A 56172-nucleotide genomic window follows, 5' to 3' on the forward strand; every position below is an offset into this window, starting at 1 on the left:
CGGCAGGCTGCTGAGCGAGCGGGGGTGGAATTCACCTGTCGCCGTCGGCTCGGTGATGGCCCGCTGGGCGGAACTGGTGGGGCCGGACATTGCCGCCCACTGCACCCCTGAAAGTTTCCACGAAACCACGGTCCTGGTCAGGTGTGATTCGACCGCCTGGTCCACGCAACTGCGCCTGATCAGTGCAGATCTCATCAAGCGTTTTGACCATGAGCTTGGCGCGGGCGTGGTCACGGCTATGACGGTCATCGGACCATCGGCTCCGAACTGGCGAAAAGGCGGGCGAACAGTTCGCGGGCGGGGCCCTCGGGATACCTACGGGTAGTTCGCAGGAACACCTTCCACAGGGGTTGACTCCTGACGATGTGCGCCGTACAGCGCGAATCGGACCCCTCGGGACGTATACGCCCCCACGCGACCCCCCGCTGTGAGCTTAAATGGCGGTTTATTCCGCGCTAGAGGCCTGTTCAGGCGTTGGGTACACGGTCTGCACGGTAGAATATGAGGTGCAGGCATTCCTTTTTCGGGATGCCTTCCCTCTGAGACCAGGACAACAAGGAGTCGACAGCGCCCGTGGCTAACGACAACCAAGCGGAATCTGCCGCAACACCGGAAAACAGCGCTGGAGAACCCAGAGGTTACGGTGCCAGCGACATCACAGTCCTCGAAGGACTGGAAGCAGTCCGTAAAAGGCCCGGTATGTACATCGGCTCTACCGGCCCCAGGGGACTTCACCACCTTGTCTACGAGGTTGTGGATAACTCTGTGGATGAAGCTCTTGCCGGGTACTGCGACCACATCAAGGTGACCCTGCTTGAAGACGGCGGCGTGCGTGTCATAGACAACGGCCGCGGTATACCCGTGGATATGCACCCAACAGAGGGCAAACCCACTGTTGAAGTGGTCATGACCATCCTCCATGCGGGCGGCAAATTCGGTGGTGGCGGCTACGCCGTTTCCGGTGGACTTCACGGCGTTGGCATCTCGGTCGTGAATGCCCTTTCTTCCCGTGTTGACACGGAAATTCGCCGTCAGGGACACATCTGGCGGCAGTCCTTCGAGGACGGTGGGAAGCCCGTCGGAAAGCTCGAAAAGGGTGACGAAACCAGCCAGACCGGCACCACGCAGACCTTCTATCCTGATGCCTCCATTTTCGAGTCCGTCGAGTTCGATTTTGAGACCCTGCGGGCACGGTTCCAGCAGATGGCTTTCCTCAACAAGGGTCTCCGGATCAGCCTTGTGGATGAACGGGTGCCCGAGGTGGAAACCGAGGAGATCACCGACGCCGCGCATGCCGAAGCGGAACGCTCGGAAGAGAAGAAGCACCGCCACATCGAGTACCTGTATGAGAATGGGCTCCTGGATTACGTCAGGCATCTCAATTCGTCAAAGAAAGTTGATGTCATTCACGAGGATGTCATCGCCTTCGAGACCGAAGACGCAGACAAATCCATCGCCGTTGAACTGGCAATGCAGTGGACCACCGCATACTCCGAGAGCGTCCACACCTACGCGAATACCATCAACACCCATGAGGGCGGCACCCATGAGGAAGGCTTCCGGGCCGCGATGACCTCCCTGATCAACAGGTATGCCCGTGAGAAGAACATCATCAAGGAGAAGGACGACAATCTGACGGGTGACGACATCCGCGAGGGACTTACCGCCGTCATATCCGTCAAACTCTCCGAGCCGCAGTTTGAAGGCCAGACCAAAACCAAGCTCGGAAACTCCGAGGCCAAGGGGTTCGTCCAGCGCGTTGTGACGGACCAGCTCGGTGACTGGCTTGAACGCAACCCCGGCCCGGCCCGCGATGTCATCCGGAAGTCCATCCAGGCGTCCCAGGCACGCCTTGCCGCACGCAAGGCGCGGGAGTCAACCCGCCGCAAGGGCCTGCTCGAGTCCGGAGGAATGCCGGGCAAGCTTAAGGATTGTCAGTCCAAGGATCCTTCGAAGTCCGAAATTTACATTGTGGAGGGTGACTCCGCGGGTGGTTCGGCAGTTCGCGGCCGGAATCCCGAGACGCAGGCCATTCTCCCGCTGCGCGGCAAGATCCTGAACGTGGAGCGCGCCCGGCTTGACCGTGCGCTGAGTAACAGCGAAGTCCAGGCGATGATCACGGCCTTCGGCGCCGGCATCGGCGAGGATTTCAACGTCGAGAAGGCCCGGTATCACAAGATTGTTCTGATGGCTGATGCTGATGTCGACGGCCAGCACATCACCACCCTGTTGCTCACGCTGCTGTTCAGGTACATGCGGCCGTTGATCGAAAACGGCTATGTGTACCTTGCCCAGCCCCCGCTGTACCGGATCAAATGGTCCAACGCTGCTCACTCCTACGTCTTCAGTGATCGTGAACGCGATGAAACCATCAAGATGGGTTTGGCCAATAACCAGCGCCTGCCGAAGGACAACGGGATCCAGCGTTACAAGGGACTCGGTGAGATGGACTACACGGAACTGTGGGAAACCACCATGGATCCGGACAACCGCACACTCCTGCAGGTCACCATGGATGATGCCGCAGCCGCCGACCAGATCTTCTCAGTGCTCATGGGCGAAGACGTCGAATCGCGACGCAACTTCATCCAGCAGAACGCCAAGGACGTGCGGTTCCTCGATATCTGAGGTGCCCACAAGTACTCATGTGTAGCCGGCTCCGGCAGTCCGGCTCCCTCGCAACGCATCCACGAATGGAACGAACCAGATGAGTGACGAAGAAACGCCAAAGACTCCCGGCGACGAAACCCCAATTGAGGGTGCCGTCCTGACGGACAGGGTCGAACAGGTAGACCTGCAGACAGAAATGCAGCGCTCCTACCTGGACTACGCGATGGCCGTTATTGTCGGTCGGGCTCTGCCTGACGTCCGCGACGGCCTGAAGCCCGTCCACCGACGCGTGCTCTACGCAATGTTCGACGGCGGCTATCGGCCTGAGCGTTCATTCAACAAGTGCGCGCGTGTGGTCGGCGAGGTCATGGGTCAGTACCACCCCCACGGCGACAGCGCCATATATGATGCGCTGGTCCGGCTCATTCAGGACTGGACGATGCGCTACCCGCTGGCGCTGGGACAGGGCAACTTTGGTTCTCCAGGAAACGACGGCGCAGCGGCGCCCCGTTACACCGAAACCAAGATGGCCCACCTTGCCATGGAAATGGTGCGGGACATCGACGAGGAAACCGTCGACTTCCAGGACAACTACGACGGCAAGAATCAGGAACCCACCATCCTGCCGTCGCGTTTCCCCAACCTCCTGGTCAACGGGTCGTCGGGCATTGCCGTCGGCATGGCCACGAACATTCCTCCCCATAACCTTCGAGAGGTAGCCGACGGCGTTCAGTGGTACCTGCAGAATCCGCAGGCCACCAAGGAAGAATTGCTTGAAGCATTGATCCAGCGAATCAAGGGCCCCGACTTCCCTACGGGCGCGCAGATTCTCGGCCACAAGGGCATCGAGGATGCCTACCGGACCGGGCGCGGGTCAATCACCATGCGCGCTGTGGTGAATGTCGAGGAAATCCAGAACCGCACGTGCCTTGTGGTGACCGAGTTGCCCTACCAGGCAAACCCCGACAATCTGGCCATCAAGATTGCGGACCTGGTGAAGGACGGCAAGGTCTCCGGCATCGCCGACCTCCGCGATGAGACCTCGGGTCGCACCGGCCAGCGCCTGGTGATCGTGCTCAAGCGGGACGCCGTCGCCAAGGTTGTGCTGAACAATCTCTACAAACACACTCAGCTGCAGGACAACTTCAGCGCCAACATGCTGGCCATCGTGGACAGCGTTCCGCGCACGCTCAGCCTGGACGCGTTCATCCGTCATTGGGTAACGCACCAGCTTGAGGTCATCGTCCGCCGCACGCAGTACCGCCTGCGCAAGGCCGAGGAAGCCGCACACATTCTCCGCGGATTGTTGAAGGCACTCGATGCCCTTGACGAGGTCATCGCCCTGATCCGCCGTTCTTCAACGGTGGAAGATGCGCGCAACGGGCTCATGGGGTTGCTGGAAATCGACGAGATCCAGGCGCAGGCCATCCTCGACATGCAACTGCGCCGCCTGGCTGCGCTGGAGCGCCAGAAGATCCAGGATCAGCACGCCAAACTCGAAACGGAGATCACCGAGTACAAGCGGATTCTCGCTTCCGAATCCCAGCAACGCGAAATCGTCTCAACCGAGCTGCAGGAGATCGTCGACAAGCACGGCGACGATCGCCGCACTGAAATCCTCATGGGTTACGACGGCGACATGAGCATGGAAGACCTCATTCCCGAAGAGGAAATGGTGGTCACAATTACGCGCGGCGGGTACGTCAAGCGGACCCGCAGCGACAACTACCGTCAGCAGGCCCGTGGCGGCAAGGGTATCCGTGGCGCACAGCTGAGGGGGGACGACGTCGTCGAGCACTTCTTTGTCACCACCACGCACCACTGGCTGCTCTTCTTCACCAATCTGGGCCGGGTGTACCGGGCCAAGGCGTACGAACTTGTTGAGGCAGCCCGCGATGCCAAGGGCCAACACGTGGCGAATCTCCTGGCGTTCCAGCCGGACGAGACAATCGCCCAGGTGCTGGATCTGCGGGACTATCAGCAGTCGCCTTACCTGGTCCTCGCCACCAAGCGCGGGCTCGTGAAGAAGACCCGCCTTGAGGACTACGACACCAATCGCACCGCGGGTGTCATCGCGATCAACCTACGCGACGGCGATGAACTGGTATCAGCACAGCTCGTTTCCGAGAGCGACGACATGATGCTCGTTTCCCGCAAGGGTCAGTCGCTGCGTTTCAGCGCTACCGACGAGGCGCTTCGTCCGATGGGCCGGGCCACGTCCGGAGTTACCGGGATGAAGTTCCGAGAGAATGATGAGCTGCTCGCCGCGAACGTAGTCTCCGACGATTCCTACGTGTTCGTGGTCACTGAGGGCGGCTTCGCGAAGCGGACCAAGGTTGATCAGTACCGCGTGCAGGGCCGCGGCGGCCTCGGCATCAAGGTGGCCAAGCTGGCGGAGGAGCGCGGGGACCTGGTTGGCGCGCTCATTGTGCAGGATGAAGACGAAGTCCTCGTGGTGATGGGCGGCGGCAAGGTGGTGCGCTCGTCCGTTGCGGGTGTTCCCGCCAAGGGCCGCGACACCATGGGTGTCATCTTCGCGAAACCAGATAAAGCCGACCGCATCATCGCCCTCGCCCGGAACACCGAACGCGGGCTGACCGGCACCGACGCCGCAGCCGAGACAGCCGTCATTGAGGAGCAATCTGCGCCGGACGTCGTCGATGAAGTACCGTTGTCGTCAGAAGAATCGGCTGAGCCGGACGCTGAGCCACGCGAAAATGGAGGTACCGAGTGAGTTCCACTAACTCAAACCCGCGCTCGACGGCGGGCGGTGCCGTGCGCTCGTCCAGCAACGGACCTCGGGTGAACGCGCCCGCGCGGCCGGCGCAACGGCCAGCGTCGTCGTCGGCCCGGCCGGGAAGCCGCCCAGGTCTCGTGAAGCCTGCGCCAAAGGCCAAGGCCCGAAAGGCCCGGCTGCTTGTAAGCAAGGTTGACCCCTGGTCGGTCCTGAAGATGTCCTTCCTGCTCTCGGTTGCACTGGGAATCGTGACTGTTGTCGCGGCCATCGTGATCTGGATGGTGCTGGACTTCACCGGGATCTTCGACCGGGTGAATCAGCTGCTCGGTGAAATCGCCGGATCAGAGGGCGCTGGCTTCGATCTTCGGCAGTTCGCATCGCTCGGGCAGGTCGTGTCTTTCGCGACGATCATCGCCGTCGTGAATGTGGTGCTGTTGACCGCTCTCGCCATGCTTTCTGCGGTGCTCTACAACATCTCGTCCACGCTCGTGGGCGGCATTGGGGTGACGCTGACGGACGATTAACAGCCGCCCCGAAGGGCCGGTTGGGAATTTGTTGATTGCTGAGGAGCTACTGTAAAGTCGTATCTCGGCCCGAAGAGGTTTCGGGGCGTATAGCTCAGGCGGTTAGAGCGCTTCGCTGATAACGAAGAGGTCCCAGGTTCAAGTCCTGGTACGCCCACGGATCCTAAAACCGGCAGGTAACTGCGGAGGAGGAGCATTGTGAAGAAGTTGCTGATAGCGGCAGCGGCAGTCGCAGGAGTCTTCGCCTACAAACGGTGGCAGGAATCCGAGAAAGACAAAGAAGTGTGGAGCAAGGCGACCGATCCAGTCGAGTAATCCTTCGCTCTTTTGATCAGATATACTGATCAGGTTCCGTTTTCGGGGGCATGGCGCAATTGGTAGCGCACCTGCTTTGCAAGCAGGGGGTTCGGGGTTCGAGTCCCCGTGCCTCCACCGAAAGGAAAAGGTCCCAGCCTGTTGGCTGGGACCTTTTCTTATGGTTGGTGAGCTTTCAGTCAACAGCGTCCGTTCAACAGCGGAATGAAACGTCACTTAGGGTTGCGTAGTGATCATCTTCCTGTGCGTCATCGGCGTTCTCGGTGTCGCAGCCTCCGGCCCCATCATGGCCGCCACGGCTGCTCCGGCCCTTGTGATCGCCTTCTGGCGGAACGCGTTCGGCGCAGTACTCATGGGTGTTCCGGCAGTCGTGAACCGGCGCAGCGAGTTCCGCGCCTTGAATGGAGTCGACTATCGGCGGCTGGTCATTGCTGCCGTCGCGCTGGCGCTCCATTTCGCGTGCTTCATCACCGCGCTGAAGCTGACCTCTGTAGCTGCCGCCACCGCGCTCGTCTGTCTGCAGGTGGCTTGGGTGGCGCTGCTCTCGGCCTTCCGGGGTGATCGCCCGGCTTCCGCTGTAGTCGCGGGCCTCGCGGTGGCGCTTGTCGGCGTCGTCGTTATTACCGGGTTTGACCTCACACTGTCGCCCGAAGCGCTCCTGGGGGATCTGCTTGCCGTCGCTGGCGGTGTGTTCGCGGCCATTTACATGATGGCCGGAGCCGAGCTTCGGCGCACTCTCTCCACAGGCACGTACACCACGCTGTGCTTTGGGGGTTGCGCCGCAATTCTGTTGGTCATGTGCGTGATTTTTGGGCAGTCACTGGTGGATTTCCCACCGATCGCCTGGGTAGGGATTATCGGCGTCACCATCGTTGCCCAGCTGATCGGCCACGCAGTGTTCAATCACTTACTCGCGGTGATCAGCCCGCTCGTCGTGTCGATGGTAATCCTGCTTGAGATTCCCGGCGCGACCATTTTGGCAGCCGTGTTCCTCGGGGAGCAGCTCCCGGCTGGGACCTACGTGGGTCTCGCCTTCATCCTGGCGGGGTTGGCGGTTGTGGTCCGTGGGCAGGCACGACGACGACGGCGGTCTCTGGTTCCTCCCGAAGAGGCGACACAGCCTCCGGCACTCGGCGGCAGCTAGCAGCGAGGGGTCCCCGCGCGAGCGGAGCGAGTGTGGGGTAGCTGTGACGCGCTAGCAGCGAGGGGTCCCCGCGCGAGCGGAGCGAGTGTGGGGTAGCTGTGACCCGCTAGCGCTGAGTCGTTGCCCGTGCGGACCTGGCGGTATGGACAGCTCGCAGCACCTTCGCGGGGTAGTAGATCGACATGAAGATGAGCATGGGCACCTTGAGCACCCGCTTGTTGATCTCGTGTGCACGGTACGTCCGGTCAAACCGGGTCACGTAGTACCGGTAGTCCTTCGGCGAATCCTCCAGGCGCCGGGCTGACATTCCACTCACCATGGTGGGGATGTAGCGAATAGTCAGATCCTGTTCAGCGAGGTGGAGGGACAGGTCTATGTCTTCGTGCATCTCGTCGCGTTCGTCCCGGCACGTGGAGTCGCGGATCTGTTCCCACGCGGTCCGCCGAAGCGCCATGTTGGATCCAAAGAGAAAGTGGTACTGGTTGCGGGCCAGCTTCAGGACGAGCTGGCGCATCTTGTCGTCAGCTTTCAAGCCCCACCGGCGCATGGGCATGTCGTAATAGACGACGGGTCCGGTGGCAGCGGCGACCTCAGGGTCTGCGAACCCAACCTGGACGGTTTCCACCCAGTCCGGCTCGAGGACGGAGTCGGCGTCGATGCGTCCCAGGACATCGCCAGTGGCCTGATCCAGACCGTAGTTGCGGGTCGGGATGAGGCCTTGCACGCCGTTTTGTTCAAGCAGCCTGATGGGGCTCTCCGGGTACTCGAGCTGCATCTGGCGAACTATGTCAGCGGTACGGTCGGTTGAACGGTTGCTGACCACCAGGATCTCGTGGGCCGGGAGAGATTGGTAGATCGTGGCGATGAGGCACTGCCTGATGACGCTTTCCTCGTTATACGCCGGAATCACTATCGATACGGACGGTTTGGCTGGCTGCACGGCGGTAAATCTATCACCGGCTCAAACGCGTTGAGCCGAATTAACGGAAAAAGCGGGAAAGATCCATCTATCGGAGGATCTTTCCCGCTTCCGTGGTCAGTGTTGCGGACTACGCGGTGGTGTCCTTAGGTGCGCTGGCGCCGTCGTCGGCTTTCGCGGCCGCACGCTCTGCAGCTTCCTTGATGTTGTTGACAGCCTGCTTGGCTTCACCGTTGTTCGCAACGTCGGAGACCGGCTTGGGTTCGATGGGAGCCGGCGTCTTCCAGGGATCCTCGACCGGCTGGGATGCCCGCCAGACGGCCACACCGGCCGTTACTGCCGCAGCGATGATGCCGAAGATCAGCCAGCCCTTGCCGCCCTTGCTTTTCTGGCGGCGCTTGAGGTCTTTGGCGGCGCGCTGCGCGGCGGCAACTGCTGCCTTCTGTGCCTTCTTGACTGCCTTCTTGTCACCGGTCACCTTGGTGATTACTCCTGCTACACCGGCAGGTACCGTTGCCGCTGCGAGCGTGCGCGACGCGGAATCTGCAACGTCGCTGAGGCGGTTGGATACGGCGGGGATGTACTCGTCAACCACGCGGTCGCGCGCCTGGTTGATGGCGGGTGTGGCGCGGTCCAGAGTTTCCTGGATACGCGGCGCGGTACCGTCAACCACCTTCGAGATCCGGGGACCAACGCGGTCGAGGCCTTCCTGGATGCGTGGAGTGACGGTGGCGATGCCATCTGAAAGCCCCTGCGCGGCGCGGTTGACGCCGTGCTGGATCTTAGGCCCGGCGGTTTCAAAGCCGCGCTCGACCCGCGGAGCTACCCAGCCCCTTGCAGCGTCCACTCTAGGAGCGGCCCAATCCCGTGCCGTGCCGACTCCCGTCAGAACGTTGTTCTCGAGCGTGCGGACAACGCTATCGGATTTCTTCACAACTACCTCCCAAGGATAGTGACTGTTGCTAGTCAGCCTACGTGCTAATTCCAGGTAGGTGCTATCAGGGTGTGCTTTTCCCAGCATTTTCACTGTGCGCTGAACCCCGGAGAACCGGGGAATCGTTGCACTCTACATGGAAGAATGGACGCCATGACAGCAATCGCTACAGCACATGCAACCATTCACACCAGCCTCGGTGACATCAAGGTGGAGCTCTACGGAAACCACGCTCCCAAGACGGTGAAGAACTTCGTTGGCCTAGCCACCGGAGACATCGCCTGGACCCACCCCAAAACCGGTGAGGAGAGCAATGCTCCCCTCTATGACGGAACAGTCTTCCACCGGGTGATCAAAGATTTCATGATCCAGGGCGGTGACCCGCTTGGCCAGGGCATCGGCGGCCCGGGCTACCAGTTCGACGACGAGATCAACCCCGACCTCGACTTCACCACCCCGTACAAGCTGGCCATGGCCAACGCCGGCCTTCAGGGCGGACGCGGAACCAACGGTTCGCAGTTCTTCATCACCTCGGTCCCCACCACATGGTTGCAGGGCAAGCACTCCATCTTCGGCGAGGTAAAGGACGAAGCCTCACGCGCCATCGTCGACCAGCTGAATGCCATCCCCACCGATGGACGCGACCGCCCTCTCGAGGACGTCGTTATCAGCAGCATCACGGTAGAGCAGGTCTAATAGTTCATGTCATATGGAATCCCGGCTGGCCAGCCGGACCACGTGGTACCCGTGTGCCCGCGCCACCCCGACAGGGTGAGTTACGTGCGGTGCCAGCGTTGCGGCAGGCCTACCTGCCCGGAGTGCCAGCGTCCGGCGGCCGTCGGGATTCAATGCGTTGACTGCGTCAATGAAGCACAGCGTCAGGTGCCGGTGCCCAAGACGCTATTTGGTGGCGCGGTGCGTCAGGGGCGCCCGCTGGTAACCTTCACCATCATCGGCATCTGCGCCGCACTTTTTCTGGCGCAGATGCTCATTCCTGACTTGACGCGCCACCTTCTCTACGCCGGCATTTACACTTCGGATGTCGCGCCGCCCGAGCCATGGCGCATGATCACCGCGGCATTCCTCCACTCCACAGGAGTGATAGTCCACATCGCATTCAACATGTACGCGCTGTGGATCATGGGCCAGGCGCTGGAGCCGGTGCTGGGCAGAGCACGGTTCCTGGCGCTGTATCTCATCGCTGCTTTTGGCGGATCGGTTGCCGTCCTCCTGCTGACCAATCCGTTGCAGGGCGTAGTTGGTGCTTCCGGTGCAGTATTCGGGCTTTTCGGCGCCATGTTCATAGTGCAGAAGCGGCGTGGTGGGGATGTTCGCCAGCTCGTGGTGCTCATCGCGATCAACGGGGTCCTGGGATTCGTGGTCCCCAACATCTCCTGGCAAGCGCACTTGGGTGGGTTGCTGACCGGTGCGGCGGCAGCCGCGATCATCGCCTACACGCCACGCGGCAAGAACCGTTCGCGCACCCAGTGGCTCGGTCTCGCCGGGCTTGCGGTGGTGCTGCTCGTTCTCACGTTTGTGGGCGCTAATTTAGTCTCTGTTCCCCTGTAGTTATCCACAGCGTTTATCAACATCGGGGATAACTTACACACATGTAATTCCACAGCTGTGGATAAGCCGATCATTGGGGTCCAGCGGATTCTGACTGAGATACCCCCAAAGTTACACACAGCTGTGGATAACTTGGTGCACAAGGTGTGTATGAAGGATGTGGGTGCGGTAGCAGCAACCCATTAGCTCGGGCTCAAACCCGCAGGGGACAGCAGGCGTGGGCAGACGGACTCAGCTGATGGCCTCGCGCACCTCGGCCAGGAGGCCGCGCATCACGGTTTCGGCAGCCTGCGCATCTCCGCGTTCGACGGCGGCAGCAACTGCCTCGTGGCTGGCCAGCGCCCGCTCACGCGGATTAGTTGGCATGAGTCCCTGATGGGTCCGGCCACGCAGTACTTCAGCCACCACCTCTTCCAGTGCCACAAACATCTCGTTGCCGGACGCGAGGAGCAACAGTGCGTGGAACCTGATGTCCACGTCAAGGAACTCCTCGAGGCGCCCGGCCTCACCCAGCTGCCGCAGTTGACGAGCCAAGCTGACGACGGCGGTGCGTTGCTCCGCCGTCGCATTCCTCGCTGCGGCTGCCGCCGCCACTGGTTCCACCGCACACCTCAATTCCGTGAGGCTACGGAACTGCCGTGAGCGGGAGGTGCCCTCCAGACGCCAGCGGATGACCCGCGCGTCGTACACGTTCCACTGCCCGGCCGGCTGCACCACAATTCCAACGCGTCGCTTGCTGAAGACCAGATTCATGGATTCGAGGATGCGCATGCAGTCCCGGATGACCGTCCGGGATACGCCAAACCGAGCCTGCAGAGCCTCGATGGTCAACCGTTCTCCTGCGGAGAGTTCCCCATTCACGATGCTCCGGCCCAGCTCGTCGATGATCCGGCTGTACATGACCTCGGCAACAGGTGCTGGGCCTTGTGGAGTCGACGACACTGTGTGACCTTTCCATAAGGAGGCTCGATGAACTCAGGATAGGGCGGGGAGGGCAGAATCCAAAGGTGGTATCTTTTGGCGCTCAATGGTGCTACCTTTTACGTCAGACGGCGCAGGACGGTGCGCGAAGTGAGAAGCGACGACAAAGGAGTCGGTATGGAATCACGGACACATCTGGTCATCATGGGTATCTCCGGATCAGGCAAGACCACCATCGCCACCGCGTTGTCGGAACGCCTCAAGTGGGATTACGCGGAAGCTGACGAGTTCCACTCGACAGAGAACATCGCCAGGATGACGCAGGGTATCGCCCTGACAGATGAGGATCGGCAGCCGTGGCTCACAGCAATTGCCCAGTGGATCAGCTCGAAAACTGCCGCCGGTGAGTCAACCATCGTGACGTGCTCCGCCCTTAAACGCAGCTACCGGGACATTCTTTCCTCAGCCGACGGCGATGTCCGGTTCGTGCACCTGCTTGGCGACGTCGAGCTCATCCGAACCCGCATGAAGACCCGCACGGGCCACTTCATGCCCGAGTCCCTGCTGCCGTCGCAGGTAAACACCCTCCAGCCCCTTCAGGTTGGTGAGAACGGCATCACCGTGATGAACGTCGGTACTCCCCTCGAGGTCACGGACTCCATCCTGCAGCAACTCGGCCTCCCGGCCTGACCCCTGTAACCCACTCAACGGAGAAGTATCCATGGAAATTGAAGGCTGGACACAGACGCTCGGCGCCGGTCCCCTTTTGCTAATCGCCGCAGCCGCAATCGCGGTACTGCTCTTTCTCATCATCAAGCTTCGGATCCACGCTTTTGTCGCGTTGATCCTGATCAGCCTTCTCACTGCTTTTGCCACTGGTATTCCCGCGAACCAGGTGGTACCGGTATTGACCGACGGCTTCGGTAGGACGCTGGCAACGGTCGCACTGCTGGTGGGACTCGGAGCGATGCTCGGACGGCTCGTCGAAACAAGTGGTGGAGCGAAAGTCCTCGCGGACTTTCTCATCGGCAAGTTTGGCGAGAAGCGGGCACCGCTGGCCCTCGGTGTCGCATCATTGATCTTTGGTTTCCCGATCTTCTTCGACGCCGGCCTGGTGGTGATGCTCCCGGTGGTCTTCTCGGTAGCCCGGCGCCTCGGCGGCGGTGTGCTCCGGTACGGATTGCCAGCGGCGGGTGCTTTCTCCGTGATGCACATCTTCGTGCCGCCCCACCCGGGACCGGTGGCAGCTTCCGAGTTCTTTGGAGCGAACGTCGGCCTGGTGGTTCTGGTTGGCCTGATCACCGCGATCCCCACCTGGTATGTCACTTCCTACCTTTTCGGGCTGTACATGGGTAAGCGGATCGTCCTGCCGGTTCCGGCGCTGCTGGGCCAGGCCGAGGAAGCACAGGAGAAGAACCCTCCGGCTTTCGGCACTGTGGTCGGCATTCTGCTCCTTCCCCTCGTCCTGATCTTCCTCAACACTGGCCTGAACGCCCTCAATGTCGGCGGAGCGTTGCCGGAGGGTAGCGCGGACCAAACCTGGTTCCAGGTGTTGCGCACGCTCGGTGAAACGCCGGTCGCCCTACTGATCGCGCTGCTGGTGGCTGCCTATGTACTGGGACGACGCCGGGGTGTGGAGAAGACTGCGCTTGAGAAGGTCCTGGAGTCGGCGCTCGGGCCCGTTTGCTCGGTCATCCTGATCACCGGTGCCGGCGGCATGTTCGGTGGAGTGCTCCGGTCCTCCGGCATCGGGGCGGCTCTCGAAGACGCACTGGGCGACCTCGGGATTCCCGTGATCCTCGCGGGCTTCCTCATCGCCGCCATCCTGCGCATCGCCCAGGGCTCCGCGACGGTCGCGCTCACAACCGCAGCCGGTCTGATCAGCCCGGCCATCGCGGCCGGCGGGTACAACGGAATCCAGTTGGCTGCGCTGGTCATCGCCGTGGCGGCAGGCTCAGTGGTGGTGAGCCATGTCAACGATTCCGGCTTCTGGCTGGTGGGCAGGTTCTTCGACATGGACGTCAAGACCACGTTCAAGACCTGGACCGTCATGGAGACCGGGATCGGCGTTATGGGCTTTGGCATTGCAGCAGTCGTGTTTGGCCTCGCGTCCCTCGGCTGACCTTCGAAACAGAAAAGCGGGCGTCTCCTCAAGGAGACGCCCGCTTCTTTGGTTGGCTATCAGCGCCAGCGAGTGGTCATGAGGAAGCCCACGATCGCGATTCCGAAACCAATCAGAATGTTCCATGAGTTGATCTCGGGAATCGGGAAGCGTGCTTCCGAGATGTAGTAGACCAGGATCCAAATGAGGCCGATGACCATCAGCCCGAACATGACGGGCTTGTACCAAACCGGATTGGGCTTGGGCTCCGCTGCGGAGGCGGGCGTCCTCGATTCGACCTGCTTCTTGCGGGACTTCGACTCGGGCACGGATCCTCCTTGACGGGCGGCTGGGTTGCCAGCTGCTGTGTTTGCGCTCATATGGCTTACAGGTGCGACGATCACACAAGCTATCCTTAAACAGGACTATTGTATCGGCACGGTTCTAGCTGCCCATTCTAGCTAAAGAACCGTCGCCGCGGCGCCGGACGGAGCACCGGAAGCAAGGAGAAGTGTGAGTGATCCCGGCGGCAGCGTTGCAGTAGCACGCCGCGACCGTCCGTCGAGGCCGCCAGCCCGGAACCGCCGTCGTCGTGGGTTCTTCCAAACGATGACCCAGGTATTCGGCGAATTGCTGATAACCGCGGGCCTCATCCTGCTCTTGTTTGTGGGCTGGGAGCTTTGGTGGACCAACATCGAGTCCAATGCCAAACAGGAAGAAGCGGTCGGACAGTTCTTCTCGGGTATCGAGATTCCGACCGCCCCAAGCGAGGGTAATAGCGACGACGAAGCCGCCGTACAGCCCGACGCCGCACCAGTCATGGCGCCTGCGCTGGACGGTGAAACGTTCGCCGTCGTCTACATTCCCCGATTCGGCGAGACCTACACCCGGCCGGTGACCAGCGGCGTCGGAACGGCAGTGCTGGACAACCTTGGACTGGGGCATTACCCGGAAACGGGGATGCCGGGAGAACTGGGCAACTTCGCACTCGCAGGGCACCGCCAGACCAACGGAGCGGTACTGGACAATATTCACACCCTGGTGCCGGGAGACCGGATCCACGTTCAGACCCGCGAGGGCTACTACACCTACGTCTACCGCAACACGCAGATTGTGCTGCCTGACCGGGTCGACGTACTCGCGCCGGTACCCACGCAACCCGGGGTCGAACCAACGGCACGGATCCTCACCCTGACCAGCTGCAACCCCCGCTTCGGAGCGCAGGAACGGATCATCGCGTACTCGGTGATGGAGTCCTTCCGCCCGCTGGAATCCGGTCCCCCAAGCGACATAGTCGAGCAAGTCGCCGAAGCCGTGAAAGGATCCGCCTGATGTACGGTTTCATCTTCCGGCTCCTCCCCGGGCCGCTCTGGTTGAGAATCACCTTCTCCATCCTCCTGATCGCAGCAGCGGTGGCAGTCCTGATGACCTGGGTGTTCCCGTGGCTCTCGCAATTCAACCCATTGACCGATTCAACGATTGGCTCGGAGTAACCATGAGCAACCCCACCCGAATCCTGGTTGTCGATAACTACGACAGCTTTGTCTACACGCTGGTCGGCTACCTGCAGGAGCTTGGCGCCGAAACCACTGTCGTGAGGAACGACGACGTCACGCTGGCCGAGGCGATTGCCCTTGCCGAAGCGCGCGACGGCGTCCTCATTTCCCCCGGGCCCGGCGCGCCCGCGGAGGCTGGCGTCTGCGTTGACCTGATCAAGTGGTGCGGGGAGAACGCGAAGCCGATGCTCGGCGTGTGCCTGGGCCACCAGGCGCTCGCGGAGGCGTACGGCGGATCAGTAACCCACGCTCCGGAGCTGATGCACGGTAAAACCTCACTCGTGGAGCACGATTCAACCAACGTCTTTGACGGCCTGAACTCCCCGCTGACGGCTACGCGCTACCACTCCCTCGCCGCCGTCGGGGATGTTCCCGCAGAGCTGCGAGTGACCGCGCGCACCGCGAGCGGCGTCATCATGGGCCTTGAGCACCGGACGGCGCCCCTGTGCGGAGTGCAGTTCCACCCGGAATCTGTGCTCACCGAGGGCGGCTACCGGATGCTGGGCAACTGGCTGGAATCGGCCGGCCTGAAGGGGGCTGCTGAACGGTCAGCTTCGTTGAGCCCGCTCATACACCAGTAATCAGCCGTTACCCTGCCCGCGTCCGCGCCCATTGTTGCCCCTGGCTTCTTCTTCTTCGGTGGGCGTGGGCTCCGGGGACGGCTGTTCTGTGGCTGGCGGCTCCTCCGGTTCCTCCTCCGCGGGCGCCACGGCGACGTAGATAACCACTTCGCTGCCCGGAGCGACGTTGGATTCCGCTTCGGGCTCCTGCCGCATGACGGTTCCGGGTTCGACGACGGCGTTCTCCTCCTCCTCGATGCGCGGCACGAGGGCGCGGACCGGATCCTCAAGGATGGTGACGGCTTCTGTCTGCGGCAGGTCAATGAGGCGGGGAACGGTCACGAGGCCTGTAGAGAGAATCAGGTTCACCTGGGAGTCTGCCGGCACGGTGGTTCCCGGTGCGGGATCGGTATCGACTACCCGCCCCGCCGGAATCGTGGCGCTGTTGGCCTCACTGACCGATCCGCCCCGAAGCCCGGCTGACTCCAGCGCGTCCCGCGCGGAAGATTCCGTCATTTGAAGGATGTCCTCGGGGATGACCCGGTTCGCTGATCCCTGCGAGATCCGGAGCGTGACAAGCGAGTCGGGGTCTACTTCGCTTCCGGCAGCCGGATCGGTCTCGATCGCCATTCCGGATTCGATTTCGTCATGGTAGGTACGCTCAACCTGCGGCCGAAGGCCAACGGCGGTCAAGGCATTGGTCGCTTCGGTTTCGTTCATGGACTCGACCGAAGGAACGGCCGTGAGGACGGGGGCAACGGGTTCGGTGTTGAGCGTGCTGAACAGTACGACGGCGCCAGCCGTCAGCAGCAGGGCCAACAGGACAACCAGGACTGCGATCCACCTCTTACCCCGGGAGCCGCGTCTGTCGTCGTCGTCCCGGTTTCCTACCGCAAGGGCCGTCGGGAGTGACCCCGTCGTCGTTTCTTCCGGCGCGGACTCCGCAGCGAAACTGCCGCCTGCGAACACCTTGGCCATGGCGCGGGTCTGCGGGGCGTCGCCGTCGAGAGTTCTGGTGGGAACCGCGGCAATCGCTTCCGTAGGGGCTGCGGGAGTAATTCCCTTTCGCGCCTCCACCAGCGCGGTGCGGAACTCCGCTGCACTCTGGAAACGCTGCCCCTTGTCCTTCTCGAGGGCGATCTGCAGGACGGACTCGATGGCGGCAGGGATCTCCGGGTTGAGCTTGCGTGCCGGAGTGGGGGCTTCGCGGACGTGCTGATAGGCAACGGACACCGGGCTGTCACCCACGAAGGGTGGACGGCCGGTAAGCAGCTCGTACAGCAGGCAGCCTGCTGAATACAGGTCACTGCGGGCATCCACTGTCTCACCGCGAGCCTGCTCGGGCGAAAGATACTGGGCGGTGCCGATCACTGCCTGCGTCTGCGTCATGGTGGCGGCGGAATCGGCGATCGCTCGTGCGATGCCGAAATCCATGACCTTTACCTGGCCCTCAGGGGTGATCATGACGTTCGCTGGCTTGATGTCCCGGTGCACAATTCCGGCGCGGTGGCTGTATTCAAGTGCGGACAAGACGCCAAGGACATACTCGACAGATGTTTCCGCGGTGAGCTCGCCGGCCTTCAGGAGGTCCCGGAGGGTCCGTCCCGCCACGTATTCCATGACGATGAACGGCACCCGGACGTCGTCGGCGCTCTGGCCCTCGACCTCTTCCTCACCGGTGTCGTACACCGAGACGATGGTCGGGTGGTTCAGCGCAGCAACCGCCTGCGCCTCGCGGCGGAAGCGCGACTGGAAGAGGGGGTCGCGGGCGAGATCCTGGCGCAACACTTTGATCGCGACAGAGCGACCCAAACGGATGTCACGACCGAGGTGCACATCAGCCATACCACCGCGGCCAATGAGCGCACCTACTTCGTAACGTCCATTCAGGACTTTGTCGCTGCTCACCTGGTGTACTCCCATCCTTGCTTAGGGCTGGCCTTGGCCAGGCGGTGTACTGCTCGGGCTCGGTGTTGGTGATGGAGGGGTCGGTGGGGCCTGTGTCTCTTCCGGGCCGGAGGAGATCGTGTATTGAACCACGGTGTCAGGGGCCACGTTGGTGCCCTCCTGCGGATTGACCTCAAGTACTGTGCCCGGTGCTTCCTCGGAAGGCTCCTCGCCAGCCCGCCGGAAGGTGAAGCCGGCGTTGGTCAGCGCCTCCTGGGCATCCGTCTCAGCAGCACCGATCAAGCCATCCGGCACAGCGATGGTTGCCGGGCCAGTGGAGAACGTCACGGTTATCGGATCCGTGAGGAGCCGCTCTCCTTCAGGAGAGACGCCCAGAACGAGGTTGGCTTCGACGTCGTCATTTTCACCCCGGGTGGTGATGTTTTGGAATCCACGGTTCGCCAGTTCAGCCACTACCTGATCGACATTCTGACCCTGGAACTCCGAAGAACTGATGGTCACTGTCTCCGGCGTCGGCTCGGGCGTCGTCGGCTCCGGCGTCGTCTCCTCGGGGCTTGGGCTTTCGCTGTCAGTTTCCGAAGGGCTCGCTGAGGTGGTGGTCGCCGGCGGGGGCGTGGGATCATCGTCACTGCCCGCGGTCAGCAGCGGCGCAATCAGGAACGCAGCCGCTACCAGTGCCCCGATGACGAGCAGGACAATCAACGCGATGAGCCAAGGGCTGCGGCCACGGGACTCCTCCTCGCGCTGCGGCTCCTCGTCAATATCTTCCTCGCTCCACTCACGCGATGCCGCCACTGCGCCGGCTCCCACCGCGGGGAGGGCCGACGTCGTCGGGGCTGGAACTACGCGGGTTGCGTTGGTGGGTGCTGGAACCGGTGCCGTCATGGGGCCCGTCGGGCTGCCGAACAGCAGCATTCCCGGGACCGCCGCTTCCGCTGCGCGGATGTCATTCCGCCGGATCGCAGCGACAGCCTCGGCCAACAGTTCCGCACTAGCGGGTCGATCAGCTGGATCCTTGGCGAGCATGGACGCGATGAGGGCGCGCACCGGCGTCGGGATCGTTTCAGGTAATGCTGGCGGCGCATCATTGACCTGCGCCAGGGCGATGGCGATCTGCGATTCACCTGAGAACGGCCGGCGGCCGGCAAGGAGCTCGTAGCCAATAACGCCAAGTGCGTAGATGTCGCTCGAGCCGGTGGCCGGTTGGCCGGTGGCCTGTTCTGGGGCAAGGTACTGCGCAGTGCCCATGACCTGGCCCGTCGCGGTGAGCGGCACCTGGTCGGCGATCCGTGCGATACCGAAGTCGGTGATCTTCACCCGTCCGTCCGGCATGATCAGCAGGTTGCCCGGCTTCACGTCCCGGTGCACCAAGCCTTGCGCGTGCGCAACGCTGAGCGCAGTTGCGGTCTGCCCGACGATGGAGAGCGTGCGGTCCGGGGACAGGATGTGTTCGCGTTCGATAATCGCGGACAGCGGCTGCCCCGGCACGAGCTCCATGACGAGGTACGCGGAGCCGCCTTCTTCGCCGTAGTCAAAGACGTTGGCGATGCCCTCGTGGTTGAGCAAGGCGGTGTGGCGCGCTTCAGCACGGAACCGGTTGAGGAAGCCGGGATCACCGGTGTATTCCTCTTTCAGGATCTTGATGGCCACAATGCGGCCAAGTACCTGATCCCGGGCCTTCCAGACCTCTCCCATGCCACCGATGGCGATGCGATCAGTGAGCTGGAACCTGCCGCCTAACGTGATACCCGAAGTAGGCCTCACCTATTCAACACCGCCTCTATGAGTCTCTTGCCGTTTGGACTAGTCAGTTGGGCACCCGTGGTGAGATCAACATCCTGCATCACGATTGATACAACCACTTCCGGATCATCTGCCGGAGCAAAACCTGTGAACCAGGCGTTGTCGCCCTGCTCTGGAACCTCCGCCGTGCCGGTTTTACCTGCAACCGCCACTCCGGGCACAGCCGCCTCCCGGGCGGTTCCATTCTCGACGACGTTGACCATCCAGTCGGTGAGTAGGTTGGCGTTGTCAGCGCTCATCGATTCGCGGAGGACTTCCGGCTCGGGCTCATTAATGATCGCAAGGTCAGGGGCACGGACGGCTTTCACCAGGTTCGGTTTCATGAGCACGCCATCATTGGCGATTGCTGCGCTGACCATCGCCATCTGGAGGGGGGTGATAGCGGTGCTGAACTGGCCGATGGAGGCCTGTGCAAGTTGCGCCTGATCCATGCCGGTGGGGAACTGGCTGGCAGCGACCTCGACCGGTATGCCGAACGTCTCGCCAAAGCCGAAGTCCTGAGCCTGTTCCAGCACTGTCTCTTCGCCGAGCTCCCACGCCACCTGCGCAATCGGAGTGTTGCAGGACTGCTCCAGAGCGAACTCGAGAGTGGCCTCAGTACGCGAAGCGCAACCGCCGTTCACGAAGTTAGGCAGCCCGACGTCGGTGTTCGGCAGATCAAGCACGGCCGGATTGGGAATAGTGGATTCCGCATCGAAATCGCCTGATTCGAGGGCGGCTGCGGCCACCACGATCTTGAATACGGAGCCTGGTGCGACCAGGGATTGGGTGGCCGGGTTGAAGTTAACCGACAGACCGGGGATCTGTGACAGCTCTTCGAGGTTCTGCAATGCCTGTGTGGTGTTGTGGGTGGCCAGCAGGTTGGGATCATAGGACGGCTTCGAAACCATCGCGAGAATGTTGCCGGTGTTAGGTTCCATTACCACGATGGAGCCCTGCTGACCCTCGGGAATCATGTCCCAGGCCATCTGCTGCAGTTGGGGATCGATGGTCAGTTCCACTGAAGCGCCCTGCTCCTCAGCACCGGAGAGCATCCTCGTGATCCGGTCGAGGAACAGATCCTCGCTGTCGCCGGATAACTCTGGATTGAGCTTGCCCTCAAGCTGAGTTGCTCCGGTGGCAAGTGAGAAGACGCCGGTGAGATGCGCGTACATCTCGGGTTCGTTGTACACGCGCTGGAACTTGAACTGGTCATCGGAGGGCACCGATTCGACGATCGGATTGCCATCCACCAAGATGGCTCCGCGGTTCTTTCCGTAGTCCTCCAGGACGTCGCGGTTGTTCCAGTCGTTTCCTTCCAGCGCGGAGGCTTCAAAGAACTGAACGAAAGTCAATGAGCCGAGCACCAGCGCAAACATGCTGATTGCTACGATCCAGGAGCGTCGGATGGCCTGATTCATGCGCTGACCTCCCGTGTGTTCTGAGTATTTGGATTGTCCTCATCCGGGTTGCCTTCGGGGAAGGTTTCGCGGAGCGGGCCCTTGACTGCCGGGCGCCGGGCGGTTTCGGAGACCAATAGCAGCAGAGCCACGATGATCCAGTTTGCAAGCAATGACGAACCGCCGGCTGACATGAACGGCGTTGTGAGGCCGGTCAGGGGGATTAGGCGGGTTACGCCGCCGATCACCACGAAGCACTGCAGCGCGATGGTGAATGACAGGCCGCAGGCAAGCAGCTTGCCGAAACCGTCCCGGGTTCCGAGCGCTGCGCGGAAGCCGCGGGAAACAAGCAGGACGTACAGCAGGACGATGGCAACGAGCCCAACAAGCCCGAGCTCCTCACCCAGGGCCGCGATGATCATGTCGCTGTTGGCGTAGGTCACGAGGTCCGGCCGACCCTGCCCCAAGCCAGTTCCGACGAGCCCACCGTTGGCGAGGCCGAACAGTCCTTGAACAACCTGGCCGCTACCGCCGGGGTTGCGGTTGTAGACCTCAGAATCGAAGGCGTTGACCCAGCTGTCGATCCGGAGCGCGACGTGGCTGAAGAGCTGCATTGCTACGTACCCGCCGACGCCGATCATCGCCAGGCCTATGAGCACCCAACTGACCCGGGAGGTGGCAACGTAGATCATCGCCATGAAGAGGCCGAAGAAGAGGATGGAAGAGCCAAGGTCCCGTTGGAAGATGAGCACGCCAATGCTGACCAGCCACGCCGCGACCATGGGTGCCAGATCCCTGAACCGGGGAAGCTGAAGAGGGCCCAGCTTTTTTCCGGCAAGAAGGATCAGGTCGCGGTTGGTCGATAGATACCCTGCAAAGAATATGGCAAGAGTGATCTTGGCAATTTCACCGGGCTGGAAGGTTCCAAAACCCACGCTGATCCAGATGCGCGCTCCATTGATCTCGAGCCCGAGCGGTGTAAGCGGCAGGAGCAGAAGGACGGCGCTGACGATCAGCGAGATGTAAGTGAAACGCCTGAAAAATCGATGGTCTCTGAAGATGATCAGGGTGGCGATAGCCGCTGCCATCGCGACTGTGGTCCACAGGAACTGGCTGGGCGCGACGGGATTGACACCAGCGGGCAAGGACAGATCCAGCCGGTAGATCATTGCCAGCCCGATGCCGTTCAGGGCGATCACGATCGGGAGTATAACCGGATCGGCATACTTCGCACGGAAGCGGAGGACAACGTGGAAGACCAGTGCCAGGCCCGTGAGAGTGCCACTTTGCAGCCAAAACGCGGAATCGAACGGGTTCTCCTTGTCAAGGCCCACTATCCAGTTGGCGCCTATTCCTACGGCAAGGGCGACAATCAGCAGTAGCGCCTCGACATTGCGCCGAGGCTTGGGCACTGTCAGTACATCGCTCATTGGGCTGCACCTCCACAAAGGGCGGGCTCGCCCGGATCGGCTTCTGCAGTAGCAGATGCGCTCGGTTCAGCGCTGGAACGAGGTCGGGGAGAGGCGCTTGAGGTTGCGCTTGGACTTGCGGTGGAGCTTGGGTCAGCGGAAGCGCTCGGTTGAGTAGTGGAGCTCGGTTCTGCAGAAGCTGACTCGCGAGGGCTGGCCGATGTCGATCCGCTCGGAGATGGTGACGGACTCGCAGAAGGGCTGGGGTCATCGGCAGGCGGGCATGGAATGGCGCGGAGGGACTGGCGCAGGTCCTCCACGATGTTTTGCGCGTGCTCCAGGTCCCGCGCCGCGAGGGTGTTTTCAAGGCGGTTCCGTTGGAATTGGGGAAGGCTTGAGACAGGTATGTCGGTGGTCTGGTCAACGTGGCTAAGGGGGAGGGGGCCAAGCGTCTGGGCGACACCGTTGTAGATCGTGACGTTGTTCTCGTAAACGGCGACGTAGTAACGGGTCTGCGTCCAGCTGTATCCGAACCAGAGCACGGATGCGAGGATCAGTGCCATCAGGCCGACGATCGCGGGCATAAGCCACCTGCGCCTGCGCGGTGAGGAATCTTCGTCTGGCTCGTCGCCGTCCGAAGTGCCACCAGCTTCCGCTTTGTGGGTGAGCGCCATCATCGCCGCCCGCCGCTCGGTGGAACGCTGGGTGACGATCGGGATCTGTCCCGTTTCAGTGGCCAGTGCGGCGGAACCGACGAGCGTGTGGGGGCGGGAGGAAAGATCTTCCCGAATGACGTCGGCGCGAATCGCAGCGCCGGGGGCGTCGTCGTCGGGCCTTGTCTCCCCTTCGCCCTTCTCACCGGCCGCAGTCCTCGCGGGCGGCAGGGCGGTAAGCGCGGCAGTCCGGAGATCTTCGGGAGAAGCGGTATCAACATCGACGACGACGACGGTCACATTGTCCGGGGAACCGCCTGCAAGCGTGAGCTCGACGAGGGTGTCAACGCAGACGGTCCGATCCGAGGTCTCCCGGAGGATCCGTTCAATGGTTTGGTCATTGAGGACGGCGTTCAGGCCGTCCGAACACAGCAGCCAGCGGTCCCCTGGCGTCGCTTCGTAGGTGGCCAGGTCCAGTTCAGGGCTGGCATCAACGTCCCCCAGTACCCGCATCAGCACGTTCTTGTGCGGATGGATGTCTGCTTCTTCGGGCTTCAGCCGGCCCTCGTCAATGAGGCGCTGCACGAAGGTGTGGTCGACGCTCACCTGCTCGAAGGTGTCATCCTTCAGGCGGTAGGCACGTGAGTCGCCGATATGCGCGAAGGAAATCTGGTCATCGTTCAGCAGCATTGCCGTAACGGTGGTTCCCATGCCCGCGAGGTGTGGATTGGTGCTGACGAGCTCGGAGAGCAGGGAGTTGGCAGTCTGAATTTCGTCGGCAAGGTAGGTGCCGGCGTCGTCGTCGTAATCCTTGCGGTCCAGGTGCACGAGGTCGAGGACCGTGGACGCCGACGCGATGTTTCCGCCCGCATGACCGCCCATGCCGTCCGCTACGACGGCCAGGTAACGGCCGGCGTAGGCGGAATCGTCATTCTTTTGGCGGACCATGCCCACATCGGAGCGGGCCGCGAAACGGAAAACCAGGGCCATGGACTAGGGCCTCAACTCGATGACCGTCTTACCGATCCGAACAGGAACTCCGGGCTCAACGGGAAGCGCACGCGTGAGCTGGTTGCCGCCCAGGAAGGTGCCGTTGGTGGACCCGAGATCCTCGATAAACCACCTGCTGCCCTGTGGGAACAGCCGGGCATGGCGGCCGGAGGCGTAATCATCCTCCAGCACCAGGGTGGCTTCCTGGGCGCGTCCCAGAAGAATTGGGCTCGACGAAAGGTCCAGTGTGGTCCCGGTCAAGGGGCCCTCGGTGACTACCAGCGAGCGGACCTGCGGACGCGACGGCGGTTCCTCCACCAGTTCCGGGTGCTTGCGCGCCTGCCGGGCAGAAGGCGTACCAGTGCGGTTTCGACGCCCGACCACGAGGTCGCGGCGGAGCGCGCTGACCACACTGAGGACAAGGACCCAGATCAGCAGGAGGAAGCCGTACCTCAGCACGGTTTCTGTCAGTTGGCTAAGTTCACTCATCCTTGGCGGCCACCGTTCTGCACGGGAACAAGTCGGAAAGTAATGCGGGTGCGGCCCATGGTGATCACTGAGCCGTCGGTGAGTTCAGCGTCACCGTGGACGCGCTGGCCATTCACATAGCTGCCGTTGGTGGAACCCAGGTCAACGGCCTGGGCCGAGCCCTGGCCTGCGCGGATTTCGAGGTGGCGGCGGGAGACGCCGGTGTCGTCGATGAGGATGTCCGCTTCCGACGAACGGCCCAGCACCACTGAACCTGCGTTGAGCGAGTAGCGCCGGCCATCGATGTCCAGAATTGGCTGGTACCGGGTGGGCTGGCGGCTCGGAACGTTTGGCGCGGCCGGCCGCCGCGGGCCCCCCTGCTGCTTTTCGGTGCTGGAGTCTATTTCGAAGCTGCCGGCCTTGAGGTCTGAATCCCGGGTGAAGGAAACCCGTACGGGACCCTGCAGCGTGTAGTTCTGGCTGTTGACGTGCTTGATGACGACGTCACACAGTTCCTCAGCCAGGGTGGATCCCCATTCCTGGGCGAGGGTGAAGTCGGAATCAGAGAGCCGCGCGGTGAACACGTTGGGTGCGAGGGTGCGTCCCTGGGAAAGGGTCATTGACCTGTTGTCGAGTTCCCGGCGAAGCGCACTGGCGATCTCGACCGGTTGTACCTGGGAGCGGGAACCCGTTGAGAAGGCACCACGGACCATCTTCTCCAGCCCGCGTTCCACGTTGTCCAGTAAGCCCATGTCCAACCTCCTCACCTGCATGTTTGACCGCGGGAACGTGCCCATTTCGAACAGTATGGGGGCACGCGGGATCGCGGCTGTCTTGGCTTGATACTACTTGGGCGTCCTGTGAATGGCCTTAACCGTGGTCTCTCCGCCCTCGATTACTGATAACGATTCCGACTGCCGCAAAGTTGCTGTCGGTGCTCCAACTCACGTCTGCGCCAAGCGTTTAGGTGTTTTCGACGGGCCTCCGTTATGCTTATTTCTGCTGTTCTTAGGACTATTTCTTACACGCGCGAGTGGCGGAACGGCAGACGCGCTGGCTTCAGGTGCCAGTATCCGAAAGGGTGTGGGGGTTCAAATCCCCCCTCGCGCACGTCGAATTGAAGCGCTCCGGCCGTATGGTCGGGGCGCTTTTTCTTTGCGGTTTTCTTTGCAGCGATACGGCTCGCGGATCATCGGAAGTCACGGGATTTAGTGGCTGCCTTCAAACGTAGAATCTCGAATTTGTCCGCCACCAGGTTCACCACCCCTTCATCAGACCGTTCCAGCATGCCGCGGACCAGCACACTGCTTGCTTCCCTGGCTATGCGGCGGTACCGCTGCCAGACCCCAACGGAGCAGATGACATTGACCAATCCGGTCTCATCCTCCAGATTCATGAAGGTGATGCCGCTTGCGGTGGCAGGACGCTGCCGGTGGGTGACGACCCCACCGACTTCCACGCGCTTTCCCGACTCGGCGGTCAGGAGGTCGGCAGCGCTCAGTGCGCCCCGGCGTCGTAATGCTTGCCTGGCATGGCGAACGGGGTGGTCATCGGTGGTGATGCCGGTTGACCACAGATCAGCAGCTACGCGGTCGACGTCGGTGAGGTCCGGGAACAGCGGCGGCTGGATGTAGACAGTGGTCCCCTTGATTTGCCCTTCGCGTTCGGTGGAAGCTGGCCCGGCATTCCAGAGCGCTTCACGTTGGGACAGCCCCAGGGAATCAAAGGCTCCCGCGGCAGCCAGCGCCTCGATTTGGCCGGAATTCAGTTCTGTCCGGCGGGCGAGGTCGCCCATGCTCTCGAAGGGGCCGTTGGCAACACGCTCCTCGACGATGGTTTTCGCCAGCTTCTTGCCGATCGACTGCACGCTGTCCAGTCCGAGACGCACCGCGAAGTTGCCATCCCGTCGGTGGGCGTCGGAGTCGAAGGGGATGCTGCGGTCGAATTTACCGACGGGGGGCTGATCGAAGTTGAGGCAGGAATCGGGCCCTGTGGGGCCAGCGTCGCTGTGTTCGTGCTTCAGTCCCAACTCGACCTCCAACTCAAGATCCGCATGGATTTCCGAGAGCAGAATGTCGGGGCGAAGCACCTTGACGCCGTGCCTGCGGGCATCGGCCACCAGGGTTTGGGGTGAGTAGAAGCCCATGGGCTGGGCACGCAGGAGTGAGGCGAGGAATGCGCCGGGGTAGTGGAGGCGCAGCCAGGCGCTGGCGTAGACGAGCAGCGCGAAACTGATGGAATGGCTTTCGGCGAACCCAAAGTTGGCGAAGGCCTGGATTTTCCGGTAAACCGAATCGGCGACCTCGCCGGTAATGCCGTTCTCCTTCATGCCCGCGTAGAGCTTGTCCTTGATGGTGTCGATTCGTTCGAGCCCGCGTTTGGAGCCCATCGCACGGCGAAGCTGGTCGGCGTCGGCACCCGAGCAGTTCCCCACCACCATGGCCATCTGCATGAGCTGTTCCTGGAAAAGCGGCACACCGAGGGTCCGTTTCAGCACGGGCACCAGCTTGGGGTGGAGGTAGCTTTCCTCCTCTTCACCCATTTTCCGTTTGATGTAGGGGTGCACTGCTCCACCCTGGATGGGCCCGGGACGCACCAGCGCCACTTCGATGACGAGGTCGTAGAACCGGCGTGGCTGTAACCGCGGAAGCATGCCCATCTGGGCGCGGCTCTCCACCTGGAACACGCCGATGGAGTCGGCGAAGCACAGTTGATCGTAGACGCCCTGTTCCTCCCGGGGGATGGTGTGCAGCGTCCACTCTTCGCCGAAGTGCTTCTTCACGAGGTCGAAGTTGTACTGGATGGCGGCCATGATCCCAAGGCCCAGCAGATCGAATTTGACCAGGCCCATCCAGGCGCAGTCGTCCTTATCCCATTGCAGGACGGTACGGCCGTCCATGCGCCCGTGCTCGATGGGGCAGACCTCGCCGACAGGGCGGTCGGTCAGGACCATTCCGCCCGAGTGGATGCCCATGTGGCGGGGAAACTTCAGCACTCCCTGCGCCAGTTCCACCACGGATTCGGGGATGTCGTGGTCATCGCTGGAGACCAGGCCGCCCCAACGTTCAACCTGCTTGGACCAGGCATCCTGCTGTCCGGGGCTGTGCCCGAGTGCCTTAGCCATGTCCCGTACCGCGAACTTTGGGCGGTAGGTGATGACGTTGGCCACCTGTGCCGCGTTGAACCGCCCGTACTTCTGGTAGACGTACTGGATGACTTCCTCGCGGCGGTCGGAGTCGAAGTCAACGTCGATATCCGGTTCCTCATCCCGAAGGCTGGAGAGGAACCGTTCGAAGGGAAGTTCGTAGTGGATGGAGTCGACGGCGGTGACCTCCAGGAGATAGCACACCGCGGAGTTTGCGGCGGATCCGCGCCCTTGGCACAAAATCCCCCTGCTGCGTGCAAAGCGGACCAGGTCATGGACGATCAGAAAATAGCCGGGGAAGTCCTTCTCCTCGATGACCTTCAGTTCCTTCTCGATGCGTTCCCGGACGTCATCACCGCGGCCCGCATAGAACTTCGCGGCACCTTCCCACACCAGCTTCCGCAACCAGCTCATTTGGGTATGGCCTGCAGGGAGATTCAGTTTCGGTAGCCCGGGTTTGACGCTCCTCAATGTGAACGCGAGTTCATCCGCCAGTTCCACCGTCCGTTCCACTGCTCCCGGATAAGCGGCGAAACGCGCAGCCATTTCTGCACCACTGCGCAAATGAGCTGCTCCCGACGACGGCAGCCATCCATTCATGTCATCAAGTGACCTGCGGGCCCGGACGGCCGCGAGGGCTGTGGCCACCTTGTGCTGTTGAGGCACGGCATAGTGCACGTTGTTGGTGGCCACAACGGGAAGTTTCAACCGGGCGGCGATAGCAGCCAGGGCATCATTGTGCGTGCTGTCCAGGGGATTGCCGTGGTCGTAGAGTTCGACGGCGACATTACCCGCCCCGAACAGGTCAACCAGCCGCTTGGCTTCCCGCTCAGCTTCCTCGATGCCTTCATTGACCAGTGCGTGCCGGACCGTTCCTTTGCGGCACCCCGTGAGGATCATCCAGCTGTTCTCCGCCCTACCTGCAAGCTCGCTGAGGTTGTAGCGGGGCTTGCCCTTCTCGGCGTCGGGCTTCAGCTGGGCTTCAGTGATCGCAGCGGCAAGCCGGTGATAGCCCTGTGTCCCGCGGGCAAGGATGAGCAGGTGCCTGCCCTCCGGATCAGGCTCCCCGTTTTGCGGCTTGCTGAGCTCGAGTGAGAGTTCGGTGCCGTAGATGGTGGACAGCCCGGGATGCTTTTCTGCCGCTTCGGCGAGGTGGACGATGCCGTAGAGGCCGTCATGGTCCGTCAACGCCAGCCCGTGGAGGCCGAGCCGATGGGCTTCCTCGACCAACTGTTCCGGGCTGGCGGCGCCGTCGAGGAAGCTGAAGTTCGAGTGGGCGTGCAGTTCCGCGTAGGGCACCACGGGTCCGGTTGGCGCCGGAGCCGGCTCCTCTGGCGGCAGGTATGGGTGGCGCTTGAGCGACCAGGCAGGGCTGTCTCCGCCGTCGGCGCCGAGGGGAGGCGCGCCCTGGGGAGGTGGGCCGGGACGACGGCGGTCCGAGAGCGTCCGCTCGAATTCCGACCAGGGGATGGGCGGGTTATTGAAGCCCATTCAGGCCCACCCCGCAGAAGAAGTGCTCAGTCATAGCTGGCCTCGGCCCACCAGCGGTGGTCTTCGAGGAGGAGAAGCCAGGCGGTTCCGGATTCATCAACAACCTGAAATCGGTTGAGTGTGCGGCTTGCGGCATCCCACCAGCGTTCGGTAATGGGCCATGGGCCGGCCCAGGAGGAAATTACGGTGTGGGTTGTTGGAGTTGTCGCCAGTGTGGACGGAACGGCTGTTAGTAGTCCCCTGTCATCGACGTCGACACTGTTACCCACCCCGTCCAGCACCCGAACGGGGTGTGGTTCCTCGAACACTGTGGCTGGAACCGGGCCGGGGAGGCTTCCCGGCCACGGAAGGCCGCGGCTGTGGACGGCGGCGTCCGACGGCGGGTCTCCCCATGGGATGAAGACGCGCCTGTCGGTGAGCATCCGCCCGCCTGCGATCATGGCCGTCAGCACCGCGCCGTGGCCCAGCATGCTTTGCACCCTTGCCAGGCCGTGATGGATGTTCTCCTCCGGCCCGGTTCCCCATAGCCCGTCTGCGTGGTCGCTGAGGTCTTCAACGATGTCCGGCACAATCTGCACGCGGCTGATCCCGGAACTGAGGCCGTGCTCAATATTTCCGCTGCCCTGCAGTTGCCAGCGCACGCGGTCAAGCACATCATCGGCGTCAAACCAGCGTGGATGCTGCCAGCGCCGCTCGGATTCCTGGCCGGACTCTGACTGCAACCTGATTATCAGGGCCGTACACACCAGCCCTGCGTCCTGCAGCTGGTCAACATACCTTTCCGCTGAAAGCCGGAGGGTGAAGGTGAGCTCGTCAATGCGTGCCAGCGGGGGTTCACAGTGCACGACGACGTCGAGCTCGACTGGCGGCTTCCTCTCCACAACGCTGTGGTGGTCGAATCCGCTTGCTTTGAGATAGGCGAGTGCGCCTTCAGCGCCGAAACGGTTTCGGACGTCGGCGAGGGTGAGTGCGGCAAAATCCCCGAGCGTGCGGATGCCCAGACGGCGTAGCAGTACCGCCAGCGTTGGCTCCTCCAACACTTCCAGCGGGAAACTACTCAAAAATGTGGCCGACTGGCCCGGAGGAATGATCCACACAGGTTCCACAACCGGATCATCCAGGAATTCTGTTGCACGGGCCGCATGCTCCGCAGCGAAAGGGCTGTCGCCAACTCCTACACGGGTGGCTGTCAGCCCGATGGTGGCGAGTGCCTTCAACAGGACAGCTGCAGCCTGCTCTTCACTTCCGTAATACCGGGCAGGGCCTTTGGTGTGGAGCGCACACAGGCCGGGACGGACCAGTTGCACTCCGGGCATGATCTTTTCCACCGCCGCGATGACTGGTTCAAAGACCCGAGCATCCTGCGCCGGGTCATAAGGAAGCGCGGTGAGGTTGGTGCAGCGCGCCTGGGCCTCCCGGATGCGTAGCCCGCGTTTGACGCCCTGTTCCCTGGCGGAAGGGGAGCATGCAAATACTTCCCCTTTCTCGATAAGAGCAACCGGGTGGTCTGCTGACAGGTTGTGTTCACGAAGAGCTGACGTAATGGGCCAGTCGGGGCACCACAGCACCATGGTGCGGGTGGTGGTTGGGGCCGCCGGTGCGTCCCTGTGTGAGCGGGAAGGTGTCATGATGCACGCGCCGTCTGGGGGAAGAATTCCTGCTGGCCCGAACCCGCGCCAGCAGTGCGGTCAGGTTCCGTCCATTGCCCGTGGTTGAGGTCTGGAAGCCACAAGTCTGCTGTGCGTGGGCGGCCGGTGGAGGTGTTCGCCGTGATTCTCATCCGACGGCTTCTGAGATGCCCTGTGCCGGAACCGAGGCCCTGCCAGTTGCTGCGGGTGACGCTGAGCGTGGCCTCGCTTTGCGGCCAGGGTCCCATGGTTACGAGGGCAGTACCCCGTTGACGAACACGCGCCATGAGACGGGAGGCATCCGATGGAGTGACGTGCGCGGGCACGTTGGTCAGAACAATTGACACCACATCCACCATTGCCGCGGTGACCGTAAGCCATTGATCCCCTGGGTGGGGAATCAGAACCAGCCGGTCCAGCGCGATGCCCAGGCTGGCGGCAGCCTCAACGCTGAAAGTGGGCATGCCGACCACACTGCACCAGGCACCCGCACCGGAAGGGCCGGCGAGCATGGCCATGGCAAGCGTGGTGGAGTTGGTGACCGAGTATGCCGCCCCGGCCTGCAACCCACCGCCCGGGAGGATTCCGGCCAAAACCGGTACGGTTGGCAGCCTCCGTGAGGAAAGCCGACTGCTCTGCATCGAGTTGATTTTGGACTGGAGGTCAGCTTTGAGCACGGCTTTATGCTCCACAGCAGACAGCACCCGCTCGGTACCCTGCGGGGAGGGACCCGCGGGTGGCGCGTAGGCGGCTGCTGTTGAACTCACACTTAATATTCGAACTCATGTTCGATTAAGTCAATCGGCATTCCTACTTGTGGAGGAGGGGACTTCCAGTAGCCTGTTCAACATGTGCGGACGCTTTGTGGTGGCGGGTTCAAACAAGGATCTGGTGGACCTTTTCGACGTCGATACGGTCGGAGATGACATGCCCGAACCCTCATGGAACATCAGCCCTACCGACCCAATCCGTGTGGTCATGGAATCACTGAAGGAGTCTCCTGAGGGTGAGTCTGTTACCCGCCGTATGGAGAGAGCGCGGTGGTGGCTGACGCCGTCGTTCTCCAAGGAACTGAAGACAAAGGGACCAACCTTCAACGCGCGGGCGGAAACGGTGGGCAGCAAGCCCACTTTCAAGCCGTCGCTGGAGACCAGACGGGCCCTCATTCCAGCAAGCGGGTACTACGAATGGCGAACCGAAGGGAAAACCAAGACCCCGTTCTACATTCATCTGCCCGGCGAACCGGTGGTTTTTGCGGGCCTGTATGCCTGGTGGCGAAACAGGGAGCTCCCCGATGACCATCCGAACCGCTGGGTGCTTTCCTCCACCATCATGACCCGGGAGGCCGTGGGTGGAGTCGCGGAGATCCACGGCCGCATGCCCGTAACCCTGCCCAGGGAATTCTGGAACGAGTGGCTCAACCCGCGGACCAAAGGAACACAGGAGCTGGCCGATGAGGCGGTTGCCGCTGCCACGCCCGTTGCCGAGCGGCTGCAGTTCCATGAGGTAGGCCCAGTGCGGGAAGACAGTCCGCTGTTGATCGCGCCGCTGAACCCGGCGTAAGCCCTAGCGTTTAGCGCGCTTGGCTTCTTTCGCCTTCTTCTCGTCCTCACGCACACGCGCCATTGTGGAACGCTCGGCAACCAGCCACTCCGGCGGAGCCTGCAGCAACTCGGTGATTTCTGCCGTTGTCAGCGGTTCCGTGATTTCACCACGGGCGAGGCCACTGATGGAGACGCCCAGTTTCTGCGCCACAACCGGACGCGGGTGCGGGCCGGTCCGGCGCAGCTCGGCCAGCCACTCGGGCGGGGTTTCCTGAAGTTCGTTGAAGTCATTCCGGCTGATGTCGTTGTCCTGGAACTCCTGCGGTGTGGCGGGCAGGTAGATGCCCAGCTTCTTTGCGGCAGTGGCCGGCTTCATGGTCTGCGGGGATTTAGCGGGAGTCATCCTTCAAGCGTACTGGCCGAGGGCCCCGCGCCGAGCGTAGCGAGACTCGCGCGGTGGTGGGGAAGCCCCCGCGCCGAGCGTAGCGAGACTCGCGTGGTGGTGGGGAAGCCCCCGCGCCGAGCGCCAGCGCGCCTGACGCCCGGGTTACAGTGAGGACGTGCCCCAGCCCCAATCTCCCGCCCTGAGCATCGGTTTTGTTCCCGGAGTGACGCCCGGGAAATGGGTGGGCCGCTGGCGCGAGCGGAACCCGGACCTTCCGATCGAAGCAACCGAGTACGACGACGACGCCCTGGCCTCCGCACTCAGGATCGGCTCCGTGGACATCGCCTTCACGCGCCTCCCCATCAACAGGGACTCCCTCAGCGTTATCCCGCTCTACGAGGAACTGGCCGTTGTGGTGGTCTCGAAAGAGAATGAGCTCACCCTCCTCGAGGAGGTTCCAACCGCCGAACTTGCAGGCGAAACACTCCTCGACGTGGCGGAATGCGGTGGGCCCAAACTGGCGGTGGAAATCGCGGCGTCTGGCGCCGGCGTCGTCGTACTTCCCATGTCCGTCGCCCGGCACTACAACCGGCGGGACGTTGTGGCGCTGGTGGTTCCGGATGCGCCGGTCACAACCATCGCCGTCGCCTGGGTCGAGGACAACACCACCGATGACATCGAGGAGTTCATCGGGATCGTTCGGGGAAGGACCGCGCGCAGCTCGCGGCAACCTTCCGCTCAGACGGAGGCACCCGAGAAAAAGAAAGCGCCCAAAAAACAAACCGGCAAGCAAACCGGCAGCAAGCAGGTACTCGGCAAGCGGAAGCCCACCGGCACCAAAGGCGCCCAGGCAGCTAAAAAGGCCCGCGGCCGACGTCGTTAGCTGGCCTCAGCAGCCAGCGGCGGCTTAAAGCTCAACCCTGCTCCGTGCTCGGCGATTATCTCGGCGTACCGATGGAATGATGCCCGCGGAATACGGTCCAAAGTCGCAGGCTCCATCCGGATGAGCCCGAACTTTTTCGTGTAGCCCTCCTGCCATTCCCAGTTGTCCATCAGCGTCCAGTGGAAGTAGCCGCGCACGTCCACGCCATCGGCAACGGCATCACCTATCGCGGCGAGGTGCTGCTCGAGGAACTCGATGCGGCGGGTATCTTCGACGTCGCCGCCGGGACCGTCGTCGTAGGCGCAGCCGTTCTCGGTGATGTAGATCGGCGGGATGTTGGGGTAGCGCTCCTTGAGCTGCTTCAGGACAGTGGTGAGGCCGCTCGGAATGACCGGCCAGTCGAAGTCAGTCTTCGGCACGTCCGAGTATTCCTTCGGCATGAACGGAACGGGAAACAACGGTGGCGCGGGCCCGATCTTCGTGGGGAAGTAGTAGTTGATGCCGTAGAAATCCAGGGGCGTGGAGATGATGTCCATGTCCCCGTTCTGGATCACCTCAAGGGATACGCCCTCGATTTCGGCGAGATCTGCCGGGTATTCGCCGGTCAGCAGGGGACCAGCGAACTGCCCGTTGTGGTAGTGGTCGTAAAGGAGGGCAAGGTTCCGGTCTCTGTCGGAATCACTGGCTGGTTCCACCGGAGAGTGGTTATTGACGACGCCGATTGGCGTGTCCAGCGTCTCCCGCAACACCCGAACGGCCCGCCCGTGCGCCAGCAGCAGGTGATGGGCCACGGAGAAAGCGCTGCCTAACAGCATCAGCCCCGGTGCAGCCCGCCCGATCGCATGACCAACGCCCGTATGCACCACCGGCTCATTGACCGTCATCCACGCGGCAACCTTGCTTCCAAACTCATCCCGGAGGATGCGCGTGTAGTCGGCGAACGCGTCAATGGTGTCCCGGTTCTGCCAGCCGCCGGCATCCTGCAGCGCGAGCGGAAGGTCCCAGTGGTACAGCGTGACCCACGGTTCAATACCCCGCGCGAGCAACCCATCCAGCAGCCGGTGGTAGAACGCAAGCCCTTCCGGATTGGCGGGACCAACGCCTGTTGGCTGGATCCTGGGCCACGCGATCGACATGCGGTACGCCTTGCCGCCCAGCTGGGCCAAAAGGTCGAGATCCTCCTCAAGCCGGTTGTAGTGGTCGCACGCAATGGCCGGGCTCGAGGCGTCCAGGATGTTGCCGTGCTGGCTCGCATACTCATCCCAAATGCTCGGCCCGCGACCGCCTTCATTGACCGCGCCTTCAATTTGCGCCGCCGCCGTGGATGTCCCGAACACAAAACCCTCCGGCAACCCGAACCCGCTCATTCCCACTCCCTGCAGTCGATGTCCCTTCACACTAAAGAACCCCTGCGCATTCCGCGTCAACTGCCTGTGCCCGGAATCTTCACGGGGCGCTTTCCCATGGGGTGCCGGTAGGGTGCTTGCATGGCCCCGATCCCGGACATTCCCACCGAACCCGCCCCAACAGTTGGACGGTTGGTTCGGAAATGACCAACGACGACGGCGCCCGCCAGACCGCTGCCCAGACGTCGCCCGGCGTGCCTGCCAGCACCCCTGAGGCGCCGGGCACTCCTGTCGCGTCGGCCGGGTTACGCCTCGCCAACCCCGCACAGGTCACCGCAACGGGTTTGACCGCGCCGCGCTGGGGAGCGGGATTGGCGCTCGCAGGCCTGGTGCTTGTTGTGGTGTTGCCGCTGGCTGGGACACTTGCGCTCGTCGAGGTCATTCCCTTCGGTCCACCGTTGGTCTTTGCGTCCCTCCTCCTGACCTGGACGGCGATGCTCGGGGTCACGCTGTACGCGTCGCGGCGGCACGGGTTCCGTTCCCTGGCGCGGGACTTCGGGTTGCGGTTCCGTTGGGTGGATCTCGCCATCGGGTTGGGCGTTGGTGTGGCAGCCCGCGTTGTCCTCGCGATTCTCCTCGCCCTGCTCACGCTGCTCTGGCCGCTGCAGGATGGCGAAGAGATCCAGGGCAACGCGGAGCTCTTCCTCACCGGGGAAACGACGTGGCTGCTGATCAACGGAGTGCTTGGGGGCGTACTTATAGCCCCGTTCCTTGAAGAATTGTTCAACCGCGGCCTCGTATTGCGCGGTATGCAGAATGCCCTGTGGCTGCGGCGCACTGGACCCAAAAAGGATGCCGTCACTCCTGCGGTGCAGCGACGATCCCTCATGACCGCCACAGTCATCGCCGTTCTGGCGAGTTCGCTGGCGTTTGGACTACTGCATACGGGTGCAGTTGCTGACCTGCGTTCGTCTGTTTACCTCCTTCTCAGCACTTCGGTTGTGGGCTTGATGTGTGGGGTGGTCACGGTGATGAGCGGGCGGTTGGGGCCGGCGATTGTCACGCACGTGGTTTTCAATGGAACCGGCGTGGGCCTGTTGCTGCTGATCCCGCCGGACCTGCTGCCCTAGCCATTGCGTTCCTGAACCAGGTCCCCCAGGGTTCCTGGACCGAGGAACGGTTGCGAGGCTAGGAACCGGATCTCCCATTGCTGCGGCATGTGATTATCGGTTCCTACGTTCCAGTAGACCTGCAGAGCAGTGAATCCCCCGGACCCGTACAACCGGTACGCATCAGTGAGCCGGTGCAAAGATTCCGTCCGCACCTGCACCGTTTGACCATCGAACTGGCCGTGGAAAACCATCTGCCCGGCCTGCGTGAGTGTGTGCAGCGCAGGCCCGATCAACGACCAGGCATGACGCACGTGCCCCGGACTCTGGCCGTACAGAATCAATTCGGGCAGACCGAAGTCGGTTAACCCAACCGTGTATACGGAAGGCAGGTCCAACCCCGCCTGCCGGTAGCGGACGATGAACCCCTCACGCGCTATTTGCCTCTCAAACCGGTAAGCATTGAACGGTTCCTCCGGCCAAATATCAGCCAGTTCAAGCGCCGAGCATGGAGGGTGGAAGATGAGGTCGGTCATGGAATGCTCCTTCGATTCGCCTTCCCGTAAAGGTGCCATCCGCCTCCGACAATTCCAGCCCGGTTAGCACCGTAGAATCCGCAGTACCCTTATCTGCATGCAGTTTCCTGCCTATCCCACGCTCCTCACAGACATCCGCGGCTCGATCCTGACGATCACAGTCAATCGTCCAGACGCCCTCAATGCCCTCTCCTCGAAGGTCATCGAAGACCTGGAGCACTGCATCGGCGCAGTGTCAGAGGCCCTGAATAACGACGACGGCGCGTGGCCCGTACGCGGTGTCGTCATCACCGGTGCCGGGAAGGCTTTCGTGGCCGGTGCTGATATCCGCGAAATGACGGACATGACCCCCGACGAGGCGTTCGCCTACAGCACCCGGATGCAGCAGGTCACCCTCGCCATCGAGCAGCTCCCTGTCCCCGTCATCGCGGCGGTGAATGGCTTTGCTCTGGGCGGCGGCTGCGAACTCGCGATGGCGTGCGACGTGGTTTACGCCGCGTCCACTGCATCCTTCGGCCAGCCGGAAGTGAGCCTCGGGTTGGTGCCGGGCTTTGGTGGGTCGGTGCGCCTTCCCCAGTACGTTGGGGCGGCGCTGGCCAGGGAGCTTCTCTACACCGGGCGCCGGCTGGGAGCCGAAGAAGCCCACCGTGCGGGGTTGGTCACCGCTGTCTTCGGCACTGTCGAAGAACTGATCGACGGCGCCCGAAGCACCCTGGACCTGGTGGCGCGGCAGTCTCCCGCCGCCGTCGCACTTGTTAAAAGGACTCTGCCGCAGACACAAGGTCTCAGCACAGCTGACGGGCTGAAGGTTGAAGCTGAATCCTTCCGGCGGGCGTTCACACTCGCGGACAAAGCCGAAGGTACCCGAGCTTTTCTAGCGAAGGAGCGTCCCAACTTCCCAGGCAACTGAGAGAGGCTATTTGCCGCGAAGTTCGTCAATGAAGCGGTCTGCCTGCTGCAGCTTGAGGGCGAGCTTTTCGCGCTTCGCCGTGGCGTCGGCGATGTAGTCGTCGAGCTTCCGGCGGAGTTCGGGCGTCCCTGAGTCTTCTGAGAGACGATCAACGATCTCCAGCAGCTCAACCATTTCCTCGAGAGTGAAGCCCAGCGGTTTCATGGAACGGATAACCAGCAGACGCTCAAGGTCGGACTGGGTGAAGATGCGGAAGCCACCCTCAGTCCGTGTGGTGTTTGGCAGCAGACCCAACTCGTCATAATGACGGATAGTCCGAAGGGACAATCCGGTAGCTTCAGCCAGTTCACCAATGTGCATGGTTGCCTCGGCCTGCGCTTCGACCTGTGTTTCACTCACCGTTCACTCTTCCGTCGACGTCTGATTACAATCCTACCCTCACGTTAGGTTAGGGTTGTTGAGCGGGTTCCGGCGCCCAAACCTTGGCCGGTTGACTTTTGCGCAAAGCTGCGCCCCCAAACCACCTGATGAAGGTCCAGTATGCCTTCCTGACCTGTAGACGGAGTTCTTGTGACCACAGTGAGCGCACCCCCCAAACCGACCCTGAGCCCTGAACAGCGGCAGTCTGTCCGGTTGACACTGAAGTCTCCCCGCCTCCTGAAGACCGAGGTGCTGGCTGGCCTTGTTGTAGCCATGGCGTTGATTCCAGAAGCGATCGCCTTCTCGATCATCGCCGGGGTTGATCCACGCCTGGGGTTGTTCGCGTCCTTCACCATGGCAGTCTCCATCGCGTTCCTGGGTGGAAGGCCGGCAATGATCTCGGCGGCAACGGGAGCAATCGCGCTGGTCATAGCTCCACTCGTCGCGAGCCACGGCGTGGATTATTTCATCGCCGCGGTAATCCTGGGCGGTGTCTTCCAGATCGTCCTGGCAGCGCTCGGCGTCGCGAAACTCATGCGCTTCATTCCCCGACAGGTCATGGTGGGCTTCGTCAATGCCCTGGCCATCCTCATCTTCATGTCGCAGGTCCCCGAACTGCTGGGCGTACCCTGGCTGGTCTACCCGCTGACGGCGCTGGGCCTGCTCATCGTGTTTGGCCTCCCACGCTTCACCAAAGTGGTTCCCGCACCCCTGGTGGCGATCGTAGTGCTGACGCTCATCACCGTCTTCGCGGCGGTCACCGTACCCACCGTCGGAGACAAGGGCGAACTGCCGGACAGCCTGCCGTCGCTGTTCATTCCCAACGTGCCCCTGACTTTCGAGACGCTGCAGGTGATCTTCCCCTTCGCGCTCGCCGTAGCGTTGGTGGGACTGCTGGAATCGCTGATGACGGCGAAGCTCGTCGACGACATCACCGACACCCGCTCGGGGAAGACCCGGGAGAGTTGGGGCCAGGGCGCAGCCAACATCATCACCGGCTTCTTTGGCGGAATGGGCGGCTGCGCCATGATCGGCCAGACCATGATCAACGTGAAGGCTTCGGGGGCGCGCACCCGGATTTCCACCTTCCTTGCCGGCGTTTTCCTCCTCATTCTCGTGGTCGTCCTTGGTGACCTGGTGGCGGTCATCCCGATGGCCGCCCTGGTGGCTGTGATGATCTACGTTTCCATCGCCACATTCGACTGGCACAGCATCAAACCCGCCACCCTGAGGATGATGCCCAAGAGCGAAACCCTGGTCATGGCGGCCACCGTGGTGGCAACCGTAGCCACCCACAACCTCGCAATCGGCGTCGGGATCGGCGTGCTGGCTGCGATGGTGCTCTTCGCCCGCAGGGTTGCCCACTTTGTCACCGTGGAACGCATCATTCTTGAATTGAATGGTGAGGAAGTCGCCACCTACAGGGTCGACGGCGAGCTGTTCTTTGCGTCCTCGAATGACCTTTACACCCAGTTCGAGTACGCACACGATCCACGGAGGATCGTCATCGACATGCACGCCTCCCACCTTTGGGATGCATCGACAATTGCCGCACTGGACGCAATCACCGAGAAGTACCACCACCACGGCAAGGAGGTCGAGATCATCGGCCTCAATGACGCCAGTGTGAACATGCGGGAACGGATGGCAGGCAAGCTCGGCGCCGGCCACTGAGCAGGATCGAACACAGAAGGCAGGATTAAACACGGAAGCGGGAGGCCGAATGGCCTCCCGCTTCAGCTGCTTCTCAGGAGAGAACTACTTCTTGGTTGGCTTCACCACTGTGGCAGTGGCCTGCATGTTCTCGGCGTCCACCATCCAGGCATACTGCTCCAGTTTCTCGATGAATCCGTGGAGGATGTCCGCTGTAGTTGGGTCTTCCTCGTCGATCTGGTCGTGGACCTCACGCATGCGGCCGACTGATGCTTCAAGCATCGCGACCACCATGGTGACGGTGTCCTTGGTGTCCACGAGGCCTGAAGGGAAATCGTTCAGCGAGGTGCTCTTCGCCACGGTGGCGCTGCGTCCGTCGGGAACGGCGTGCAGGGCGCGCATGCGCTCGGCCATCTGGTCAGCGAAGAGCCGCGCGTCCTCGATGATTTCGTCCAGCTGCAGGTGCATGTCGCGGAAGTTCTTCCCGACGACGTTCCAGTGGGCCTGCTTACCCTGCAGGTGCAGCTCAACGAGGTCAACCAGCACTGCCTGCATATTGTCGGTCAGGGTCTTTGACGCCTTCATAACATCCTCCACTCGTGTCGGAAATCCGGCTGCTTAGCGCTGCCATCATCAGCTTCAGCCTAGTGCTGCTGATTCCGTGAAATCCAGTTGCTGGGAACATCCTAAGTAAACTTACCAATTTATTGATTCGTGACGCCGCGGTGGGTTAGCGTGGCGTGAAGTAGTCAGTGACTTCAACCAGTAGGAGGAACACCATGGCAACCGTTCAGGAATCAATCGACGTATCAGTTCCGGTGTCCACCGCGTACAACCAGTGGACTCAGTTCGAGACCTTCCCGGAGTTCATGGGAGGCGTTGAGTCGATCACCCAGAAGGACGAGACCCACAGCCACTGGATCACCAAGATTGGCGGAGTCGAGCGCGAGTTCGACACCGAGATCACCGAGCAGCACCCCGACGAGCGCGTTGCCTGGAAGAGTACGGACGGAAAGTCCCATGCCGGCGTCGTTACCTTCCACCGGCTGGATGACAGCGTCACCCGCGTCATGGTCCAGCTGGACTGGGACCCGGAAGGGTTCGCTGAGAAGCTGGGCGCTGTGGTTGGCGCAGATGACCGCCAGGTGAAGTCGGACCTGCAGCGGTTCAAGGAGTTCATCGAGAAGCAGGGTGGCGAAACCGGCGCGTGGCGCGGAGATGTCGATGCTCCTGGCTCGGGCTCGGCGGGAAACACCGCAGATCCATTGGCTGGCGGTGTAGGGCTTGCCGATCCATCACTGGATGATCCGGAATCAGGCGGACCGCGGGCAGTGAACCCCGTCTAGCGCAACGGAATTGACCTGGGAAAGGGACTCACCAGAACGGTGGGTCCCTTTCGCTGTCAGTTCCGGACGCTGATTGTGCTGATCGCCTCGGTTGCCCGCTCGGACAGGCTCTGGGAGATCGGAGCGCTGCCCGCCGCGTCCGCCGCCGCTGCCTGGCCCTCGGCGCTCACCACGAACGAGCCGAAGGTTCGTACCAGGTTCGCCGTTTCCTCGTCCTCGTAGGTCGAGCAGAAGATGTGGTAGGAGACGAGCACCAGCGGATAGGCTCCTGCGACGGTGGTCCCGCGGTCAAGATTGAGGGCGATATCGAACTCGGCGCGTCCATCGACCGGCTCCGCAACGTCGACGGCGGCAGCCGCAGCTTCGGGGCTCACCTCGACATATTCGTCACCTACCAGAAGCTTGGCGCGGCCGAGCGGGGGCCCGACGGCGGAATCGTCGGCGTAGGTGACCGCGCCTTCGGTGCCGGAGACCGTGCTTACAACACCGGCGTTGCCCTTGGCATTCTCACCGGCCAATTCACCGGGAAAGGTGCCGTCAGCCTCATGGGTCCAGACGTCCGGCACCACGGCGTGCAGGTAGTCGGTGAAGTTTTCCGTGGTTCCGGAGTCATCGGAGCGGCTGACTGGCGCGACCCGCGTGTCCGGCAGTTCGACATCGGGGTTTTGGCCTGCGATCGCGGGGTCATTCCACGTTTCGATCTCCCCGCGGAAAATGCGCGCAATGGTCTCGGCGTCAAGGTTCAGCGAATCGATCCCGGGCAGGTTGAACGCGATGCTGATCGGTGCAACGTAGGCCGGGATGTTGAATGCGCCTTCCGGCCCGCACACTTCGCGGGATTCCTCGAGTTCCTCATCGCTCAGGTAGGCATCGGATCCGGCGAAGTCCACGGCACCGGCCAGAAGGGCGCCGCGGCCAGCCCCGGAGCCGTCGGGGGAATACTGCACTCGGATATCGGGGTGGATGGTTGAGAAATCTGCCTGCCAGGCATTCATCGCGGGCCCCTGCGCGGAAGAGCCCGCTCCGGTGATGGTTCCGCTGAGGGTTGAGGTTGCGTTCTGCGCTGCCGCTTCCTGTTCCGGCCCAAGCGGATAATCGGAGCCGCAGGACGAGACAGTTAAACCGACAGCACAGCTGAGGGCAAGGGGAAGCGAGCGATGCAAAACCACAGGTCCACGATACAGGTGAACAACAGATGAACTGACGGTGAAAAGTAGGCTACTTCACAAAGCAGAGAATGACGACGACGGAACTTTGGGTGCCGCGCCTGCCGCCCCGCCGCAGCTAGCGCGCGTAGACGCTGATGTGCCGGGTGCTCGACGCGGTGAAGGGTTCGCCCCGCCAGCCACCAGTGCGCTTGGCCAGCCGCAATCCGGCGATCCGGGCCATGAGGTCCATTTCGCTCGGCCAGATCAGGCGACATGAGATTGGACCCAATTTCACGCCGTCGTTGGTCAGGGAGATGTGGCTTTCGTCCAGGATCTGGGTGACGGGATCATAGCGGTTGACGTCGAGGACCACCCGATCATTGGTGAGCTTCTCGACGTTGATAAACTGGTCCCGCCGGAGCCAGGCGGAGGGAACACCCGTTTCAACCACGAACACGCCGTCCGCGCTCAGATGCCGGGCTGCGTTCTCGAAGCAACGCACCTGTCCCTCCTGGGTGAGCAGGTTGAAGATGGTGTTGTAGACGAGGTAGACAAGCGAATACCCGCTTCCCGGGGCTGATGCACGGGACATGTCACCCAGCACAACATCCAGATCCGTCCCGCCCGCCTTCTCGCGAAGCCGCTCCATCATGTGCCCGGAAAGCTCGATGCCATGGACCGTGATTCCCCTCTGCGCAAGGGGCAAGGCGATGCGGCCGGTTCCGACCGCCAGTTCGAGGGCGTGTCCGCCTCCGGCGAGGTCGGCGAGGAATTCGACGGTTTCTGCCTCATCGCCGCGGAGTTCGTCGTCATAATGGCCCGCTACATCGGGGCCGAAGCTGTGGGCCGGGTCGAATCCATCCATCTGCTGAGACTAAAGGACTGATTGAGCTTTGCCAACTAGTCGCCACCCGGTCGGTCCGGATCTGGCACACTAGGCTTCGTGGTTACTGAACCGACGGGCCAGCCAGTCAACCTGCCCAATCTTGTGATCCGACTGCTCAAAGCCGACGACCAGGAGTTCTTCTCAAGCCTGGCCAAGGATCCCCGCGTGGTGAAGTTCGTGGGGGATGGTCAACCTTGGACGGACGAACGCATAGACGCGCGGGTGGCTCAGGCCGTCGAATGCGCACCGGCTGACACTATGGGCGCCGCCCGCTGGTTTACTGCGGCGGAGCCAACCACAGATTCCCGCGATGACAGGGTGGGACTGGTGGTTGCCTGGCTAACCGAGGACGGTGTCGAAGTTGGATACTGGGTGCGGCCATCGGCCTGGGGCAGGGGAATCGCGCGCGCCATGGTTGCACAGGCACTGCCTCAGATCGTCAGCATTTTTGGCACTGAGAAGCCGTTCTGCGCCCGCGTGCAGCCAGCTAACCTGGCTTCCGTTCGTGTCCTGCTTGGGTGCGGTTTTGAGCGCATCGGCAGTTCGGAAGGTTACGAGATCTATTCCCTGGACCCCCGAACCGTGAAGCAGTGAAGTAATCATGGGTTGCCCTCCGAAAGGTCAGTAGCTGCCGGGGGTATCGCCATCGGAGGCGGGAATGAACTGGGCAGTGAGTGCTTCTGAGCCCCTGGCCAGCAGGGCGACATCGGCGCCCACCAGGATGAAACTTGCCCCACTATCCAGGTAGTGGCGTGCGGTTTCGGGGTTGAAGGCGTTCACGCCGGCCGGTTTGCCGGCTCTCTTCGCAGCTTCAAGGCAGCGCTCGACGGCGGCACGCACCTCCGGGTGCTCCTGCTGTCCAAGCAGCCCCATGGAAGCGGCGAGGTCGGCGGGGCCCATGAAAATGGCGTCGACGCCCTCTACCGCGAGGATGTCTTCCACAACCTCGACGGCAGCTGCAGACTCGATTTGAACCGCCACGCTGACGGTTTCCCCGGCCCGGGCAAGGTAATCGGGGACACGGTTCCAACGGGCGGCGCGGGCCAGCGCGGAGCCGACGCCCCGAACTCCCTCCGGCGGGTACCGGGTGGCAGCCACAGCGGCTTCGGCCTCTGCCACCGAATGAACCATCGGGATGAGCAGGTTCTGAACGCCGAGGTCCAGGTACTGCTTGATCAGGACAGTGTCATTCACGGGCGGCCGCACCATGGTGTGCACCGGGTAACCGTGGACTGCCTGCAACTGGGCGAGGATCGACTCGAGGCCGTTCGGGCTGTGTTCGGCGTCAATTAGGATCCAATCGAGGCCGGCCCCCGCGCAAAGCTCGGCGATCAGCGGGCTGCCCGAACAAACCCACATGCCGGCGAGCGGACGGTCGGCCGTGGCCATCACGTTGCGGAAAGTGGCGTTTAGTGGAAGTGGCATGTCACAGCTCCAAGGGGTCCGTAGTCGGCGTGCACGGTGTCGCCCTTGGAGATCCAGAGCGGACGGGTGAAGGAGCCGGCGAGAATGATGTCTCCGGCTCGCAGGCTGTCTCCGTGGGCGGCAATCTTGTTGGCGAGCCAGTGCACACCGTTGGCTGGGTGGTCGAGCACTCCTGCTGCGACACCGGTCTCCTCCACGGTCTGGTTTTTGTAGAGGATGGCGGACACCCAGCGGAGGTCGACGGCGTCGGGCTTCACCGGACGGCCGCCCACCACCATGGCTCCCATCGCGGCGTTATCCGAGATGGTGTCCACAATGGTCCGGCCCTCCATCTCGATCCGGGAATCGAGGATTTCGAGCGCCGGAACAACGTAGTCCGTGGCATTGAGGACATCGAAGATGGTGCAGCCGGGGCCGTTGAGCGCATCCTTGAGAACGAATGCGAGCTCCACCTCAACCCGCGGGTGGGTGTATTTGTCCCACTCCACTGAGCAGCCCGTCTCCAGCACCATGTCATCGAAGATGGCGCCGTAGTCTGGCTCGGTGATGCCGGTGGCGTCCTGCATGGCCTTGGACGTGAGGCCGATTTTGCGGCCCACCAGGGTGCGTCCTGCTTCCTCATTACGACGGCGCCACAGCTGCTGGACGGCGTAGGAATCCTCAACGGTCATGTCCGGGTAACGGGCGGTCAGCCGTGGAACAGGGGTGCGGCTGCGCCCTGCTTCCACCAGCTCGTCAGCAATGGCCTCGATGGTCGCGTCGTCCAGCATGGCTATAGCTGCGATCCGAGTTTGAAGCCGCGCTGTTCGCCGGAAGCCGGGCCGCCGTCGTCGTCCTGTTTGCGGGTGTAGGAAAAACCGTCGGCACCGACGGTTACCGCCATCTCGCTCTTCTCTTCCCGCTCGATGACCGGCTGCGGGTTGCCGTCGAGATCCAGGACCAGGGAGGCCTCGGTGTACCAGGACGGGACAACGGGGTTGCCCCACCAGTCGCGGCGCTGGTTGTCGTGGACGTCCCAGGTGATGGTGGGGTTGTCGGGATCGCCCGTGTAGTAGTCCTGGGTGTAGATCTCGATGCGGTGGCCGTCCGGGTCCAGGATGTACAGGTAGAACGCGTTGGACACGCCGTGCCGCCCGGGGCCGCGCTCAATGCGGTCGCTGATCCGCAGGGCGCCCATCTTGTCGCAGATCTGGATGATGTTGTGCTTCTCGTGGGTGGCGAACGCGACGTGGTGCATGCGCGGCCCGTTGCCGCCGGTCAGCGCGGTGTCGTGGACGGTCTGCTTGCGGTGCATCCACGCGGCGTAGGTCACGCCGTCGGAATCCTGGATGTCCTCGGAGACCCGGAAGCCGAGGTCCTCGAGGTACTTCCGGCCGCGGGGCACATCGGGGGTGACCTGGTTGAAGTGGTCCAGACGCACCAGCTCGCCGGCGGAGTAGAGGTCGTAGCGCTGGGTGAGGCGCTCCACGTGCTCCACGTCGTAGAAGAATTCGTAAGGGAAACCCAATGGGTCCTCGACGCGGACGGAATCGCCGATGCCCTTCGTGAAGCCTTCCTTCCGGCGCTCGGTACGGCAGCCCAATTCCTTGTAGTAGGCCTCGGCGGCGTCCACCTCGGCTGGAGACTTCACGCGGTAGGCGAAAGCGGCGACAGCGGCCACCGGTCCCTTACGCAGCACCAGGTTGTGATGGATGAACTCCTCCAGTGGGCGCAGGTAGATGTTGTTCTCGTCCTCCTCCGTGACGTGCAGACCGAGAACGTCCACGTAGAACTCCCGGGATCTGGCGAGGTCGGTGACCACAATCTCCATGTAGGCGCAGCGAACAATGTCCGGGGCAGGAAGGGTGGGGGTGAGAACAAAGTCAGTCATTTTGGTCTTCTCTTCTTTGAGCAGGGGTGGGGGAACTAGCCCTCGTTGGCAGCGGAGTCTTCGATGCTGCCGAACTTGGGGGTGTGAACAGATCCGAGCGTGATGTGCACGGCCTGCTGGTCGGTGTAGAAGTCGATCGAGCGGTAGCCGCCCTCGTGGCCCAGGCCGGACGCCTTCACTCCACCAAACGGTGTGCGGAGGTCACGGACGTTGTGGCTGTTGAGCCACACCATGCCGGCCTCCACATTCTGGGAGAAGTTGTGCGCGCGCGTCAGGTTCTGCGTCCAGATGTAGGCGGCGAGCCCGTATCGGGTGTTGTTCGCGAGAGCCAGCGCTTCGTCGTCGTTCTCGAAGGGGGTGATGGCTACAACAGGGCCGAAGATTTCCTCCTGGAAGATCCGTGCCTCAGGCGCGACGTCGGCGAAAACGGTGGGCGCGATGTAGTTGCCCTCCGGCAGGTGCTCCGGACGGCCGCCGCCAGCGAGGAGCCGGCCCTCGGACTTGCCGATCTCGACGTACGAGGCGACCTTCTCGTAGTGCTCCGGGTGGACCAGCGCGCCCACCTGCGTCTTCGGATCGTGCGGATCGCCGACGACGATGGTCTTCGCGCGGGCGGCATACTTTTCGCAGAACTCGTCGTAAATTTCCCGCTCCACGAGGATCCGCGAGCCGGCGGTGCAGCGCTCGCCGTTGAGGGAGAAGACGCCGAACAGTGCGGAGTCGATGGCTGCATCAAGGTCCGCGTCCGCGAAGACCACGCAGGGCGACTTTCCGCCGAGTTCCATCGAGAGGCCCTTGAGGTTTGCGGCGGCGTTGCGGAAGATCGTCTGTCCGGTGGTGGTCTCGCCGGTAAAGGAGATCAGCGGAACGTCCGGGTGTTTGACCAGGGCATCGCCCGCTTCCTCGCCGAGGCCGTTGACCAGGTTGAAGACGCCGTCGGGGAGCCCGGCGTCCTTGAAGATCTGAGCCCAGAGAGAGGCGGAAAGCGGCGTGAACTCGGCGGGCTTGAGGACCACCGTGTTGCCGGTCGCCAGGGCGGGGGCGAGCTTCCAGGATTCCAGCATGAAGGGCGTGTTCCACGGCGTGATCAGTCCGGCAACGCCGATGGGTTTCCGGTTCACGTAGTTGATCTGGGAGCCGGGGACCTTCATGGCATCGTCAAACTGGGCGACGATGAGGTCCGCGAAGAAGCGGAAGTTCTCCGCCGCGCGCAGGGCCTGGCCCTTTGCCTGGGTGATGGGCAGGCCGGTGTCGAAGGTTTCGAGTTCGGCGAGACGCGACTCCTGGGCTTCGACGGCGTCGGCGATCCTGTTCAGGACGCGGGCGCGCTCGCGGGGCTTCATCCTGGGCCAGGGACCTTTGGTGAAGGCGTCGCGTGCGGCGGCGACGGCCAGGTCGATGTCTTCCTTCTGGCCGGCTGCCGCGGTGGCGTAGTTTTTGTTGGAGACCGGGTCCAGCACATCGAAGGTCTTGCCGCCCACGGAATCGACGAACGTCCCGTTGATGTAGTGCTGAATGTGCTTGGGGAGGTCCTGCGGCACGTAATGGGTTTCAGGGACGGTGGACGTCATTGTTCTTTTCCTGACTACTGGGTTATTCGGTAATGGTGGGCGTTCGCGCGAGGTAAGCGTCGAGGGTTGCGGAACGGTGCTTGCGTGCCGCGCGCTCGATGGTGTCGGCGTCGGCTTGTGACTCAATGAGCTGCAGGAGTGCCTCGTGTTCGTCCACAGATGCCCGCGCACGGCCGGGGACGAAACGGAAGGTGGAGGACCGGAGTGATGCTAATCGGTTCCAGCCGCGGCGAACCAGATCGAGGACGTGCGGGTTGGGGCAGCGCTCAAAGAGGACGCTATGGAAGTCCTGGTTGAGCGTGGTGAAGCGGACGGGGTCAAAGTGTTCCAGGCAAGCGCGCATCTCCTCGTTGACAGCGCGGGCCCGGGCTATGTCCGCCTTGCTTATAAGGGGCGCCGCCAGGGCAGTGGCGGCGCCTTCGACGATGCTGAGTGTCTGCATGGTGTAGAAGTACTCGGTCGGGTCGATTCCGGAGACGGTGGCGCCGATGTTGCGCTGGAACGTTACGAGCCCTTCAGCCTCGAGGCGGCGGATCGCTTCCCGGACTGGAACAACGCTGAAACCGAGGTCTTCGGCGATCTTCGCAAGTACCAGTCGGTAACCGGGGGAGAAGGTGCCCTCGACGATGCGCGCCTTAATGAAGGTGTAGGCCTGCTCGGATTTGCTGCCCGCGATGGCTTCGACTGCCGGCTGCACGACAGAGGAACGCCCGACGGCGGTGTCAGTCACTGGTTGTTCCTTCCGCAGGGGCGCCTTCCGTGGCGGCGGCCCACTCCTCATACTTCGCCTGCCATTCCGCATTCATCGGGTACAGGCCGTCCACGCCGTTTCCCTGCTTGACCATCTCGAAGATGAAGGTCTCTTCCTTCTCCTGCTGGATGCAGTCATCCACGAGTTCTTCGGCGAGGGTCGGCGGGATCACCAGGATGCCGTCGGAGTCGGCGACGATGATGTCGCCGGGCTGCACGGTGGTTCCGCCGCACGCGATGGTGATGTCGGTGTCCCAGGGGACGTGCCGACGGCCGAGGACGGCGGGGTGGGGGTTGGCGAAGTAGGTCGGCATGTCCAGGTCAGCGACGGCCGAGTAGTCGCGGACGCCGCCGTCGGTGATGATGGCTGCTGCACCGCGCACCTGGGCGCGCATGGCCAGGATGTCGCCTACTGTTCCGGTGCCCTTCTCGCCGCGTGCCTCCATGACGAGGATTTCGCCGTCGTTCACTGAATCGATGGCACGTTTCTGGGCGTTGAAGCCGCCGCCGTGGGTCTTGAAAAGATCCTCCCGGTTGGGGACGTAGCGCAGCGTTCGGGCCAGGCCGACCACCCGGCGGTCCGGGCGGGTGGCCTGCAGGCCGTCGATGCTGACGTTGTTCAGTCCGCGCTTGCGCAGCTGGGAGGACAGGGTGGCTGTGGCGACGCTTTCCAGCTTCTTCTTCAGCTCCGGGCTCAGCGGTGAGCCGTTGCCGTCCCGTGGACTTAGCCCCGCGGCTTCACGGGAACCGTAGGCTTCCTCGCGCTGCGTGTCATCTGTCTTGGGCTGCGCGCCGAAGTTGGCGAATGGCGTCATGCCCTCAACTACGCGGGTGGCAAGTTTCCCGCTGCTGTGGCTGCCACCGGTCACCTCGACCTCAATGACGTCACCCGGGCTGGCAACTGATGCGCCGGCGGGCGTTCCGGTGAGGATGATGTCGCCCTTCTCAAGGGTGAGGAGCTGGGACAGGTCGGCCACGAGCTGGGCGAAGGGGAAAAGGAGATCCTCGGTGGTGTCGTCCTGGACGATGTCCCCGTTGTGCCAAGTCTGGATACGGAGTGCCGCAGGATCGATCTCAGCGGCTGGGATGAGGTTCGGGCCCACCGGTGTGTAGCCGTCGCCGCCCTTGGAGCGGACGTTGGAGCCTTTGTCTGCGTAACGGAGGTCGTAAACGCCGAGGTCATTGCTGGCGGTGACCCACCCAACGTGACGCCAGGCTTCGTCGAGGGCCACCCTCCGCGCCGGCGTGCCGATGATGAGGGCGATTTCCCCCTCGTAGCCGAGCAGTTCACACCCGAGGGGCCGCTCCACGGTACCTGGCGCCTCGGTGGACCCCAACGCGAGCGACGACGGCGGCTTCAGGAAATAGGACGGCTGCTGCGGCGAGCGTCCTCGCTGCGCGGCGCGGCTCGGGTAGTTGATGTGGACGGCAATCACCTTGCGGGTGCGGGCAAGCAGTTCTGCACTGGCCTGGGTCAGGGGCTCCATGGGCTCTCCTCACGGATGGAACATCTTCTTGATGTACGAGATCGTATACGATAAAGTATGTCATGTGAAGTGCAGCACATACTGAACACCTGTCGACGCGGATGACCTCGACGTTGAGCGAACCGAAAGATCCACAAAGAAGTGAGTGAGGAAAGCCCGTGCAGTTTCACCATCACGGCTACGTATCCGGTGACCCGCGGGTCCAGGCAGCAGCCGGTGTCGGCCTGAACAGACCTGTTGTGCTCCCTGATGAGGTCGATGTACTCATCGTCGGCAGCGGTCCTGCTGGCATGCTTGCTGCGGCCCAACTGTCGCAGTTCCCGAACGTGACCACGCGCATCGTAGAGCGGCGGCCCGCCCGTCTTGTGATCGGGCAGGCAGACGGCATACAGGCACGCAGTGTAGAAACCTTTCAGGCCTTCGGCTTCGCCGAGCGGATTACCGCCGAGGCGTACCGAATCACCGAAATGGCGTTCTGGAAGCCAGACCCGGCGGACCCCTCGAGCATCATTCGGACGGCACGTCCGCTTGATGACCCAGCAGGCATCAGCGAATTTCCCCACCTCATCGTCAACCAGGCGCGAGTCCTTGACTACTTCGCGGAATTCATGGCGAACTCTCCAACCAGAATGACGCCGGACTACGGACTCGATTTCCAGAGTCTGGAGGTTACCGACGAAGGGACGTACCCGGTCACGGTCACGCTGCTCCACACGGCCGGTCCGCTTGAGGGGCAGGAACGCACAGTGCGCGCGAAGTATGTGATCGGAGCCGACGGGGCACGCAGCAAGGTACGCACGGCGATTGGCTGCACGCTTGCCGGCGACGCGGCGAACCACGCGTGGGGGGTCATGGACGTCCTCGCCGTAACGGACTTCCCGGACATCCGGCTCAAGTGCGCGATCCAGTCGGGGGAAGGCGGAAGCATCCTGCTTATTCCGCGCGAGGGCGGCCACCTCTTCCGCATGTACGTGGATCTTGGTGAGGTCGACGCTCACACCAAAGGTGATATCCGCAGCACCACCATCGAGGAAATTATCGAGAAGGCGAACGCTATTCTCTCCCCGTACACCCTCGACGTGCGCAACGTCGCCTGGCACAGCGTGTACGAGGTGGGCCACCGCCTCACTGACAGGTTCGACGACGTCCGCCCGGAAGAGCTCGGGACCCGCACTCCGCGCGTCTTCATCACCGGCGATGCCTGCCACACGCACAGCGCGAAGGCTGGCCAGGGCATGAACGTGTCGATGCAGGACGGTTTCAACATTGCCTGGAAGCTCGGACACGTCCTGGAGGGAAGGAGCCCGGAGGGCCTCCTGTCCACCTACTCGGCCGAGCGGCAGGTGGTTGCAAAGAACCTCATCGACTTCGACAAGCAGTGGTCCACCTTGATGGCCAAGAAACCCGAAGAGTTCGAAGACCCAACGGAACTCGAGGATTTCTACGTCCGGACCATGGAGTTCCCTGCCGGGTTCATGACGGAGTATTCGGCATCAATGATCGTGGGCGAAGCGCCCCGCCAGGAGCTTGCAACCGGCTTCCCCGTCGGCAAGCGCTTCAAGTCCGCTCCGGTGATGCGGGTCTGCGATACCAACCAGATTCACCTCGGGCACCACGCTACTGCGGATGGGCGCTGGCGAATCTACGTCTTCGCCGATGAGCTGACGCCAGGTAGCCCATCGAAGGTCACCAACTTCGCTGAGTGGCTGACCAATTCACCAGAGTCGCCGCTGGCTGCCACGCCCGAGGGCGCCGATATCGACGCCTGGTTCGACGTCAAGGTGATCTATCAGCAGGATCATCACGCGATCGACATCAATGCGGTACCGGATATTTTCAAGCCCTCCGTTGGGCCGTTCCAGCTCAGCTATTTGGAGAAGGTGTTCGGTGTGGACCCTGCCCAGGACATCTTCGAGGTGCGCGGGATCGACCGAGGCGGGGTTGTCGTCGTCGTTCGTCCGGACCAGTACGTTGCCAATGTCGTGCCGCTCACTGCGACTGCCGAACTGGGCATGTTCTTCAGCGGAGTGCATGGCGAACGTGATTCCACGTCTGGGCTAGTCAGTGCCGACGCAACCGCTGACCATCACCGGGTGACGTAACGCGATCAAGCGACGTAGTACGTGGAAGACTCCACTATGGAGCTGACAGGTCCCTTGTCGCCGGACCCTCAAGGCGCTTTCCGTCGAATGTGAAGCGCGAACCGTGCAGGGGGCAGTCCCAGGACCGCTCGGCATCGTTCCAGCTCAACACTCCGCCCAGGTGAGGACACACCGCCGACACCCGATGCGTGATGCCGTCGACCTGGCAAACGCCAACCGGCCGCGCACCTTCCCGCACAACGGTCCCCTGCCCCTCAGGCGGCTGCGCGTGCGAGGTGCGGGCCAGGCCGCTCAACCAGCCGCTCACCATTTCCAGCCCGACGCCGGCACCTGCCTTTGCGGTGGTCATCGCATCCTGCTTGCCGAGCCGGGATTTGTACAACTCCATGGCCCACGGCATGTGGCCGCCGAGAATCTCGGCCGAGAGTCCCAGCGCCGCCGCAACCCCGTTGGTGAAACCCCACTTGTTGTAGCCGGTGGCGGTGTAGATATGGTGCCCACCCAACGGGATTTTGCCCACATACGGGACCGACGACGACGGGCGGTAGTCCTGCGCCGACCAGTTGAACGCCGGCTGCGCCGTGGGGAAGTTCTCCTGCGTCCAGCGGATGATGTCGTCTACAAGGGACTGCGTGTGTGCCTGCCGGCCTACGGGGTGTCCGTTACCGCCGACGATGAGGTACGGACGACCAGCGACGACGGCGGTTCGCAGGCTTCGTGACGGTGAGTCAACCGAGAGATACATGGCGGCGGGGATCTCGTCCTGCACAGTGAACGCGACAGCGTAGGAGCGCAAAGGTTCCAGGACGGAGAAGTGCCCTCCGCGGTCCAGGATCGGCGTGCCGGTCGCGATGATGAGGTTGGTGGCCGTGACGTTTCCTTGATCCGCGTTGACGATGATGCGGTCGCCTTTGGTGGAGCCGGTCTTCACCCCTGTCACCCGCACGCCGTCGATCAGCTGGCCGGAATGCTTGCGCAGGTCAGCGGCCAGCGCCGCGAGCACTTCCATCGGGTGAACCTGGGCCTGGTTGGCAACGCGCAGCGTGCGCTGAACCGGGAAGGGCAGCTCGGAGGTGTCCTCAAGTACTGCGGTGAGCCCCGCTTTGGCGCAGGCGTCGCGCTCCTCGCTTAGGAGACGGGCGCCGTCGTCGGTCACGGCGTAGTTGATCGCATCGCGGGTCTCGTAACCGACTCCGTGCTCATCGCAGAGGCGCAGCAACCAGCTCTGGCCCTCTCGGTTGCCGGTGACGTAGTGGCGCGCGAGCTCCGGGCCGTGATGCTTGATGATTGTGGACAGCTGCGTGCCCTGAAGGAGCGAGACCTTTGCGGTGCTGTTGCCCGTAGCGACTGCACCGACCGTGCGTGCTTCGAGGACCGCGACCCGCTGCCCGGAGCGGGCGAGCAGCGCCGCCGTCGTCAATCCGGTGATCCCGGCTCCAACCACCACTGAGTCATAGCGCGCATCGGGGGCGAACTCGTCAGTGGGAATGTGCGGGGATGACTCGAGCCAAAGGGATTTCACGGCGGACCTGCCTTTTCGCTGTTGGGTACTTGTAGCCCACTGGAGAAAACGTTCGGCGTCAAGGGGGTGCTACCAGTCGGCCTCGACGGTGCCTCTTGCGAGATCCTCTTCCGGGAACAGGCCGACGTAGATGACCGCCCCCGTGAACGCGTTCCTTGTGAAGGTGTGCAGGGTGCCACGAGGTGGGTCCCCGGCAATCGGCGGGAAGCGCTGTTCCACGGACACCATTTCGCCGGTTGTGCCGACAGGGAGGCCCTCATCATCGACGCGGAACTGGTCCCAGACCACGCCGGTCGCGGAGTCGAGAACCATGACCGAGTTCTCGGGCCACTCGCCCGGCGGTTCGATGTCCCGGCCCGGTATGAGGGTGCCGGTGGTGCGTTCGTATCCGGCTACGTAGCGCCCGCTGTCGGAACGCACCAGCGCCACCTGCAAGGGAAGGCCAGCAGTGTCTGGCGAGAAGGCCGGTGTGCTCCACCAGCCCCCATAGAAGGTCAGCAAGGGGAACACGTCGCCGGGCTCAAGGCTCACCGGCTCGGGTTCAAAGTACGGCGGCTGCGGAGCTCCCGGTGAGACCGGGGAACAGCCAGTGAGAAGTACGACGGCGAGAAGCGCGCCGGCGCTTGCAAGGCGCCTTCCCATGTTCATCACCTCCGGTTCGATCAACGCTAGCCCTCGCTGCTCCGCCCCTCAAGGAGCAATTCTCAGTATGCTTAGTGAATCCCTAAGCGGAAGGTGAAAGCAGATGGGAACTGCGCTCCTGATCATTGACATGCAGAAGGCGTTTTTCGAGGACGAATCTCTGGGTAAACAGCAGGACGAGCTAGTCACAGCATGCAATGAAGCGATTGCCGACGCTCAGGCGGCGGAAGTTCCGGTTTACGTGATCCGCACCGAACACCAGCGGGACAAATCCACTTGGACCGTGAGCATGCTCGACGATGATCAAGGCTTCCTCTTCGTTGGCACCGAGCAGGCCGAACCAGTGGACGGACTGAACCTTGACGGGTTGCCCGAACTGGTGAAAACGAGGGACAGCGCGTTCTTTGGCACCGACCTTTTCCAACGGATGCGCAATCTCGCTGTGGATCAGGTTGTGCTGGCGGGAGTCTCGACCCACAACTGCGTCGCCCAGACTGCGGTCGACGCTTACGCCCACAACCTGCGGGTCATCTTCGCGAAAGACGCAATCGCCTCAACCAATGACGAATACGCTCAGAACGTTCTCGGAGTGCTCACGGATGAGTACCGCCAGCGTGCACTTACCCACCGCGAACTGCGTGAACTGTACGCGACGAGAACGGGTTGACCAGGCGCGCATCAGACGCTGACGGCGTACCCGTCTTCGCGGTGAAAGAGCCGCCGCCCGGCGCCGTTGTCCAGCTGCACCCACACCACCGACGCATCTTCCGCGAGGTCCTCAAGGACGCCCGTGAACCGGTGTCCTGATTCATGATGAAGAGTGATCTGCTGGCCCTGCCGCAAGGCGGAGAAGTCGGACTGATCGAGCTGCTGAGTGGGTGTCATGGATGCGCCTTTCGATGTGACTAAAGCCACAATAGGCAGCATTCCTGAACGGCGCGTGAATATGAGCTGTCGAGTGCCTGATGGCTGTGCGACACTTTCAACCGGAGCTTTAACGTAAACGGTTACCAAAGAGTTAACTAAGTGTGCTTCCTATTAGCCCTCGTGTGTGCAACGCTGGCATAACAAGGAGCGGGGAAGTGCTGTTCATCTACTCGCATCACTAAGCGCCGGTTTCCCGCAGACCGGCAAGTCAGAGGGGAATTTGCAATGGCATCAACACATTCATCCGGGTCAGGCGTAGCCACCCGGTCCAACATTCAGAAGGCTGCACTCGCACTTGGGGTCGTCTTCGTACTCGTGGGAGTTCTGGGCTTCGTTCCAGGAATCACCAGCAACTACGATCAGCTTGGCTTCGCAGGCAGCGAATCAACGGCCATGCTGCTGGGTATCTTCCAGGTTTCAATCCTTCACAACATCGTCCACCTGCTGTTCGGTGTCGCAGGAATCGTCATGTCCAAGACCTACTCGGGCGCGTACAACTTCCTGCTGTGGGGCGGCGTGATTTACGCAGTGCTCTTTATCTACGGCTTGATTGTTCCCGCCGATTCGGCTGCGAACTTCGTTCCGATCAATGGTGCGGACAACATCCTGCACCTCGTCCTGGCGATCGCAATGATCGCACTGGCGCTGGTTCTCAAGGACAAGCACCACACCCGCACTGCATAGCACTGCATACCAACCGGGTTATAAAAAACTGCGGGCAGAGCGCCTACACGGCGCTCCGCCCGCAGTTTTTTGTTGTCTGTCAGCCCTTGCGCCACTCGTCACTGCGCATGTGGGACCCGGCCTGGGGGCCCATCTGCAGCATTCCGCCATCCACCACCCACGAAGCTCCAGTCACGTAGCTCGCAGCTGGCGACGCGAGGAAGGTGATGACGTCGGCTATTTCGCGGGGGTGTCCCGGCCTGCCGGTGGGAACTCCTGGACG

At 62.4% G+C, this 56172-nt stretch carries 53 protein-coding genes, 3 tRNA genes and 1 pseudogene (2 of these 57 cut by a window edge); 26 read left to right on the top strand and 31 right to left on the bottom strand.

Annotated elements, in window-relative coordinates; translation table 11 throughout:
* The 8 genes from ACWA1U_RS04115 to ACWA1U_RS04150 all read left to right on the top strand — a co-directional run.
* On the top strand, window positions 1–325 hold the 3' portion of the coding sequence (locus ACWA1U_RS04115; protein ID WP_463724081.1) for a DciA family protein. Its footprint begins 275 nt before the window's first position; 325 of the gene's 600 nt are visible here — the last part of the coding sequence; the start codon falls outside the window, past its left edge; the stop codon is at window positions 323–325.
* 248 nt (window positions 326–573) lie between these two features.
* Window positions 574–2628 carry a DNA topoisomerase (ATP-hydrolyzing) subunit B gene (gene gyrB / locus ACWA1U_RS04120; protein ID WP_463724082.1) on the top strand — a complete coding sequence of 685 codons (2055 nt, stop codon included), beginning with the start codon at window positions 574–576 and terminating at the stop codon, window positions 2626–2628.
* Window positions 2629–2707: 79 nt separating this feature from the next.
* Window positions 2708–5344, top strand: a complete 2637-nt coding sequence (gene gyrA / locus ACWA1U_RS04125; protein WP_463724083.1) for a DNA gyrase subunit A — start codon at window positions 2708–2710, stop codon at window positions 5342–5344.
* Window positions 5341–5871 (top strand): DUF3566 domain-containing protein, encoded by a 531-nt coding sequence (locus ACWA1U_RS04130; RefSeq protein WP_463724084.1) that lies wholly within the window; start codon window positions 5341–5343, stop codon window positions 5869–5871. Before gyrA ends, ACWA1U_RS04130 begins: the two co-directional genes overlap by 4 nt.
* An 83-nt stretch (window positions 5872–5954) precedes the next feature.
* Window positions 5955–6028, top strand: a tRNA-Ile gene (locus ACWA1U_RS04135).
* 41 nt (window positions 6029–6069) lie between these two features.
* Window positions 6070–6186, top strand: a complete 117-nt coding sequence (locus ACWA1U_RS04140; RefSeq protein ID WP_463724085.1) for a DLW-39 family protein — start codon at window positions 6070–6072, stop codon at window positions 6184–6186.
* 44 nt (window positions 6187–6230) lie between these two features.
* Window positions 6231–6303 (top strand) — tRNA-Ala (locus ACWA1U_RS04145).
* 112 nt (window positions 6304–6415) lie between these two features.
* On the top strand, window positions 6416–7330 hold the full coding sequence (locus tag ACWA1U_RS04150) for a DMT family transporter (RefSeq protein ID WP_463724086.1): 915 nt from the start codon (window positions 6416–6418) through the stop codon (window positions 7328–7330).
* A 106-nt stretch (window positions 7331–7436) separates the two neighbouring features.
* On the opposite strand, the gene ACWA1U_RS04155 is transcribed toward ACWA1U_RS04150, so the two are convergent.
* Window positions 7437–8270 (bottom strand): glycosyltransferase family 2 protein, encoded by an 834-nt coding sequence (locus ACWA1U_RS04155; protein WP_463724087.1) that lies wholly within the window; start codon window positions 8268–8270, stop codon window positions 7437–7439.
* 109 nt (window positions 8271–8379) lie between these two features.
* Entirely contained in the window at window positions 8380–9183 is an 804-nt protein-coding gene (locus ACWA1U_RS04160) for a hypothetical protein (protein ID WP_463724088.1), read from the bottom strand.
* A gap of 153 nt (window positions 9184–9336) precedes the next feature.
* Between ACWA1U_RS04160 and ACWA1U_RS04165 the strand changes: the two genes are divergently transcribed.
* Window positions 9337–9879, top strand: a complete 543-nt coding sequence (locus tag ACWA1U_RS04165) for a peptidylprolyl isomerase (RefSeq protein ID WP_463724089.1) — start codon at window positions 9337–9339, stop codon at window positions 9877–9879.
* Window positions 9880–10071: 192 nt separating this feature from the next.
* Window positions 10072–10752, top strand: a complete 681-nt coding sequence (locus ACWA1U_RS04170) for a rhomboid family intramembrane serine protease (RefSeq protein WP_463724090.1) — start codon at window positions 10072–10074, stop codon at window positions 10750–10752.
* 231 nt (window positions 10753–10983) lie between these two features.
* Here ACWA1U_RS04170 and ACWA1U_RS04175 read toward each other — a convergent pair whose 3' ends face one another.
* A complete protein-coding gene (locus ACWA1U_RS04175) occupies window positions 10984–11694 on the bottom strand; it encodes a FadR/GntR family transcriptional regulator (protein WP_463724091.1) in 711 nt (236 codons plus the stop codon).
* A 156-nt stretch (window positions 11695–11850) separates the two neighbouring features.
* Here ACWA1U_RS04175 and ACWA1U_RS04180 point away from each other — a divergent pair, with 156 nt between their 5' ends.
* Together ACWA1U_RS04180 and ACWA1U_RS04185 are read left to right on the top strand one after the other, a co-directional pair.
* A complete protein-coding gene (locus ACWA1U_RS04180) occupies window positions 11851–12363 on the top strand; it encodes a gluconokinase (RefSeq protein ID WP_463724092.1) in 513 nt (170 codons plus the stop codon).
* Window positions 12364–12394: 31 nt separating this feature from the next.
* Window positions 12395–13795 carry a GntP family permease gene (locus ACWA1U_RS04185; protein WP_463724093.1) on the top strand — a complete coding sequence of 467 codons (1401 nt, stop codon included), beginning with the start codon at window positions 12395–12397 and terminating at the stop codon, window positions 13793–13795.
* Window positions 13796–13854: 59 nt separating this feature from the next.
* Here the strand turns inward: ACWA1U_RS04185 and ACWA1U_RS04190 are convergent, their stop codons facing one another.
* Complete coding sequence (locus tag ACWA1U_RS04190) at window positions 13855–14103, bottom strand: cell division protein CrgA (RefSeq protein WP_463724094.1); 249 nt, start codon at window positions 14101–14103, stop codon at window positions 13855–13857.
* A 280-nt stretch (window positions 14104–14383) separates the two neighbouring features.
* On the opposite strand from ACWA1U_RS04190, the gene ACWA1U_RS04195 reads away from it, so the two are divergent.
* The 3 genes from ACWA1U_RS04195 to ACWA1U_RS04205 are packed head-to-tail and all read left to right on the top strand — an operon-like array spanning window position 14384 to window position 15911.
* Window positions 14384–15106 carry a class E sortase gene (locus tag ACWA1U_RS04195; RefSeq protein ID WP_463724940.1) on the top strand — a complete coding sequence of 241 codons (723 nt, stop codon included), beginning with the start codon at window positions 14384–14386 and terminating at the stop codon, window positions 15104–15106.
* Complete coding sequence (locus ACWA1U_RS04200) at window positions 15106–15267, top strand: hypothetical protein (RefSeq protein ID WP_463724095.1); 162 nt, start codon at window positions 15106–15108, stop codon at window positions 15265–15267. Before ACWA1U_RS04195 ends, ACWA1U_RS04200 begins: the two co-directional genes overlap by 1 nt.
* Before the next feature lie 2 nt (window positions 15268–15269).
* Window positions 15270–15911: an anthranilate synthase component II gene (locus ACWA1U_RS04205; protein ID WP_463724096.1), complete on the top strand. Its 642-nt coding sequence runs from the start codon at window positions 15270–15272 to the stop codon at window positions 15909–15911.
* Here the strand turns inward: ACWA1U_RS04205 and pknB are convergent, their stop codons facing one another.
* The 7 genes from pknB to ACWA1U_RS04240 are packed head-to-tail and all read right to left on the bottom strand — an operon-like array spanning window position 15912 to window position 25252.
* Window positions 15912–17813: a Stk1 family PASTA domain-containing Ser/Thr kinase gene (pknB, locus tag ACWA1U_RS04210; protein ID WP_463724097.1), complete on the bottom strand. Its 1902-nt coding sequence runs from the start codon at window positions 17811–17813 to the stop codon at window positions 15912–15914.
* Between the two features lie 6 nt (window positions 17814–17819).
* Window positions 17820–19562 (bottom strand): protein kinase domain-containing protein, encoded by a 1743-nt coding sequence (locus ACWA1U_RS04215; RefSeq protein WP_463724098.1) that lies wholly within the window; start codon window positions 19560–19562, stop codon window positions 17820–17822.
* Complete coding sequence (locus ACWA1U_RS04220) at window positions 19559–21001, bottom strand: peptidoglycan D,D-transpeptidase FtsI family protein (protein WP_463724099.1); 1443 nt, start codon at window positions 20999–21001, stop codon at window positions 19559–19561. The genes ACWA1U_RS04215 and ACWA1U_RS04220 overlap by 4 nt, the downstream gene beginning before the upstream one ends.
* Window positions 20998–22410, bottom strand: coding sequence for an FtsW/RodA/SpoVE family cell cycle protein (locus tag ACWA1U_RS04225; protein WP_463724100.1), 1413 nt, complete (start codon window positions 22408–22410; stop codon window positions 20998–21000). Before ACWA1U_RS04225 ends, ACWA1U_RS04220 begins: the two co-directional genes overlap by 4 nt.
* Window positions 22407–24032, bottom strand: coding sequence for a PP2C family protein-serine/threonine phosphatase (locus ACWA1U_RS04230; RefSeq protein ID WP_463724101.1), 1626 nt, complete (start codon window positions 24030–24032; stop codon window positions 22407–22409). The genes ACWA1U_RS04225 and ACWA1U_RS04230 overlap by 4 nt, the downstream gene beginning before the upstream one ends.
* 3 nt (window positions 24033–24035) lie before the next feature.
* Window positions 24036–24521 (bottom strand): FHA domain-containing protein FhaB/FipA, encoded by a 486-nt coding sequence (locus ACWA1U_RS04235; protein ID WP_463724102.1) that lies wholly within the window; start codon window positions 24519–24521, stop codon window positions 24036–24038.
* Complete coding sequence (locus tag ACWA1U_RS04240; protein ID WP_463724103.1) at window positions 24518–25252, bottom strand: FhaA domain-containing protein; 735 nt, start codon at window positions 25250–25252, stop codon at window positions 24518–24520. Before ACWA1U_RS04240 ends, ACWA1U_RS04235 begins: the two co-directional genes overlap by 4 nt.
* 275 nt (window positions 25253–25527) lie before the next feature.
* Here ACWA1U_RS04240 and ACWA1U_RS04245 point away from each other — a divergent pair.
* A tRNA-Leu gene (locus ACWA1U_RS04245) sits at window positions 25528–25610 on the top strand.
* Window positions 25611–25689: 79 nt separating this feature from the next.
* Here the strand turns inward: ACWA1U_RS04245 and ACWA1U_RS04250 are convergent.
* The 3 genes from ACWA1U_RS04250 to ACWA1U_RS04260 are packed head-to-tail and all read right to left on the bottom strand — an operon-like array spanning window position 25690 to window position 31531.
* On the bottom strand, window positions 25690–29136 hold the full coding sequence (locus ACWA1U_RS04250; RefSeq protein WP_463724104.1) for an error-prone DNA polymerase: 3447 nt from the start codon (window positions 29134–29136) through the stop codon (window positions 25690–25692).
* A 26-nt stretch (window positions 29137–29162) separates the two neighbouring features.
* Window positions 29163–30764, bottom strand: a complete 1602-nt coding sequence (locus ACWA1U_RS04255; RefSeq protein ID WP_463724105.1) for a DNA polymerase Y family protein — start codon at window positions 30762–30764, stop codon at window positions 29163–29165.
* A complete protein-coding gene (locus ACWA1U_RS04260; RefSeq protein WP_463724106.1) occupies window positions 30761–31531 on the bottom strand; it encodes a hypothetical protein in 771 nt (256 codons plus the stop codon). The genes ACWA1U_RS04255 and ACWA1U_RS04260 overlap by 4 nt, the downstream gene beginning before the upstream one ends.
* Before the next feature lie 82 nt (window positions 31532–31613).
* On the opposite strand from ACWA1U_RS04260, the gene ACWA1U_RS04265 reads away from it, so the two are divergent.
* Window positions 31614–32327, top strand: coding sequence for an SOS response-associated peptidase (locus tag ACWA1U_RS04265; protein ID WP_463724107.1), 714 nt, complete (start codon window positions 31614–31616; stop codon window positions 32325–32327).
* Between the two features lie 3 nt (window positions 32328–32330).
* On the opposite strand, the gene ACWA1U_RS04270 is transcribed toward ACWA1U_RS04265, so the two are convergent.
* A complete protein-coding gene (locus tag ACWA1U_RS04270; protein WP_463724108.1) occupies window positions 32331–32711 on the bottom strand; it encodes a DUF5997 family protein in 381 nt (126 codons plus the stop codon).
* A 157-nt stretch (window positions 32712–32868) separates the two neighbouring features.
* Here ACWA1U_RS04270 and ACWA1U_RS04275 point away from each other — a divergent pair, with 157 nt between their 5' ends.
* Window positions 32869–33576 (top strand): LysR family transcriptional regulator substrate-binding protein, encoded by a 708-nt coding sequence (locus ACWA1U_RS04275; protein ID WP_463724109.1) that lies wholly within the window; start codon window positions 32869–32871, stop codon window positions 33574–33576.
* Here the strand turns inward: ACWA1U_RS04275 and ACWA1U_RS04280 are convergent.
* Window positions 33573–34943 carry a GH1 family beta-glucosidase gene (locus ACWA1U_RS04280; protein WP_463724110.1) on the bottom strand — a complete coding sequence of 457 codons (1371 nt, stop codon included), beginning with the start codon at window positions 34941–34943 and terminating at the stop codon, window positions 33573–33575. The two genes, ACWA1U_RS04275 and ACWA1U_RS04280, sit on opposite strands and share 4 nt — an antisense overlap.
* A 182-nt stretch (window positions 34944–35125) precedes the next feature.
* Here ACWA1U_RS04280 and ACWA1U_RS04285 point away from each other — a divergent pair, with 182 nt between their 5' ends.
* Window positions 35126–36052 carry a lysostaphin resistance A-like protein gene (locus ACWA1U_RS04285; RefSeq protein WP_463724111.1) on the top strand — a complete coding sequence of 309 codons (927 nt, stop codon included), beginning with the start codon at window positions 35126–35128 and terminating at the stop codon, window positions 36050–36052.
* Here the strand turns inward: ACWA1U_RS04285 and ACWA1U_RS04290 are convergent.
* On the bottom strand, window positions 36049–36567 hold the full coding sequence (locus tag ACWA1U_RS04290; RefSeq protein WP_463724112.1) for a DUF4262 domain-containing protein: 519 nt from the start codon (window positions 36565–36567) through the stop codon (window positions 36049–36051). The two genes, ACWA1U_RS04285 and ACWA1U_RS04290, sit on opposite strands and share 4 nt — an antisense overlap.
* A 97-nt stretch (window positions 36568–36664) precedes the next feature.
* Here ACWA1U_RS04290 and ACWA1U_RS04295 point away from each other — a divergent pair, with 97 nt between their 5' ends.
* On the top strand, window positions 36665–37477 hold the full coding sequence (locus ACWA1U_RS04295; protein WP_463724113.1) for an enoyl-CoA hydratase/isomerase family protein: 813 nt from the start codon (window positions 36665–36667) through the stop codon (window positions 37475–37477).
* A 6-nt stretch (window positions 37478–37483) separates the two neighbouring features.
* Here ACWA1U_RS04295 and ACWA1U_RS04300 read toward each other — a convergent pair whose 3' ends face one another.
* Window positions 37484–37837, bottom strand: a complete 354-nt coding sequence (locus ACWA1U_RS04300) for a MerR family transcriptional regulator (protein ID WP_463724941.1) — start codon at window positions 37835–37837, stop codon at window positions 37484–37486.
* 210 nt (window positions 37838–38047) lie between these two features.
* Here ACWA1U_RS04300 and ACWA1U_RS04305 point away from each other — a divergent pair, with 210 nt between their 5' ends.
* Complete coding sequence (locus ACWA1U_RS04305; protein WP_463724114.1) at window positions 38048–39571, top strand: SulP family inorganic anion transporter; 1524 nt, start codon at window positions 38048–38050, stop codon at window positions 39569–39571.
* 84 nt (window positions 39572–39655) lie between these two features.
* Here ACWA1U_RS04305 and ACWA1U_RS04310 read toward each other — a convergent pair whose 3' ends face one another.
* Window positions 39656–40135, bottom strand: a complete 480-nt coding sequence (locus ACWA1U_RS04310; RefSeq protein ID WP_463724115.1) for a Dps family protein — start codon at window positions 40133–40135, stop codon at window positions 39656–39658.
* A 194-nt stretch (window positions 40136–40329) separates the two neighbouring features.
* Here ACWA1U_RS04310 and ACWA1U_RS04315 point away from each other — a divergent pair.
* Window positions 40330–40773, top strand: a pseudogene (locus ACWA1U_RS04315) (SRPBCC family protein); the annotation flags it as partial.
* A 179-nt stretch (window positions 40774–40952) separates the two neighbouring features.
* Here the strand turns inward: ACWA1U_RS04315 and pstS are convergent.
* Together pstS and ACWA1U_RS04325 are read right to left on the bottom strand one after the other, a co-directional pair.
* A complete protein-coding gene (gene pstS / locus ACWA1U_RS04320) occupies window positions 40953–42065 on the bottom strand; it encodes a phosphate ABC transporter substrate-binding protein PstS (protein ID WP_463724116.1) in 1113 nt (370 codons plus the stop codon).
* 115 nt (window positions 42066–42180) lie between these two features.
* A complete protein-coding gene (locus ACWA1U_RS04325) occupies window positions 42181–42909 on the bottom strand; it encodes a class I SAM-dependent DNA methyltransferase (RefSeq protein WP_463724117.1) in 729 nt (242 codons plus the stop codon).
* 78 nt (window positions 42910–42987) lie between these two features.
* Here ACWA1U_RS04325 and ACWA1U_RS04330 point away from each other — a divergent pair, with 78 nt between their 5' ends.
* Window positions 42988–43524, top strand: coding sequence for a GNAT family N-acetyltransferase (locus ACWA1U_RS04330; protein ID WP_463724118.1), 537 nt, complete (start codon window positions 42988–42990; stop codon window positions 43522–43524).
* Window positions 43525–43551: 27 nt separating this feature from the next.
* Here ACWA1U_RS04330 and ACWA1U_RS04335 read toward each other — a convergent pair whose 3' ends face one another.
* The 6 genes from ACWA1U_RS04335 to ACWA1U_RS04360 are packed head-to-tail and all read right to left on the bottom strand — an operon-like array spanning window position 43552 to window position 50033.
* Window positions 43552–44355, bottom strand: coding sequence for an HpcH/HpaI aldolase family protein (locus tag ACWA1U_RS04335; protein ID WP_463724119.1), 804 nt, complete (start codon window positions 44353–44355; stop codon window positions 43552–43554).
* Window positions 44340–45125, bottom strand: coding sequence for a 2-oxo-hept-4-ene-1,7-dioate hydratase (hpaH, locus tag ACWA1U_RS04340; protein ID WP_463724120.1), 786 nt, complete (start codon window positions 45123–45125; stop codon window positions 44340–44342). Before hpaH ends, ACWA1U_RS04335 begins: the two co-directional genes overlap by 16 nt.
* Window positions 45126–45127: 2 nt before the next feature.
* A complete protein-coding gene (gene hpaD / locus ACWA1U_RS04345) occupies window positions 45128–46225 on the bottom strand; it encodes a 3,4-dihydroxyphenylacetate 2,3-dioxygenase (RefSeq protein ID WP_463724121.1) in 1098 nt (365 codons plus the stop codon).
* A gap of 35 nt (window positions 46226–46260) precedes the next feature.
* Window positions 46261–47796, bottom strand: coding sequence for a 5-carboxymethyl-2-hydroxymuconate semialdehyde dehydrogenase (hpaE, locus tag ACWA1U_RS04350; protein ID WP_463724122.1), 1536 nt, complete (start codon window positions 47794–47796; stop codon window positions 46261–46263).
* Window positions 47797–47818: 22 nt separating this feature from the next.
* Window positions 47819–48526 (bottom strand): GntR family transcriptional regulator, encoded by a 708-nt coding sequence (locus ACWA1U_RS04355; RefSeq protein WP_463724123.1) that lies wholly within the window; start codon window positions 48524–48526, stop codon window positions 47819–47821.
* Window positions 48519–50033, bottom strand: a complete 1515-nt coding sequence (locus tag ACWA1U_RS04360; protein WP_463724124.1) for a fumarylacetoacetate hydrolase family protein — start codon at window positions 50031–50033, stop codon at window positions 48519–48521. The genes ACWA1U_RS04355 and ACWA1U_RS04360 overlap by 8 nt, the downstream gene beginning before the upstream one ends.
* 158 nt (window positions 50034–50191) lie before the next feature.
* Between ACWA1U_RS04360 and ACWA1U_RS04365 the strand changes: the two genes are divergently transcribed.
* Window positions 50192–52135: an FAD-binding monooxygenase gene (locus tag ACWA1U_RS04365; protein WP_463724125.1), complete on the top strand. Its 1944-nt coding sequence runs from the start codon at window positions 50192–50194 to the stop codon at window positions 52133–52135.
* Window positions 52136–52169: 34 nt separating this feature from the next.
* Here the strand turns inward: ACWA1U_RS04365 and ACWA1U_RS04370 are convergent, their stop codons facing one another.
* Window positions 52170–53657 carry an FAD-dependent oxidoreductase gene (locus ACWA1U_RS04370; RefSeq protein WP_463724126.1) on the bottom strand — a complete coding sequence of 496 codons (1488 nt, stop codon included), beginning with the start codon at window positions 53655–53657 and terminating at the stop codon, window positions 52170–52172.
* Window positions 53658–53726: 69 nt separating this feature from the next.
* Window positions 53727–54299 (bottom strand): hypothetical protein, encoded by a 573-nt coding sequence (locus tag ACWA1U_RS04375; protein ID WP_463724127.1) that lies wholly within the window; start codon window positions 54297–54299, stop codon window positions 53727–53729.
* Between the two features lie 103 nt (window positions 54300–54402).
* Here ACWA1U_RS04375 and ACWA1U_RS04380 point away from each other — a divergent pair, with 103 nt between their 5' ends.
* Window positions 54403–54966, top strand: a complete 564-nt coding sequence (locus ACWA1U_RS04380; protein ID WP_463724128.1) for a cysteine hydrolase family protein — start codon at window positions 54403–54405, stop codon at window positions 54964–54966.
* Between the two features lie 11 nt (window positions 54967–54977).
* Here the strand turns inward: ACWA1U_RS04380 and ACWA1U_RS04385 are convergent, their stop codons facing one another.
* Window positions 54978–55184 carry a hypothetical protein gene (locus tag ACWA1U_RS04385; protein WP_463724129.1) on the bottom strand — a complete coding sequence of 69 codons (207 nt, stop codon included), beginning with the start codon at window positions 55182–55184 and terminating at the stop codon, window positions 54978–54980.
* A 267-nt stretch (window positions 55185–55451) separates the two neighbouring features.
* Between ACWA1U_RS04385 and ACWA1U_RS04390 the strand changes: the two genes are divergently transcribed.
* Window positions 55452–55910 carry a DUF4383 domain-containing protein gene (locus tag ACWA1U_RS04390; RefSeq protein WP_463724130.1) on the top strand — a complete coding sequence of 153 codons (459 nt, stop codon included), beginning with the start codon at window positions 55452–55454 and terminating at the stop codon, window positions 55908–55910.
* Between the two features lie 79 nt (window positions 55911–55989).
* Here ACWA1U_RS04390 and ACWA1U_RS04395 read toward each other — a convergent pair whose 3' ends face one another.
* Window positions 55990–56172, bottom strand: partial view of an SDR family oxidoreductase gene (locus ACWA1U_RS04395; RefSeq protein ID WP_463724131.1) — the 3' end only. It continues 615 nt past the right edge of the window; the window shows 183 of its 798 coding nt (coding positions 616–798); the start codon falls outside the window, past its right edge; it ends in the stop codon at window positions 55990–55992.

This window comes from Arthrobacter sp. TRD_SC_6 (assembly GCF_055361185.1).

What these genes read in the sequence shown, in the direction of transcription:
- gyrA (WP_463724083.1), top strand. Translation starts at nt 2,708, where the DNA reads ATGAGTGACGAAGAAACGCCAAAGACTCCCGGCGACGAAACCCCAATT.
- ACWA1U_RS04165 (WP_463724089.1), top strand. Translation starts at nt 9,337, where the DNA reads ATGACAGCAATCGCTACAGCACATGCAACCATTCACACCAGCCTCGGT.
- ACWA1U_RS04180 (WP_463724092.1), top strand. Translation starts at nt 11,851, where the DNA reads ATGGAATCACGGACACATCTGGTCATCATGGGTATCTCCGGATCAGGC.
- ACWA1U_RS04185 (WP_463724093.1), top strand. Translation starts at nt 12,395, where the DNA reads ATGGAAATTGAAGGCTGGACACAGACGCTCGGCGCCGGTCCCCTTTTG.
- ACWA1U_RS04195 (WP_463724940.1), top strand. Translation starts at nt 14,384, where the DNA reads ATGACCCAGGTATTCGGCGAATTGCTGATAACCGCGGGCCTCATCCTG.
- ACWA1U_RS04200 (WP_463724095.1), top strand. Translation starts at nt 15,106, where the DNA reads ATGTACGGTTTCATCTTCCGGCTCCTCCCCGGGCCGCTCTGGTTGAGA.
- ACWA1U_RS04205 (WP_463724096.1), top strand. Translation starts at nt 15,270, where the DNA reads ATGAGCAACCCCACCCGAATCCTGGTTGTCGATAACTACGACAGCTTT.
- pknB (WP_463724097.1), bottom strand. Translation starts at nt 17,813, where the DNA reads ATGGGAGTACACCAGGTGAGCAGCGACAAAGTCCTGAATGGACGTTAC.
- ACWA1U_RS04220 (WP_463724099.1), bottom strand. Translation starts at nt 21,001, where the DNA reads ATGAATCAGGCCATCCGACGCTCCTGGATCGTAGCAATCAGCATGTTT.
- ACWA1U_RS04225 (WP_463724100.1), bottom strand. Translation starts at nt 22,410, where the DNA reads ATGAGCGATGTACTGACAGTGCCCAAGCCTCGGCGCAATGTCGAGGCG.
- ACWA1U_RS04230 (WP_463724101.1), bottom strand. Translation starts at nt 24,032, where the DNA reads ATGGCCCTGGTTTTCCGTTTCGCGGCCCGCTCCGATGTGGGCATGGTC.
- ACWA1U_RS04235 (WP_463724102.1), bottom strand. Translation starts at nt 24,521, where the DNA reads ATGAGTGAACTTAGCCAACTGACAGAAACCGTGCTGAGGTACGGCTTC.
- ACWA1U_RS04240 (WP_463724103.1), bottom strand. Translation starts at nt 25,252, where the DNA reads ATGGGCTTACTGGACAACGTGGAACGCGGGCTGGAGAAGATGGTCCGT.
- ACWA1U_RS04250 (WP_463724104.1), bottom strand. Translation starts at nt 29,136, where the DNA reads ATGGGCTTCAATAACCCGCCCATCCCCTGGTCGGAATTCGAGCGGACG.
- ACWA1U_RS04255 (WP_463724105.1), bottom strand. Translation starts at nt 30,764, where the DNA reads ATGACACCTTCCCGCTCACACAGGGACGCACCGGCGGCCCCAACCACC.
- ACWA1U_RS04265 (WP_463724107.1), top strand. Translation starts at nt 31,614, where the DNA reads ATGTGCGGACGCTTTGTGGTGGCGGGTTCAAACAAGGATCTGGTGGAC.
- ACWA1U_RS04270 (WP_463724108.1), bottom strand. Translation starts at nt 32,711, where the DNA reads ATGACTCCCGCTAAATCCCCGCAGACCATGAAGCCGGCCACTGCCGCA.
- ACWA1U_RS04280 (WP_463724110.1), bottom strand. Translation starts at nt 34,943, where the DNA reads ATGAGCGGGTTCGGGTTGCCGGAGGGTTTTGTGTTCGGGACATCCACG.
- ACWA1U_RS04285 (WP_463724111.1), top strand. Translation starts at nt 35,126, where the DNA reads ATGACCAACGACGACGGCGCCCGCCAGACCGCTGCCCAGACGTCGCCC.
- ACWA1U_RS04290 (WP_463724112.1), bottom strand. Translation starts at nt 36,567, where the DNA reads ATGACCGACCTCATCTTCCACCCTCCATGCTCGGCGCTTGAACTGGCT.
- ACWA1U_RS04295 (WP_463724113.1), top strand. Translation starts at nt 36,665, where the DNA reads ATGCAGTTTCCTGCCTATCCCACGCTCCTCACAGACATCCGCGGCTCG.
- ACWA1U_RS04300 (WP_463724941.1), bottom strand. Translation starts at nt 37,837, where the DNA reads ATGCACATTGGTGAACTGGCTGAAGCTACCGGATTGTCCCTTCGGACT.
- ACWA1U_RS04310 (WP_463724115.1), bottom strand. Translation starts at nt 40,135, where the DNA reads ATGAAGGCGTCAAAGACCCTGACCGACAATATGCAGGCAGTGCTGGTT.
- ACWA1U_RS04325 (WP_463724117.1), bottom strand. Translation starts at nt 42,909, where the DNA reads ATGGATGGATTCGACCCGGCCCACAGCTTCGGCCCCGATGTAGCGGGC.
- ACWA1U_RS04335 (WP_463724119.1), bottom strand. Translation starts at nt 44,355, where the DNA reads ATGCCACTTCCACTAAACGCCACTTTCCGCAACGTGATGGCCACGGCC.
- hpaH (WP_463724120.1), bottom strand. Translation starts at nt 45,125, where the DNA reads ATGCTGGACGACGCGACCATCGAGGCCATTGCTGACGAGCTGGTGGAA.
- hpaD (WP_463724121.1), bottom strand. Translation starts at nt 46,225, where the DNA reads ATGACTGACTTTGTTCTCACCCCCACCCTTCCTGCCCCGGACATTGTT.
- hpaE (WP_463724122.1), bottom strand. Translation starts at nt 47,796, where the DNA reads ATGACGTCCACCGTCCCTGAAACCCATTACGTGCCGCAGGACCTCCCC.
- ACWA1U_RS04360 (WP_463724124.1), bottom strand. Translation starts at nt 50,033, where the DNA reads ATGGAGCCCCTGACCCAGGCCAGTGCAGAACTGCTTGCCCGCACCCGC.
- ACWA1U_RS04375 (WP_463724127.1), bottom strand. Translation starts at nt 54,299, where the DNA reads ATGGGAAGGCGCCTTGCAAGCGCCGGCGCGCTTCTCGCCGTCGTACTT.
- ACWA1U_RS04380 (WP_463724128.1), top strand. Translation starts at nt 54,403, where the DNA reads ATGGGAACTGCGCTCCTGATCATTGACATGCAGAAGGCGTTTTTCGAG.
- ACWA1U_RS04385 (WP_463724129.1), bottom strand. Translation starts at nt 55,184, where the DNA reads ATGACACCCACTCAGCAGCTCGATCAGTCCGACTTCTCCGCCTTGCGG.
- ACWA1U_RS04390 (WP_463724130.1), top strand. Translation starts at nt 55,452, where the DNA reads ATGGCATCAACACATTCATCCGGGTCAGGCGTAGCCACCCGGTCCAAC.